The organism is Bdellovibrio bacteriovorus, from assembly GCF_001592735.1.
GTDB lineage: Bacteria > Bdellovibrionota > Bdellovibrionia > Bdellovibrionales > Bdellovibrionaceae > Bdellovibrio > Bdellovibrio bacteriovorus_D.
The window spans coordinates 149,185-206,855 of record NZ_LUKE01000004.1 but is presented as its reverse complement, the minus strand read 5'-3'; the positions used below and the strand labels follow the sequence as shown (position 1 = coordinate 206,855).

Below are 57,671 nucleotides of genomic sequence, written 5' to 3'. Positions count from 1 at the left end.
ATTTACGGCTGGTCGTACCATCGGCCTGTTGGAAGGCCTCAAAGATCAGTTTTTGTTTTTCTTGAGGAATACCAATACCGGTATCAGTCACTTTAAAGACCACGCTGTTTTTCTTCGTCGCAATGTCTAACAAAACCTGTCCTTTATCGGTGAACTTAAAGGCATTCGACAAAAGATTTTTTAGAATCTGATGCAAACGATTTTCATCGGTAAAGATGGCCTTCGGAATCGCATCCCCCACGGAGATATGGAATTCCAGACCTTTATGTTCCGCCACCGGACGGAACGTTTGCTCCAAGTACTCATGCACTTCTTTAACGGACACGGCTTTGGGATTGACCGGCATTTTACCCGCTTCGACTTTGGATAGATCCAAGATCTCATTGATAAGGGCTAATAAATCCTGACCGGCCGAATGCACGGTGCTGGCAAACTTCACTTGCTCTCCGCTTAAGTTTTTATCTCGGTTTTCAGCTAACGTCTTAGATAAAATCAGCAAGCTATTAAGCGGCGTTCGTAACTCGTGGGACATATTCGCCAAGAATTCCGATTTGTACTTCGAGATAAGCGACAACTGTTCGGCTTTTTCTTCCAGTGAGCGGGAGGCCAGCTCCACCTCTTGGTTTTTGACTTCCAGAAGTTTGGCTTTTTCTTCCAACTCTTTGGCTTGGGCTTCGAGTTCCGCATTGGAACGTTTCAATTCTTGCAGAAGTTCTTCGGTTCTCATCGAAGACGAAATCATATTCAAGATAACGCCGATGGAATCCATCAACTGATCCAAGAAGTTGATATAGTTCTGAGTAAATGGTGTTAACGAAGCCAGTTCAATAACGGCTTTCAACTCTCCTTCAAACAGAACCGGAAGCACGATCACATTGCGGGGTTTTTCTTCCACAATGCTTGAAGTGATCATGACGTAGTCGTCAGAAGGACTTGTCAGCAAGATGCGTTTTTTCTCAAAAGCGCACTGTCCGACCAGACCTTCTTTTAATTTGTACTTATTAGAAACAGAACGACGCTCGGTGAACGCATAACTTGCAATCAAGTTTAACGTGGGCTCGCCTTTTTCCGTTTCCAACATAAAGAATGTACCCTGACGAGCGTCGACTAACGGCGTAAGTTCCGACATAATCAACTGCGCCACCGAAGTGATACTTCTTTGACCTTGCATCATGCCCGAAAACTTCGCCAAGTTGGTTTTTAACCAGTCCTGCTCGTTGTTTTTTTGAGTCGTGTCTTTTAAGTTCGAAATCATTTGATTGATATTCTCTGATAACGCCGCGACTTCGCCTTCGGCCTCTACCGAGATCGAACGAGTTAAATCCCCTTTTGTTACCGCCGTTGACACTTCCGCAATCGCCCGCACTTGCGCGGTTAAGTTCCCCGCCAGCTGATTGACGTTATCGGTCAAATCTTTCCACGTTCCCGATGCTCCTGGAACTTTCGCCTGACCGCCCAGCTTCCCTTCGATACCCACTTCACGAGCCACCGTGGTGACTTGATCGGCGAACGTACGCAAAGTGTCGGTCATCGTATTGATGGTTTCAGCTAACGCCGCCACTTCCCCTTTGGCTTCAAGAACGAATTTTTGATTCAAGTCTCCGTTAGCTACCGCGGTTACGACTTTCACGATACCGCGAACTTGTTTGGTAAGATTTGAGGCCATGACGTTCACATTATCGGTCAAATCTTTCCATGTTCCCGCAACCCCCGGCACGTGCGCTTGGGCACCGAGTTTCCCTTCGATACCTACTTCACGTGCTACCGTTGTTACTTGATCGGCAAACGTGCGCAGAGTGTCGGTCATGGAGTTGATCGTTTCAGCTAACGCCGCCACTTCCCCTTTGGCTTCAAGAACGAATTTTTGATTTAAGTCCCCGTTGGCAACGGCAGTTACGACCTTCACGATACCGCGAACTTGTTTAGTTAAGTTTGAGGCCATGACGTTCACGTTGTCGGTTAAGTCTTTCCAAATACCCGAAACACCGCGCACTTCGGCTTGTCCACCCAGACGGCCTTCCGTACCTACTTCTTTCGCTACGCGAGTCACCTCGGCGGCGAAGGAGTTTAACTGATCCACCATGGAGTTGATCGTGTTTTTTACTTCTAAGATTTCACCTTTAGCATCCACGGTGATTTTTTGTGATAAGTCACCTTTTGCCACGGCCGTGGTTACTTTGGCGATGTTACGAACTTGCGCCGTTAAGTTACCGGCAAGACCATTCACATTGTCGGTCAGATCTTTCCAAGTTCCAGACACACCTTTAACGTCCGCTTGTCCGCCCAGTTTGCCTTCAGTACCTACTTCTTTAGCGACACGAGTTACTTCCGCCGCAAATGAGTTTAACTGATCCACCATGACGTTGATGGTGTTTTTAAGTTCTAAGATTTCGCCTTTGGCATCAACGGTGATTTTTTGTGATAAGTCGCCTTTGGCAACGGCGGTGGTTACTTTGGCGATATTACGAACTTGGTCTGTTAAGTTACGTGCCAGGCTGTTTACGTTGTCCGTTAAGTCTTTCCAAGTTCCAGACACACCTTTAACGTCCGCTTGTCCGCCCAGTTTTCCTTCAGTACCAACATCTTTTGCAACGCGAGTTACTTCCGCCGCAAACGAGTTTAACTGATCCACCATGACGTTAATGGTATTTTTTAATTCAAAGATTTCGCCACGAGCATCCACGGTGATTTTTTGTGACAAGTCACCCTTTGCGACCGCCGTGGTTACTTTGGCGATGTTACGAACTTGGGCCGTTAAGTTCCCCGCCAGGCTGTTGACGTTATCTGTTAAGTCTTTCCAAGTTCCAGACACACCCTTAACGTCCGCTTGTCCGCCCAGTTTTCCTTCAGTACCCACTTCTTTTGCCACGCGAGTCACCTCGGCGGCGAAGGATGAAAGCTGATCCACCATGACGTTGATGGTATTTTTTAATTCAAAGATTTCGCCTTTGGCATCCACCGTGATTTTTTGTGATAAGTCGCCTTTGGCAACGGCGGTGGTTACTTTCGCGATATTACGCACTTGAGCTGTTAAGTTCGCCGCAAGACCATTGACGTTGTCGGTAAGATCTTTCCAAGTCCCAGATACACCTTTAACGTCGGCTTGTCCGCCCAGTTTTCCTTCAGTACCCACTTCTTTCGCCACACGAGTCACCTCGGCCGCAAACGAGTTCAACTGATCCACCATGACGTTGATGGTTTCTTTCAGCTCCAAGATTTCTCCGCGAGCATCCACCGTGATTTTTTGTGACAAGTCGCCATTAGCAACCGCGGTCGTCACTTTGGCGATGTTACGCACTTGGGCGGTGAGGTTTCCAGCAAGACCATTCACATTGTCAGTCAGATCTTTCCACGTACCCGCCACACCTTTTACATCAGCCTGACCACCCAGTTTTCCTTCGGTACCCACTTCTTTTGCCACACGAGTGACCTCCGTCGCGAAAGAACGAAGTGTGTCCACCATCGTATTGATGGTGTCTTTAAGCTCCATGATTTCGCCGCGGGCATCAACGGTGATTTTTTGTGACAAGTCGCCATTGGCGATCGCAATAGTTACTTTGGCGATGTTACGCACTTGAGCAGTCAGGTTGTTGGCTAGGCCATTGACGTTATCTGTTAAATCTTTCCAAGTACCAGATACACCCTTCACGTCGGCTTGTCCGCCCAGACGACCTTCGGTACCTACTTCTTTCGCCACACGAGTCACCTCGGCCGCAAATGAATTCAGCTGATCCACCATGACGTTGATGGTGTTTTTAAGTTCTAAGATTTCGCCACGAGCATCCACGGTGATTTTTTGTGACAAGTCGCCATTGGCAACGGCCGTGGTTACTTTTGCGATGTTACGAACTTGGGCTGTTAAGTTATTCGCCAGACCATTGACGTTGTCTGTTAAATCTTTCCAAGTACCAGAAACCCCTTTTACGTCCGCTTGACCGCCCAGACGACCTTCGGTACCCACCTCTTTTGCCACACGAGTCACCTCGGCGGCGAAGGATGAAAGCTGATCCACCATGACGTTGATGGTGTTTTTTAATTCAAAGATCTCGCCTTTGGCATCCACCGTGATTTTTTGTGATAAGTCGCCTTTAGCAACGGCGGTGGTTACTTTGGCGATATTACGAACCTGGTCCGTTAAGTTTCCGGCAAGGTTATTTACGTTGTCGGTGAGATCTCTCCAAATACCTGAAGCTCCGCGAACGTCAGCTTGTCCGCCGAGTTTTCCTTCGGTACCCACCTCTTTTGCCACACGAGTCACCTCTGAGGCGAACGAGTTGAGCTGATCCACCATGGCATTCACCGTAGTTCCGATACGGAAGAACTCACCTTTAACCGTGCGCCCATCGATCTCTAAGGACATCTTTTGTGACAAGTCCCCTTTAGCCACCGAGGTGATAACGCGGGCGACTTCTTGAGTAGGTTGAACAAGATCTCCAATTAGTAAGTTGATTGAATCGACACTTGTCGCCCATGCTCCTTTAACAGAGCCCATAGAAACACGTTCGTTCATCTTACCTTCTTGACCAACGGTGCTTCGTACGCGCACGAATTCATTGGCCATGCTTTCGTTCATTTCGATGATGTCATTTAGGACTTCACCGATTTCGGCGATGATCCCCTCGTTTCCGATGGGCATACGCACATTGAATTCACCGCGCCGCACGGCTTTGATGGTGAAGAGAAGCTGTCTTAATTGTTCTTTGCTATCAAATGAGGGAACCATCAGGTCGTCATTGTCGATACTCAAAAGGGAGGGAGCTTTTTTGTGAATTGATTTCAGGTTCAGCGCTGGCTGTTTTTGTTCCGCGATTTTTTTAAATTTCTTTGGAACTTTTTTCTGCGTTGCTTTATCTGACGTAACGTCCATCTTCGCCACGAGGGCCTCCATTAAAAAAATGCATATGCGTATAAGCAAATATTAGAATGGCGGGGGCATTTACTGTGGTACAAAAAAATCGAAGATTACTTCCTCTTAATCATTCAACGAGCCGCACAATTACATGATCTTCATTTGCCATGAGACAGAATTATGCATGATTTCCATTTAAGGTATTTTCTGTCATTTAACATTACTAATTTGGAATAATTCGGCGTTTTTCTTTTACTCTGCGCAAAAAGAACTTCGCGAAAAACAAAACCGTCCACGAGAAACCAAAAGACCATTTAGCCATGGTTAAGAAGCTTAAAAAGCCCAGGTAAAAATGCTCACCCGGAGAACTTAACCAATGCATGATACAAAGATTTTCCGCGACATCAAATATTGCCGGCAGCGTTCCTAAAAACATCAAACGCGCGCCACCGACTTTACGCAAATTCCACATCAGCAAGGACGTATAAATAGATAGATAAATAAAATCTAAGGACTCAATCCGCAGATAGCGCTGGCGTTGTTCAGAACTTAAAGCGCTTAAAATCCTGAGAGCCTCATCCCCTGAATAGTAAAACTTCAGGTCTAACCCTTCAAATCCCGCTCCGGCTATCACCATAACAACACTTAACACTGTTAAAGCGATTAAAAGAAGGACCGTGGGCTTATCAAAAAAATAAAGGCGAGGCTTCATAGACTGCAGTCGAAGCTACCAGAATATCGACACCCCGGGCAGTAATTTCATAAAACGGAGCTTGGGCGCAAAAGGACACCATTTTTACTGGCATTGGGATTGCTATTCAGTCCCGCCAGAGGAGGCTTCGATGAAAGCTTGGATCGTATCTGTACTTATTGGTCTATCGTGTTTGGCTCCTAACGCCTACGCCAGACCCAATGTTACTTGCAGTGCCGCAGATGACGGCTGGGAAGAACACTGGCGGGGTCATAAAACTTGCGAAGAGTGTTTACAAAAACATGGTAAGTGCAACGAAACCTGCGAGCTTGAATATTATACTTGTGAAGCCACGGGTACTGACGCTTTAGGATCCTCTTTCACGGTGAAAGGCAGTGGCGATGACCGCTGGGAGGCCGAAAGAAATGCGCGCGCTCACTGCGACCGCAACTTCCGTAACTGTTCTGTAGGTTCTTGCAACTCTAAATCTGAAACCGTTTCAAAACGTCGTTGCGGTGGCTAAAATGAAAAAACTAAGCCTGATAGCCTCTACTTTATTATTATCCTCCACCGTTTTAGCAAAGCCCGTGATCGTTAAGGACTGGGCCTTAGATGATACTGATGCCAACTCGTGCATCGCCTCTACGGTTCGTACTTTAAATAATCAAAAATACCGTTTAGAGCTGACTTTAGATAAATCGGGTCTTTATCCAGTAGAGCTTTGGATTCGCGAAATGCCGGGAACGATTGAAACACGCGCCTTTAAGTTCACGACCGAAGTAAAGCCGCTTAAATCCTTCGCCTTTGCTCCCTTTAAGGATTCAGCCGGCAACACCACGTTCTGGCAAGTGCCTTCGGACACCGCCGCTTTGATTTCTTATCTTAAACGTGAAACCCGCTTTATGGCGTTTGCGCAAATCCCAAATGGAGCTGCCGCCCCCACCACCAAGGCCGTGGATTTTTCTTTGCGCGGATCCAGTGCCGTTATCGATGCTTTGATCGCTCAATGTAACAAAAAACAAGCTTTAGATCGCAGTGCCTTTGAGCAAAGCTTTGTGCCGACTCAAGTGGCATCTTTAGATGCTTTAAAACTTGACGAAGAAAAAACCGCGCAGCTGCGCTCCATCTATATGGGAGCTTTAGCCACCAACGCGCAAAAAACAAAGTTGCAACAGCAATTAGTCGCGCTGAACACGCAATACGCAAAACAGATCCAAGAGCTTGCAAAAGTCACTGGGACATTAGATCAGTTAACGCAAAAAGAGCTGGTCACCTTGCAAAACCAGAAGGCGACGATTCAAGCAAAAATTGCTTCCTTAGAAACTCAGATCGCGAGCCAACAAGCGGCTATCAGTGCTAAGGAAGCGGAAATTGTTCAAGCCAATGCAAATTACGATGCGGCTTGGAAAGTTTTAGCGCCCTTTGAAACGGAGCACAAACGCCTGGCCGACAACGTCCAGATCTCTCGCAATGACGTGGCCTCAAGCCAAAAGCGTCTTGCTGATATCGACGCACAGATCAGCAACACTTCCAGCTCGATTTCTCGGGCTGAAAATGAAGTGGGCTCTTTACGTTCACAAATCAATACGGCCGAGTCCGAACTGCGCAATATTCGCAGTGCCGCGGATAATGCGGAATCAGACTATCGCCGCTTTGATGATCGCCGTGAACGAGACGCCCGCATGCGTGAACATCCGTTATTACGTTACTGCTATCAAGAACGTGCGGATGTCTGTAACTGGCAAACTCGCAGCATAGAGTCCGATATTAATAATGAGGTCGACAATATCCGTCGTCGTCTTTCATCAAATACGGACCAAGCCCGCAGCCAAGTAAATCAAAAATTAGACCGAATTTCTTCATTGAATTCGTCCCTCCGCGATTACCAGGATTCTCGCATCCCGAATTTACGCAGCCAGCTTTCAGATCTGCGCAGCCAACGTCCTTCCGTGGAAAGTGCATTATCAAGAGCCAAAACGGAGGTCTCTAATCGTTCCGCGGCTTTGCAAAGCTATGACAGCAGTGTCGGCTATGCTGAAAAGAAAGCGGCCGTGGATGGGGCCTCGGCCGTGGTCGTCAAACTGCGCGGGGAAATGGCGCAATTAGAGGAAGCTAAAAAGACTTCTATCCGCACCCGTGAACAACAGACTTTGGCGCTTCTTGATACGGATAAAAAAATCGCCGCCGTATTAACCAAGATCCAAGAAACGCAAGATCGCTCCTCAGAGCTGAATCAAGCGTTGGTGCCGTACATGGAAGAGAAATCTCGTATTGAAAACGAGATCTCTTTCACGCAAGCTTCTATTGAGGCAAATAAAGCGGCCTTTTCGCAGATCATAACCACGCTTTAATTTTTCTAAACAAAAGAAAAAACTTAAACCCCTCTTAAGCATCTTAAGAGGGGTTTTTTATTTTAATCGACGCCACGCATCCCCTCATTGCTATTGACTCCAAAGATCCTTGAAACAATGATTTCCCCCATCTGTAAACCATCTTTGAAATCAGGAGTTTCATTATGAAATTGTTGGCATTAGCAGCTCTCTCTTTAGTCGTTTCAACTTCAGCCTTCGCACAAGGTCGTTACCGCACACCTGCGGCAGCCTCTTACACAAACGAAATCACCACCCTAGCCACTGGTGGACTTTTTTATTCAGGCAAACAGTGTAAAGACTGTTCCTCGGGATCAAACATGGAAGTGGGCGTAGGTTACTTGCACACTTTAGACAGCAAAATTCAAGTCGGCGGTGAAGGTCGTTTGCGCATTCTCTCTAAAGAAGTCTCTGGAACTGGCGACAGCGAAACTCTTTTTGATATCGCGGGTGTAGGTGCATGGAATTTCTCGTCTGATTTTTCAAATGCTATTTTTGCTAAGGCCGGCATCGGTCTTTACGCCGTACCTAAAGACAACCTTTCTGGTTATGAAAACAAAATCGGTTTCTTCATTGGCGCTGGTAAACGCTTTACTTGGTTGAGCAACGTGGCGTACTCCCCGGAGGTTCGTCTAGTTAAAAAAGGCGACATCGATATGGGTATTGAAGTGCAATTAATCAACTTCTCTATCACTTGGTAATTGTAATTTGTCAGGGTTGCTTCACCGTGACCCCGGGCATTCTGTCATAAGAAATATGTCCTCGTTGGATGAGCCCTACTATAATGGGTGTATTACGAAGGAGGACCTTATGAACCCAAATAAACCAACTAAGGACAAAAGCTTCTCTGATAAAGTCGGTGATACATTAGAAAAAGCCGGCCATAAAATTTCTGAAGCCGGAATGCCTAAGGTAGGTCAAAAAATCCACGATCTGGGTGATAAAATGGAAAAGACCCATAAAAACCCAGATCATCCGCACAAGGTATAAATACGCCTCTTTTAAGAGCGTGAGACTAAAAGGACTGTCGAAACTTTCGACAGTCCTTTTTTTTGAGTATCGAAAAATGTCTCTGCCCCTCCAGCCCCCCTCTCAGCTGCCATTTATTTAGTATCGAGTCCTGCAAACAAGGTCCCAGCCTTGCATGATCTATCCCTTAAGGAGTCCCACGATGTTAAAGGCTTTCTTAGGGTTTATGTTGATCGCTTCAGGTATCCAAACCGCACAAGCGGCTTGTGAGATCCCGGTGCGCGCAAAATCCTATGAGAAGTTTCAGCAAGGGACCTATTATGATGTTTTGTCCGTGCCGAAAAGCTCTTTAGCGGATTTAAGTACTTCTTCCCAGTTCAACTACGCCGCTCACTTTAAACGCAAAGTCCAAGAACGCACAAAAACAGATTTCAAATATCTATTAGAGCGCCAAAAACCATTTTTTAAAAAATTCCCGAAAGAAACGGAACGCTTTAACAAGGCCCTTGCTAAAAAAGTCGGTCGCCCACGACAAGTGTCTTGCTTAGAAAACTTTCTTTTAGACAATCACTTAAGAACTTTCTCTTCAGAAACTGAATTTTCAGCCTACGTCCTAACAAGATTTGATTCGGATCAAGCGACCGTCGTGATTTACACCCAATTAAAAAACGGAACCGTGGCCGACACCCCGGTGATGAATTTAGTAGAGGGTTATCGCAAACAAGGTTGGAACGTCGAATCTCACATCCACAACCACCCTTTCTTTTTTAAAAATCCCTATGGCGATATTGCGGGCACGATCTTGCCCAGCTCTGCGGACCTCGATACCTATAAACACCAAGGCGCTACGCTCAAGATTCGCTCTGCCATCGTGACCAATGGTTTTGAAACTTTCGTTCTTTATCGCAACGAATTTGACCGCCTTTAATTCCTCTCATTCCAAACACGTCGAACTCTTAGCCATGTAGGAAGTACCTGCAAAGGGCTCTTTGTTTGGACTTTTACATTAAGGACCTGCTCGGCTTTAACGCCCCCTTGGTGTCACTTTGTTCAGAACATTCTGGCATGACCGCTGCAATGACCCGGCTTGAAAAAATATTCCTCTTTTTAGACAGGAACACGTCAACATGGGAAAATTGGGTCAAAAACTGTTAGTTTTAGGTGTGTTGAGCTTTTCCTCGTTATGGGCTCACGGACAAACCCAGATTTCTACGACCAGTATCTATATCGGCAATAAGTCCATTCCGGCCACAGATCTCGTCACTTCTGAAAACGAACCACTTCCCGTTCAAACCCTGCAAGACCAACGCAATGCGGGCCAAGACATCAGCCAATACAACCCGGCCCCTTCGCAACTGTGGATGCCAGAAAAAGCCACGCCTCGCGCTTTACCAATCACGGAAGCGGATGAGGTGCAATTTGACTCTCTATCGTCTTCGCGTTTAGGAAATTTCCGCTTTAACGGGTACGTGCAAACGGCCGAGGGCCGACAAGCCATCCAATTCAATCTTTCCCGCACCGTGCACGACGTTCTTTTAAGAGACGCCTTGTTAAGAAAATTGGGCTATCGTTTAGACCCCATCAAATATCTTAAAAAAGTGCGTGTAAAATTTAATTCCTCTCTTGAGGCCGAAGACTTTATCTTACAACTGCGCACGAAAACCGCCGGCGCCAAAGAGCGCTTTGTTGTTGGCGGCAGCGAGGCTGAAAGTTTTTTAATTTTACAAGACGTGGTTGCCGTTCCAGCACAGTTTGAAAATTACAGCCTTGCTTATGGAACGATCCCAGCAGAAATCATCGCCGGTCGCCGTGTCTTAAACAGCTTGGTGATTCCGTATGCTTTAGTGCAAATGCCAGAAAGCGTGAATCTTTTTAACTGGGAAATTGGTTCGGTATTTAATAACAACATCCAATTAGACACCGAATCTAGCGACGGTACGGGGCAGTCCACTTTTTCTACAAGTTATGAAGACGCTTTGTGGATGGTTCGTCGTCTCGCAAGATTAACTCGTCAAGATCTTGTCGAAGTCGTTCAGTTTGCCCAATTCCCCAAAGAAGTGGGGATGCTGGCGACTGAAAAAATCGTGGCTCGCCGTAATTCATTGATGAAGTTATTTAAGTATAAAGTCCCTGATTTGGCGGTGAACCCAAGCATTAGCTCTGGCACCGTCCTTAAAAACGGTAAAATCACGAAAGTCTATGAAGACAATTGGCCCGGGTATTCGGCACGTTTTGCATTTGGGGATCCCTCAAGCCCGCTAAACTCTTCTCAGATGACGTTGCTGGCGCGCGCGCAATTGCAGTCAGGTGTGATTCAAAATCTGGTGAATGAATTTAATAAACGCCTTTTAAGCGGTACCGATATTGGTGCTAAACTTTCAACCAAAATCCAAGATCGCATTGTGAATGATATAAAATCACTTATCACCACGGGACAAACTCAAAGCTCAACCTATGCTTTAGACGCGGTCCCTTTTGGTAAATATCGCTTTATTTTAAATCGCGATATTGTGACCGGCAGCTATATGGGCTCAGACAACATCATTTCAGCGGTGGACTCTATCGGGGCTAATATCACTTTAGGTACCTACTTTAGCGTTTACGGTTTGCCGGATGGTTTTCAAGGAAACATCACCGCATCGGCATCCGTGACCCGCACTTATTCTCACATCACGCCGGTGAAAAGTTTAGAGCTGGCCTTAAAACAACCCTTTAAAAACATGATCGTTCCGACCGTGCGCAACCAAATGGCGGCGCACATTGAATCCTTAAATGATTTAACAATCAAAGATCTTGAAACTGAAGAGGGAAAAAAAGCCTTTCAAGAAGGTATTTCTAAACTTAAAGACAATTTAGCGGTGGGCGAATCTTTTATTATTACTGATTCCGTGGGTCCTTCTTTGGGCGCGGGTATCGGATATGGTACAAAGACTTCTGTTGGCATCGACTTGAGTGCTTATGCCTCTTTCACCGCGCAACAGTATATTCTTTCGCGCATTCATATCTTACGTTCCGATGAAAACACGATCCAGGTGTATCGTGGTGTCGGCAACGCGATTGATTTAAATCTGTCCTTTGATTTAAGTCTGCAAGCTTCGGTATTATCTTTGGGCCTAGAGCATTTCCGTGGATTTACTAAAACAAAATTCTTTTCTGTCCCTTTGCGTGCCACGCCAGAAGATCGGAATAGCTTGTCCCAAATTCAGGCATTGGCCCAAGCCTTCCGGTGGGGATCCATTGAGGCTTTAGAAAACGTGCAAAAGCCTTTTGTACTGAAAGGCGATACCGCCGCTAACAGCGCCACGGCAAACCTGCTTTTTTATCAATGGAAATGGCAATCGCGTAACGGCATTATCTCTATTGAAGCGCCAACGGGCCAAACTCGCGATTACCAAAAACGCGTGCGCGGCACTCGTTCGGGTAAAAACTATCAAGACTTTGCTTTAGACGTGGCTACGGCCGTGGTGAAAGCAAAACTCGATAAAGACATTTCACTCAGCCGCATCGGGGGTTCAAACCCAGGCGATACTATCGGTGGTTCGTCTTATTCACGCATCTTGGACTATGAAGCACAACTAGATCGCTATAAAAGCGATAGCGACGTCGCAGTTCCTCAAGATGAAGTTTTAAAAATCAACTATCGTTACAAGGGCTGGTCGGCGGATCAAAAAAAGATCCAAAAAATCATTGGCGAGATCAATGATAAAGCCGGTCAGAATTTATTTTCTAAGATGGCGTTACGTGACACTAAAGTGTTACGTCTTTACAACATCCAACTTTCGTTTGTGATCTATGAACGCGGTATTGAACAACTGCAAGTCAACGTCACGCGCATGCAAAAGATGCTGCAAGCCGCGGGAGTACCAGAATCTAATATTCAGACCTTGATTAATCAGATTTCAAAACTGCGTTGGAGCAATAAGCACAATAACTTTGATGATTATTCTTACAACGTCATGCAGGTCTTTGGCACGCTGGAGCAGCGTTTGCCGATTGCTAAAATTGGTGAGCTTATTGGCAAAAACAATATCTTTGCCTACACCACTTTAACGGGTTTCCGCGAAGGTGACGAGGCTGGCGATCAAACATTTGTTTCAAACACTTACGGTGAAATCGGCAGTGTGAATCAAATGGGTCCTTTAACCGGCCTTAAACGCAAGATCGGCATTACCGAGTCTGAGCTCTTCACCAACTGGTTTTTGGAGGCGTTATGAGATCCGTGCTTGCGCTTATTACAAGCCTTTTTTTATCGCAAGGCTGGGCCGTAGGAAATGATCCTTTAAAAAACCTCCAATGGGGCGTGCTTAACAGCGGTCAATCCGTCAATGAAGCATTGACGGATGTTGAATACGAAAAGGTTCAAGGTGTCTTAGGGGTTGACGTGGGCCGCGTGAAAACCGCGGCTTTAAACTGGAACGATAGCAAACGTGAAGTTTTAGTGGCGGTGATCGATTCCGGTGTTGACGTCAATCATCCCGACCTTAAAGACCGTATTTTTCTTAACAGTGCAGATTGTGACTCATTAGGCCGTCCCCCGTTTAGAAGTGAACTTGATAAAGACGGTAACGGCTATGCGGGCGATTGCATGGGTTGGAACGTCTCCGGAAACGGTGATGAAAATCGCGTCAACGATGATATTGGTCACGGAACCCACGTTTCAGGGATCATCGCAGCCATTGAAAACAACGGTGTCGGCATTTCGGGTGTCGCTCCGAAAGTGAAGATCTTACCTATTAAGCTTACCTTCCGAGGCGACCAAGGTGCGGGTTACACCACGCGCATGCTTAAAGCGCTGCAATACGCTTTAGATATGAAGGCCGACGTGATCAATCTTTCATTAGGTTGGCCCGCCGCTGCGGACACGGCGTCTTTACAAAAGAAAATCAAAGAAGCCTTAGAGCGCGGAGTGATCATCGTTGTTGCGGCCGGCAACAACACGACCGAAAAACCCATTTATCCCTGTTCTTATGAAGGCGTGGTGTGCGTGGGCTCTATTCGCCCTGACAGTCAGCTTTCGATGTTTTCAAATTTCGGCAGTCACGTGGATCTTTTAGCACCGGGATCTAATATTCTTTCTTTGATCCCCACCCAAATGAGCCCTAGCCAGTTTTCAGTGACAGGCTATGATTTTAAAAGTGGGACCAGCCAAGCGACTCCGTTTGTTTCGGCGGCTTTTGCCGTTTTAAAATCCGTTTTGCCGGAAGCAACGACGGATGAATTAAAAGCGCGCTTATTTATATCCTCGCGTCCCCGCCCCACGGTGGTTTCGGCTATCAACGGCCTTATCCAAATTGATAAGTCTTTAGAGGTGGCTCCGCAGTCGGCTGTTTTCCCCGTTCTTAAGGGCGAGCAAATGATTAGTGTCAGCGATAATGGTGCTTTTGAATTGCAATTCGCCGTTAAAAACTATTGGAAGGCTTCAGGGGCTATCGCTTTAGATTTAGAGGTTTCCAAAAATGTGACTTTAACTGCCACCCAGTTCACTTTGCCCAGCTTGGCCGAGGGGCAAACCGAAGTGATCAAAATCGCGGGGCAAATCAACGGCTCCGCGCAAAATCACGTGGTCACGGTGAAACTTAAAGTCACTGAAGGTGCTAAGGTCAGCAACTATAGCTTTTCTAAAACTTTGGTTAAAACTGTGACTCCAGTGACCTCCAACTTAGCCGGTCTTGATTTTGATCTTTCGGGAATCAAAATGGATCGCGAACTGACCAAACTTCGCCCCCAAACCGTAAAGAACAGCTTTAAAAAAACAGACGAGTCTGAGTATTTCTTTATTTCGTCCCAAGGCGAAAAGTATTTCCTCACTTTGATGCGCGCTTCAGACAATCGCTTGCTTCCGACCACTTTAGATTTAGATCGCGGTGAAACCGTTTTAAATCTTATCAAGATGGATCTCAACGGCGACGGCAAAGCCGATTACTTAATGCAAAGTTATAATACTCTTAAAGGCGATAATAGCTTTAAGCTTTGGTATTTAAATTCAAATTTAAAGCCTTTGTTCAACACGCCTTTTTTCACTTACGACGCAACTTTGGCCATGCCCAACTGGCGCGAAATGGCGTGGGTGGGCATGAACTATCAAGGCCAACGCATGCTTGTGCCTTTATATATCTTTAAAGGCCAAGTGGTTCCCGCAGATCGCAATAAAGATCCGTTTGAAGACTCTAACGATCAAGCGGTGACCAACCGTATTTACTTCTATCGCCCGAATGCCCAGACAAAATCCTTCGAACTTCGCAGTTTTGATACCTTTAAAACGATGAAGCAATTAGGTTCTTCGGCAGGAGTAAAATATCCCGAGCGCATGCTGATCAAACTGATGTTCCCTCCGTCACTGACTGAAATAGCTCAAGGTGAAGCAAGAGTTCTTGTTGAAGTTGTGGGTGGAAATTCGGGCGCGCGCTATTATCAGCTTCGTATCGGTGATAATGCCGCAACAAAAAAACTGGCGCGTATTTCAGGTCAGTTTAACTTGCAAGGCTTCCAAATGGTGCGCCAACCGGGTTTGGATTCATCTTCAGATAGCTTTTTCATGAGCCGCACCCAATCTTCAAGCATCATTGAGTTTGCTTGGATTCAAGGTTTAAACACGCCGAAGTTCTATTCCTACGTTCACCCGAAAAAGGGGGACAACATTATCGGCGCCCTCACGGCTTCAGGTGAAAACGGCGGCGTGCGACTATTGGTGGAAACAAAGACCCAAGTAAATTCATTGCTGATTGATTCTTCGGGCAAAAAGACACTGACGACAAGCCCCATCAACCGCTCCAGTGTTCTAAGTAGCAGCGTATTTACAGATCTGTTCGCCCCGATTCGTATCAAGGGTCAGATCGGTCTGTACATTGATTCATCACAGTTGTATCGCGGCCACGCTTACACTCTTTCATCAACGGCGGGTTCATTTGTCCCGGCGATTGGCAATAGCTTGCAGATCGGCGACAGTTGCACGGCTTTAAATCCGATGGTGCAAGGTGGTGAGTCTAGTTTTGTGGTTTATTGCGAAAACCTAGGGACACAAAGAAAGACCATCTACAAAATTCCTATGCTTTAAGGCTTTGGAATTTTTAGTGGCACAGTGACACTGGATAAGTAGGCATCGTGATTGCAAAGGCTGCCAGGGTCGAAATTGAAGATTACAAAGGTAAACCATACTAACGGTGAATGTAGAGTTCACAAAAATAACAGGAGCTATTATGAAAATGGGGATGAAAGTAGCCGTTGTCGCTTTAGTCGCAATGGCCGCACTTATTCAGGGTTGTAAAACGGGCGGTGGCGGACGTAAAACCGCAAAAGACATCGCGGAACTTTTAGGTTCTGATGGCAGCGGAACTTGGTCTATCGCTAAAACGGACAGCCGTATTAAAAATTTCGCCGTATACTTGGGACCAGATGGCAAATACTACGCCTTCAATACTTCCGTTTTTGATAAAAATATGACGAAGGATGAATTCCTAGCGGCGGCGACGGTCTATAGCAACTTGGCTAAATCAACGGACTCTTACCAAAAGTATGAAACCATCAGCCAGTACGACTACACCTCAAGCTACTGCCCCTATGCTTGGTCCGATCAAACTATCAACTGCTCCCCTTCAAGCGTTGACAGTTTTGGGAATGTGATCAGTTACCGTGTATCTGAAATCAATTACGGATGGGTTACATATAAAGAAAGCATCTTCATTGACGCAGCTTCGGGTTTAGTTTTCGAAATGGGTGACACCACTTCAAAAGACTTAGAATCTGTCTCGGCCGCGATTGAAGCCGCAAGCAATGATTCTGTTCGCGACATGCTAGTATCTGGTTACGGTTTGTCTGAAAGCCGCGCTTCCGAAATCGCATCTTTGGCTAAAAGCTGGCAGAACATCGAAAAATCTCGTGCGATGACCGCTAAAGACTTGGTTCAGTTCCAGTCTAAAGTTTTCGGTTCCGATTTAAGCTCTGTTAAAAAAGCGGCTGAAAAAGCAGCGAAGGGCGACAAAAAAGATTACGACGCTTTAGTTAAAAGAGCCGCTCAGTTGAACGACGTTTCTCCTGAACAAGCTAAAGCTATCTTTAACGATTTCTTAAATTAAGTTCTGTAAAACAAAGATGACATGGAGGGACCCAGCAGGGTCCCTTATTTTTTTCTATTCTTAGAACGAAACACCTGCGCCGTCTGCCCGCTTTGAGTTTTAAAAAAACGGCTGAAGTGATTGGCGTCTTCAAAACCTAGATCAAAACCGATATTGGCCACCGCCTCTTCAGTATACACCAACATTCTTTTGGCTTCTAAAATCAGGCGGTCAAATATCACTTCACGAGCCGATTTATTCAAATGTCGAGTCGTTCGCATGGTTAAGGCGCGGGGGCTTAGCTTTAAAATTTCGCTGTAAAACTCCACTCCGTGCTGTTCACGGAAATGGCGATCCACCAAGCCTTGATATTGCGAAATCAAAGCCTCAGACTCAACACTCGCCTTGGGGGCATCCTTCACCGAACGGGACAACAGCAAAATCAAAACACTGAGATAGGATTCTAAGATTTTTTCAAAAGCACTTTTACGCGATTCAAACTCGGACAGCATCTCGCTTAAAAGTCGTTCTAAAGATGGAGCCGACTTTACAGATTTCACCGTGATCGCGTCAGGCAGCTGCATCAGTCGATCTTCCAACGAAAATCCGCCAGCATCTTTCTGTAAAGATTCAGAACTAAACTCAACGATAATACCTTCAGCATGACCAGATAAGGCCCAATTATGAACTTGCCCCGGCTTCATCACAAAAAACTGCCCTGCCGCGACAGGGTGCTTTTGTAAATCGATTTCGTGAAAGCCTGATCCCCGCTGCATCCACAGCAATTGATAAAAATCATGGCGATGAGGAAATGGAACGGCGGGCTTGGTCCGGGCCGACAGCCTTTCGACTCGAATATCGCCTCGTTCAATGCGCACAAGTCCTAGGGACTCTAACGGGTGACGGATTTGGCTGACTTTCATCGCGTGAACTCCTGCCTTAAAATTAACCTTGAAGGAAGTCATTTTCAAGACCCAGCGTGACGTTTATGCTAATCCCTTAGACCTTTGTGCATTTTAATTTATCCGCAGAAAAGGTATTCTATCCATAGTTAACGAGGTATCTATGGACTCTGGTTTTATTTTTATCTTCGCCTCTGTGGTTGTGGTCATTTTAAGCGTTCTTGCTTATGCCGTTATCGCCGTCTTTTATCCAGAATGGGTGGGTATCACCGGCAAAGTCGCGCTAGATGCCGAAAAAAGCCACATCCAAGAACACGACGGCAACTATTAAAGTCGCTCCGCACGAGGAGCTCTCTTTCTGCGTCGACGCTCTCGATGCTCTCGCACTTCTTGCGCTTTGTCGGCAAAGTGCTCTTTAAGCTCATTAAACTCTTCGTGCAACTGTTCCATTTCTTCATCTGAAAGATCCTCTAGATCAATCAGCTTATTACGAGCTTTAGAGCTGGCGCGAATCAATTCATCTAGTTTTAGCTGCAAAGCCTTGGTATCGCGGTTTTGCGTATTTTGAATTAAGAAGACCATCAAAAATGTGACGATGGTGGTCGATGTATTAATGATCAACTGCCACGTATCGGAAAACCCGAACATGGGGCCTAAAAAAGCCCATATGACGATGCTTAATAATGCCAACCCAAAGGCGGCCGGGTGCCCCATCCAGTTAGAAACATGCTTAGAAAGATAATGAAATAACTTAACCATATCCTAACTTCGCAAATTCTCCCTTCATTGCGCCAGTTAAAATTGATTAATCTGTTCTTTGATTGACTTCAACCTCCTGCACTTTAGGATTGAAAGATGCCCTCGTTTTCACAGATGAAATTTTCTCGCAAGGTCTTCTTAACGATCTTCGGCATGGCCACTTTTACGGCCATCGTCATTTCGACGATTGTTTATGAAAGCCTCTCTAAAGGCCGCTCTCAAGATTTTGCTGAGTCCTATATTGATCACATGAATTTGTTTGCAAAAACCTTAGCCGGAGTGGAAGCCTCTCAATCACAAATTGCCAAAAACGCCGCCGAAGTCATTCGCCACCAAGGCGCTCTTAATGATAGGGAGCGTCAGGAGATGGCCCGTTATCTGGGGGTGGATGAGATCAACTTCTACAGTTCACGCAAGGACCTCTTGAAGCTTTTTCCTTCATTGCCGGATTATGCTGGAGGCCCGTCATCGGTTTATCAAACTGAAATGATCTTAGGCGGCGATGGCAAGGTCGGCCAGCACACGCTGGTTGCCAGTAAAGACGGTAAGCGCATTATCGAAGTGATGATGGATTTTGACGACATCACTCAACTTTTGCGCGCCATGGCCCAACATGACGAAGACAATCTTTCTTTGGAACTTGTGAACGCCAATCAAGAAAGCTTATTCAAGATTCGCCGCGAAGATTTCCAAGACACCGTGACCTTGGCAGAGGCTTTAACTTGGAAAGACGGCGTGCACTGGCAAAAAGATCGCTTGATTGTCTTAACCCCGATCATCGAAGACGGTAAGGTTAAAAACCGCCTGGTCACCACGATCTCAACTCGCACCTTACAAAACGAGCTCAGAAAAATTCAGCAAATTCTGATCATGGTTTCATTAGGCCTGATTTTAATTTCTTGGATTCTGTCGAAGATTTTAACCAAAATCCTTTTGGGGAAAATTGAAAGCATTCGCACGACCCTTGCTAAAATCACCACGACCCAAAACTATTCAGAGCGCGTGCCCGTAAGCCACACGGATGAAAATCACCCCAACGAACTAGAGCAACTCGGCCAAAACCTCAACCGCATGCTTGAAACCATGCAGTCACATCAATCACGCCTGCTTGAAGCCGAACGAGACAAAGCCAAAAGCCAAATTGCCGCCCAAGTCGCCCATGACATCCGCAGCCCCCTGATGAGCATGAATATGGCTCTTAGCCAGATTGAAAATGTGGCCTTAGAGCCTTTGGCCCTCATTAAAAGCGCGGTGGCGCGAATTTCCGGGATCGTGCAAAAACTTTCGGCGACTTCCGCAAAAACTGAAAATACAATACCCAACGTGGAAGCCCCGAAGTTGACTTTGGTGGAACCCTTGATTGCGAGTGTGGTGAATGAACACCGCGTGCGAAAAACTGAAAATCAAAATTTAACCGTTTACGGCTTTAACACCATGCCCAACACTTGGAGTGTCGTGCAAGTGAGCGAGCTGCAAACCGCCCTTTCAAATTTGATCAATAATGCTTTTGAGGCTGGTGCTAACGAAGTCGTCCTCAATTTCCGTGTCCAAGGTAAAGAATGGATTTTAGAAATCAAAGACAACGGCAAAGGCATCCCACAAACACTCCTAGAAAAAATCTTTGAGCGCAGCTTCACCCACGGCAAAGCCACTGGGACGGGCCTGGGACTTTTCCAAGCCAAAACCGCCATCGAATGGAGTGGTGGCAATTTAAAGGCCACCTCTGAAGAAGGCCGCGGAACAACCTTCACCCTGACTCATCCATTAGAGAAAAAACCGTCCTGGGCGCCAGTCTCTTTAGAGATTCAGTCCAACCAAGAAGTCTTTTTTGTCGACGACGATCACCATGTTTTAATGACCTGGCAAGAGCGAGCGCTTAAGGCCCACGTACCAAAAGTTCGTCTTTTTTCATCTGCAGAAACTTTTTTAGATCATTGTCAAAAACATCCTTTCCCCGCTGATGCGATCTTAGTGATTGACCAGAATCTTGGCTCGACCACGGGATTAAATATTTTGTCCGAGATGAATCTGGGACCTCGCGGAATTTTATGTACGACAGATTTTGATGAGAAATCCGTCCAAGATCAGGTCAAAAAATTAAAAGTATTCTTAATCCCCAAAATTTGGATTTCACAAATAGAGATTAAAGTGAGGAATTCCTAATGCGTATTCTGATCGTCGACGATGAAACACTTGTTCGCAAAACCATGCAATCTCAGATCCCTGCCCCGCACCAAGTATTTTTGGCAGAGGACAGGGATGAAGCTTTAAAAGTTTTAGATCAGCATATCATTGACCTGGTCTTTACCGATCTTTCTTTAGATGATTCCCCCGATCGCTTGGGTTTGCATTTGATCCAAGAAATCACGAAGAACTCTCCTTCCACCGTCGTTGTTGCAATGACCGGCCATGACGAAGCTCACTTAGTAGAGGCGTGCATGAAGGCCGGGGCCGTTGATTATTTACTAAAGCCCTTTGATGCCGGGACTTTAACTCAAGTTTTGCGTAAAGCCCCCGTACTTCACCGCCTTTTAAGAAAAAACCAAACCTTAAAAGTTCAAGCCGGCAAACGCCTGGTGCAACCCCTCGACCTTTCCACCAAGTCTCCGGCTTTTAAGGCGGTTTTAGATCTGGCCAAAAAGATCCGCGGCTCAGGGCCGTCGATTCTTATTCGCGGTGAAAGTGGTTCGGGAAAAGAAATCATGGCTCAATACTTGTGGTCTTTAGAAAACGACACTTCACGTCCTTTTATCGCTGTGAATTGCGGGGCCATTCCCTCACATCTCGCAGAGTCTGAGTTATTTGGCCACAAAAAGGGCGCGTTCACCGGCGCCACCGAAAATCGTGCCGGAAAATTTGAAAGTGCCGATGGCGGCGATATTTTCTTAGATGAGCTTGCGACCTTAAGCCTGGACCTGCAAGTCAAACTGTTACGCGTATTAAGCAGCGGCGATATATACCCTGTCGGCAGCGACACCGGTCGAAAAGTTAACTGCCGCACGATTGCCGCCACCAACGAAAATCTTGAGGAGCTAATTCGCGAAAAGAAATTTCGTGAAGACGTTTTCTTTCGCATTAAAAACTTCACCATCACCTTACCTCCACTAAGAGAGCGCAAAGAGGACATCTTAGACTTAGCGCAAGATTTTTTACGCGCTGGCAATTACGGTGATAAACATTTTAGCAAAGACGCTGAACAGCTTTTACTGTCTTATTCTTGGCCTGGAAATATCCGCGAATTAAAATCCGCGATCGAAGTGGCCAGTGTTTTAGTGGATGGACATGAAATCACCGCGAAAGATTTAACCCCTCACCTAGTTCAATCATCACCGGTGTATGAAGATGTGATCAAAAATGCTTCGATCACAGAGATTGACGAAAAAGCCTTAGAAGGCCGATACTCTCACGTAGTTTCAGAATTCGAATTAAAACTTATTGAATTTGCCATGCAGAAAAAAGGGTCTGAGTCGGCGGCAGCTCGCTATCTGGGGATTCCACGAAGCACATTAGGCGATTTAAGGCGCCGACTGCAGGGTATTAAGAAATAACTTTAAAGAAAGAACAAAAATGACAAAACATCAAATCGCCAAAGTTCTTATCCCCCTTTGCGGAGTACTTTGTTTTTTCCCGTTCACCTCTGGCGCCATCGCCCTTTTAGCCGGCGTTTTGATCGCGTTCTTTCTTGGAAATCCTTATAATACAAAAAAATACACCCATTCTCTATTGGCGTTTTCGGTTGTGGGCTTAGGTGCGGGTATGAATTTAGAAACGGTCATGCAGGTGGGGTTACAAGGCATTGGCTACACGGTGATCAGCATTCTTTGCGTGTTTCTCTTGGGCTTTGTCCTGATGAAACTTTTAAAGATCGAACAAGAAGTCGGTCTTTTAATTACGGTAGGAACCGCCATTTGTGGCGGCAGTGCGATCGCCGCGGTCACGCCCGTTATCCGCGCTAAATCTAATTCGGTCAGTGTGGCTTTAGGAACAGTGTTCATCCTTAATGCCTTAGCCCTTTTCATATTTCCAACGGTGGGTCACTCCTTAGAAATGACCGAGCGAGCTTTCGGTTTGTGGTCGGCACTGGCGATTCATGACACCAGTTCCGTTGTGGGGGCCACGGTCAGTTACGGTGCTCATGCCGCGGAAGTGGGAACAACTGTGAAACTGGCCCGCGCTTTATGGATTGTGCCGATTGCTTTTATCATTGGCTTGGTTGTGAATCGAGGCAATAAGGGCCAAGCACAGGGCGGCAAAAAGCCTTGGTTTATTTTGGGCTTTATTATTGCGGCCGCTTTAGTGACTTGGGTTCCAGCCCTTCAAGGACCAGGACATTACATAGAAATGGTTGCTAAAAGAGTTTTAGTTTTAACGCTGTTTTTTATTGGTCTTGGCTTGTCTAAGCAGACGCTCAAAGAAGTTGGTCTTCGGCCGCTGATCCTGGGTGTTCTGTTGTGGATTTGTATCGGCGTGGGCTCACTGACCGCGATCGAGTTGGGATGGGTTGAATAGAATCCGTTTTACTCGCGAGGACGGACTTCGATCATCTCCACGTGAAAAATCAAATTAGAATGCGGCGGAATGCGAGGCTTTGAGCGTTCCCCGTAACCTAAATGGGCGGGCACAAAAAGAGTTCTTTTACCACCCTCTTTCATTCCCATTAATCCTTGATCCCAACCCTTAATAACTTTGCCCGATCCTATCACAAACTGAAAAGGACGGCCGTGATCATAAGAAGAATCAAACTTCGTCCCATCTTCTAAAAATCCTTCATAGTTACAAAAAATCAAAGCGCCTTTGACGGCGGCTTTACCGGTACCTTCTAAAGTATCAGTGACTTTGAGTTCTTGAGTCTCCATAAATGCTCCTTGAAAGATTTAGGCGATATAGCTTTTTAAAAAATAAAAGGCACGAAAATTCGTGCCTTTCCTCTTGAGCTTGGATTTAGATCCGAAGACTACTGAACTCTGCCAAGAACTTGGAAATGAAGACCTACCGTTGTTGCTGAGCCACCACATTGCAAAGCGGCGTCTGAAGCTGGAACATAGATCGCGGCGCGACCGTGAAGGTATTTGTAGTTATTGAAGTTCAAAACGCCATCCAAGAAGGCTTTACCTTGAGCGCAGTCACTGCCGCCGTTGGGTGCATAAGCTTTAGATTGAACCAATTTAGCCGTTTTAGCGGCATTGTCGGCAAAGATGATTGAGCTGTAGCTGCAAGTGACACCATCTTGTTCGAAAGTCGCTTTAACCAAAAGGTTGTCCAAAGAATAGTCCGTAGAAGCTTTACCGAATGCGACATTGTAAGCTGCAAACTCTGCTGGAACAGAAGCCGTCGGTGTGTTGCCATCTTCACAAACAAAGGCGGTGAATTTTGCCAACCAACGTTCCCCTGGCAAAGTCAAATCGCCATCGTTAGCTTGAGCGGCGTTGAAAGAAAGAACCATCATTAATGATACCAACACGGATTTAGTCATTTTATCTCCTTCGAGTTTTGATTGCCCCCACTTCTAAAATTGGAAGACAAGAAAAGCAAGAAAGTGTGTTTTCTTTGTCCGTTGACTTTCAAGTAGGCTGCAATCATTTTCTCATTGCCCTTATTTTAGGCATTATTTCTGGCGGAGATCTAAGCATTCTCAGCTTGCTTGCAACAGAGGGCCTTAAGAAGGGACGGTCTCTCTTAAAAACTTAGACAAGGTGGAAAAGAACACACCTTTCTCAATGGGTTTGGTGATGTAGGCATCAAAACCCAAAGCTAGACAGCGATCCTTTTCTTCCTTCATCGCATGTGCCGTGAGAGCGATAATAGGCTGACGGAAGTGACTTCGGCGCAACTCTTCTGTCGCGGCAATCCCACCCATGAGAGGCATTTGCAAGTCCATTAAAACTAAATCCGGGTTCCAGCTAAGCGCTTTATCAATCCCGCTGCGGCCATCGCTAGCACTTTCAATTTCCACCGCTAAAGGCTTAAACAGTCGCGTAATTAACAACCTGTTATCGGGATTGTCATCAACGATCAAAATGCGCTTTCCTTGGAAAAGTTCTTTTTCCAGAACCCATCCATCAGAATTTTCTGAATAAGTGATTTGATCATCAGGTCGTAACGAGATTGAAACCGTAAATGTCGTTCCCAGGCCTAAATCACTTTGAGCTAATATCAAATCCCCGCCCAAAGCTTGGGCCAAGCGCTTAGATAAAATCAATCCCAAGCCTGTGCCCCCAAACTGGCGCGTGATGGAAGGATCCGCCTGCTGAAAAGGCACAAATAAAAGGCGTTCTTGATCCGGCGAAATCCCGACCCCGGTGTCAGTCACGTCAAAGAAAAGCTTTCCCTGGCCGCCATAAATTTTTACGTTCACGGATCCTTCGCGGGTGAATTTTACGGCGTTCCCGACGATGTTAAAAAGTATCTGCTTCACGCGTAACGAGTCCGTCAAGATACGTGGAGGCAAATGAGGCGCAATTTCTAAATTGAACTGAATCCCCTTGTTTTCGGCCCGAAGCTTAAAGGTGGTTTGAATTTCAGTGGCCAGCTGTTTTAAGGTCACAGAGGAAATGTCTAATTCTAAACGATTGGCTTCCACTTTAGAAAGATCCAGAATGTCGTTGATAAGATCCGTTAACAATTGACCATTGCGCTTGACCGCATCACGGGCCATGTTTTTTTCTTCTCCCGAAACTTCGTCATCCGCTAGCAATTCTGAGAAACCTAAAATGGCCCCCAGCGGTGTGCGGATTTCGTGACTCATATTTGCTAAGAAATTACTTTTGGCGACACTGGCCGCCTCGGCCACCTCTTTTGCCTCTTTCAGTTCTCGCTCACGCTGAAAAAGTTCCGCGGTTCTGGCATTCACTCGTGATTCAAGTTCAGAGTTTAGTTTTCTTAAAGTTTCTTCTAGCTTTTTTGATTCCGTCATGTCCCGAGTGACTTTTAAAAATCCGGTCAGATTTTTATTGCGATCATAGATTGCCGTGATCGTCACGTGAGCTAGAAATGATGTTCCGTCTTTACGAATACGCAAACCCTCGTGTTCAAAACGTCCGGTAAGACGGGCTTGCTCAAGTTCATAATCGGGGAATTTTGTCTGTTTTAAATCTTCCGGATAAAAAATCGAAAAATGTTTTCCCAGGATTTCGTGGGCCCGATAACCTTTAAAGCGTTCTGCCCCTGCATTCCAGCTCTTCACCAAGCCTTTCGGGTCCAAAGCAAATATCGCATAATCCTGCACCGCCTGCACAAGGATATCAAAACGCTCCCGTTCAACCCGCAGACTCTCATCTTGAGCCTTGACCTTCATTTTCCGAAAATGCCGTATGAGCTTTTTGACAACTGTGTTCATAATCTCGTTGTGACATGACAACAGTATTAGAGCAAGACTTAGCTCACCTTGTGTCGGGGCCTCTTACATACTTGCAATGATAATCAAAAGCAGGCTCAAAACCCTTTAAACTCATTCCACGTTTTTTAGTATGAACTGGCTTTTCATAAAGCCATGTTGCGCTTCAAAATAAGGAAACAAAAGTGTCGACAACGCACTTTCAATTTCCTGGCAGCGACGATCAAAAACTTCCAAGGCCTCGTCGAGGATCTCCATCTCAAAATCCAAACGCTCTAAACTTGAATCTTGATCTTGGAATTCAGTTTCGGTCACAAGTTCTTTGAATGCTCCCATCATGGCCCCCTTTTTAAGGATCTGCTTAAGAAATATCCCCCCTTTTAATCAGAGTCAAAGAATATGTAAATAATGTGTAAATCAAGACCCACTTCTAAGACTCGGGGCACAACTCCCCGGTTCCGCACTCCCCTCTAAGCTAACGCCTTCCCTTGGTGGAATGCAGATTGCTTACATAAAACAAAGAACCAAGATCGGAGACATCATGAAACTGCAAACAGCCATTTTGATATTTTCAGGAGTCCTGCTGTGTGGATGCACAAGTGTCGAATTCGTTCGCAAAGAAACATATCCACAAAAACAAGCCGTGCTTCGCTACCAACCGTCAAGCAAACCAAATAAAGAAGCCAAGTCCCGAGCCGAATTAGAAAAAAAAGCTCATGAGTTCTGTGCTGGCGATTATGAAATCACTAAAGAATACCAATCGCGACAAAATACGGGGGCCTCCACAGGCGTAGGCACGGGGTTAGGTATCGGCATGGGGGGTATTATGGTCGGCGCCTCCCAAGATAACAGCGCCATGTACAACATGGTTGAACTTTCGTGCAAGCAAAGCGGAACTCAAGTGAAGTAAGGCATGCAGTAAGTCAGACCTAAGACAATGCTAAGGCAAGCGCCAATAAGAAATAAAAAATAGCCGCGCAAGAAAACTTTCATTTCTGAAGCGGCCATTTCTTTAGCACCCTTTTGACGAAATTTCGCCACCGCCATTAAAAACGCGCCGATCCCACAAAGAATTAATGAAAACCATCCCGCCCAACTCATTTATGCCATCATCCTCGATCACTGCAGCGATAATAGAGCCGCGTACACGCCTTTCACCACTTCACCCATTTTGACATAATCTAAGCGTTCTGGCGTATCCTCGGGAGTGTGGTAAGCGTGGTTGCGATAAAAAGAAGTATCCGTCACCATCACCGCGGGCCAACCATGCTTCCAGTAATTCCGGTGATCAGAAAAATCAACACCGGGAACAACCGCTGGCGCATTCAATGAGTAGGCCTCGAGGTCACTATTCGCGTTCATCGCCTTTTTCATGTCACGCACCAAAGCGCGCTCTGCTGGCGACGCAATAACACCGATAAAATTTCCTTTGTTGGGATAAAACAGATACAAGAGGCGCACGGGGAATTCTTGTGAAAAAGAATCATTTGAAAAATACCCGATCATTTCTAAACTGATCGCATATTTGACGTTGTACCCTTTATCACGAAGGTTGTTGGCGTGAACCGCACTGCCCATCATTTCCGTTTCGAAATACGGCGGCTCTTCTAAGGCCCAAACCACGAACTCAATCGGCGTTTTTACCTCCGGCTTTTGTTCTTTAAAAAACCTCGCCAACTCTAAAAGTCCGGCCACACCAGACGCATTATCATCCGCCCCTGGATTATCGACATCGCAAGAATCTAAATGAGCCCCGATCACCACCACATCTTTTGAATCACTTGCGCCATAACGAAAGATGATGTTGTGAAAAACTTGTCCTTGCTCGCCTTTAACCTCTTGCAAGGTCCATTCATACCCGATTTCTTTAAGGCGATTCATCACGTACTTTTCTGCTTCTAAAACCGAAGCCGGATGCACCGAAGAACGGCTGGGTTTTATTCCTGCCAAAAAATAAGTATCTTGTTTTAAGTTTTCAATATTAACAGTGATAGGCCTTTGTAAGGCTTCACCTTCAGGAACGGGATTTCGCAAAAAAATAAAAAGCGCCACCCAAAATAAAAAAAGCGCAGCAATAAGTTTTAATATAAAATATTTTCTTATTTTCACTCAATTCCCCGCTGCTATAGAGCCATCAAGGTCAAGATCATGGCTAATGCCGCAGGCAAAGCTTGAACAATCGCAATTTTTTTACTGACACTGTAAGCGCCATAAATGCCGGCGACAATCACGCAAGCTAAGAAAAAAATCTTAAGCTGTATCGCAAACTCAGGGTGGGGGTGCACCAAGCTCCACACCAGCCCCGCTGCTAAAAATCCATTGTACAATCCTTGATTGGCCGCCAGAACCGCAGAATTTTGGGCTTTTTCAGGACTTTGCCTGAAAACTTTCATGCCCAAAGGCTTTGTCCAAAAAAACATTTCTAAGACTAAAAAATAAAAATGTAAGAGCGCGACCAAGCCCACCAAAATATTTGCGATCATGCTCATTATCCTTATTTTCTTTTAAAAAGAAACGCATCGACAGAATACTTACCCGGCCCCTTAGCCACGAACACCAAAGAGATCGCCAAATATAACAATGCCAACTCTTTTGTTTGGAATGGATCTGCGGCATGAATCACAAAACCAGCAATCAACATCGTAAAACCGATGAAGAAAGCCGCCGGACGAGTTAAAAATCCCACCGCTAAGAAAATGCCACCGATAACTTCCGCAATCGCTGCACACCAAGCCATCAAGCCGGGTGCGGGGAAACCCATCCCCTCTAAGCTTCCGACCATCATCTCTGGCGGGGGCAGCTTACCAAACCCATGGGCTAAAGCCATTGTCATACCCACAAAAACGCGAGCGCCCGTGTACAAAAGATCCGAAGAAAAATGATTTGTGCTTTCAGGAGATAAAATCTTACGTAACATGGTGTAAATTCCTTGGTGATTATTCTAAGGGTTCAACAGTTTGTGAATCAATTTGGTTATCGGAAGCTTTTAAGATGTCTTCAAGCTTTGCCGGACTTCCGGCAGCACCGTATGAATACTCCACCCGGTCACCGAAAGCTTTTAATACCAGACAGTCATAGCTGATCAGAAAGTCTGCAGTCTTCCCGTCTTTAACAACTTTTAAACCCATCGTGGGATTAAAGCATTCTTTTGTGCCTAAAGATTCTTCATAAGAATCCACAGCATCTTTAAACTCAAACGCCACGGAAGATACATCTTCGGGACTGAGCTTAGTTTGATTTAAGATTTTATAACCACGAAATCCCGCACTATCTTGGACCGCAGGATCCAACGCATAAAGAGTTCCCACTTGCGGGGCCACCAGGATCTGCAAAAATTTTTGTTTTTTAAGTTCTAAAGAATCGGCCACTGTTTCGGTGTCCGGAGTCCAAAAGACTTGAAATAAAATCGCCGCAATCGCGGCTATGGAAAGTATGACAACGGCGGCTATCTTCTTGGGTGTCAGTTCTGGTTTAACCTGTATCATCCGAAAATTTTAAGGAGGATTCCGGGGTTTGTCGACCTCGAAACCACGATTATAACGCCTTGAATCTGCAAGAATTCTTTTCAAAGCACAAATCCTGACCTGGGGATCCTTGCAAAATGCGATATAAAACGCCCCATAAGTCAAAATCTTTCGAAATAAGGAGTTTTTTATGAAAATGATGCTTTTTACCATGGCCTCAATATTAACTTTCTCCGCTCATGCTTCAGAGTTGAGCTCAAGAACCAGATACAGCTGTGGTTTTGACAGTCGTAACAAATATGAAATCGAAATCGCCATCGACGATGTGGGTGACGAGGACGGCACCATCACTTTGATCAACAAAAAAACGAACGAAATTGTTCGCACTTCAAAAGCCTATTACAAAAACGAAGAATTTCTTTTCGGAACCGATTTTAAAGAAAGCATCCGCATTGGTCCCGATAGCTCTTTTGGAACTTATGATGTAATTTGGGGCTTTGTCAGCATGAAAGAAGCCGCTGGAAGCATCCACTGCACAGAAATCATGTACTAGGAAATAAAAAAAGCTCCCTTGTCGGGAGCTTTTTTTTACCTAAGGACTGGCCTCTTCTTCTTCGTCCGGGCTCCATTCTAGGAGCGATAAATCAGCGGTCTTCTTCCAGTCGATAGCGACCTTTTTTAAGATCTTGATGGAAACCTCATCGCCACTGATCGTCCACAAAAGTGTGTCCCCTTTTTCGACCTTAAGGGCCTTCCGAACGCGCAGTGGAATGGTGGTTTGATTCTTTCTAGATGCCTTGGATGTCGCGCCTGTTTTTGCCATGCGGCTCCCTTGATATGTATCTTAAGGATAAAATCCTTATAACGACCCAGGCAATGTTTTGTCCCCCTCTCCTGAACGATCGAGACGGAGGTCCTGGCGCATCAGATTCATATCTTTTATGAATACATCCCATTCCTATTAAGTATTTTTCTGTTTTAAGAAAATTGAGTACACCGTCTTTGAAAAAGGAGATTTTATGAAATCACTTATGATTCTTTTAGTATCTTTGATCTTTGCCTCTCAATCCCACGCTACCGGCTGCATGGGCTACAGTTATTCTTACGAACTCGGTCCCAAGTTAAAGTCTGAAGAGGTCCTTGGGCATTTCAATTGCGAAAAGCCCGCTTCGGTTTTCAACTGCACATTTACCACCGAAGAAGCATCTCCACGAAAATTTGTAACTTATTTCCGCAACCAAAATACCCGCGTCCCTGAAGGAGTTTCATTCCCTGTGGTCATCGAAAGCTTTGAGGCCATGCGATATGATGATTGCAGCTATGGTGGCAAGTACGAACCGAACGGTGTTTACGAACGATTCCTTTTTGGCAGCCAAGAAATTTTCCGCTTTGTTGCTGAGTAAATAAACACAGTACAACCCAAGTCATAGAAGTGAGCCCAAAGAAATTGGTTTTTCCTCGGGCTCTGCAACTAGCGGTTTTACCTATCAGGACACAGATCGGCATAGCAATCCCGTTGACCAAAGGGCCCCTCCGCCGTAAAAATATCCTTGCTTACTCACCTTGCAAGGACCCCGAAATGAAAAAGTTTATTGATCAATTGATGAAAAAAATGACTTTCGAAGAGAAAGTCGGACAGCTAAGCCAAATCGCCGCTGGCGCTGCAATCACTGGAACTTCTAAAGAAGCTGATTTCATCACGGATCTAAAAAAGGGCCGCGTGGGCTCTTTTATGAATGTTTCCGGCACCGAAAAAACACGCGAACTGCAAAAAATTGCCATCGAAAACACCCGTCTAAAAATTCCTTTGATTTTTGGTTACGACGTTATCCACGGGCATAAAACGATTTTCCCCATTTCTTTAGCTATGAGCTGCAGCTGGGATCTGAAGGCCATTGAAAACAGCTCGCGCATTGGCAGCGTCGAAGCGGCGGCGGACGGCGTTCACTGGGTTTTTGCTCCGGCCGTTGATATTTCTCGCGACCCCCGCTGGGGACGAGTTTTTGAAGGTGTGGGGGAAGATCCGTGGTGGGGATCCAAAGTCGCTGTTGCCCAAGTTAAAGGCATCCAGGGAGCATCGCCGGATGCGGTCGATACGACTTTAGCTTGCGTGAAACATTTTGCTGCCTATGGCGCCCCCACTGCGGGCCGAGAATACGCAGCTGTCAATGTCAGCAAAAGAAGTCTGCTTGAGACCTATTTACCAACTTACAAGGCCGCCATTGAAGCTGGGGCTGCCACTGTGATGACCGCGTTTAATGATGTCGACGGGGTTCCGGCGACAGGTAACAAATGGCTTTTTACTGACTTACTTAGAAAGCAATGGAAGTTTAAAGGATTTGTTGTCAGTGACTTCACGGCGGTCCGCGAACTTATTAAACACGGGGTCGCGGCCAACGAATCTGAAGCGGCCAACTTAGCTTTCAATGCGGGCGTCGATATGGAAATGATCGGCGGTACTTATTTAAACTATTTTAAAAAATTGGTTAAAGAAAAAAAGATCAAGATGTCGACCATCGACACCTCCGTTCGTCGCGTGCTCGAAGCCAAATACCGCCTGGGACTTTTTGCAGATCCTTATCGTTACAATGACCTGGACAGAGCAAACTCGGTCCATCTTTCAAAGAGCCACCGCGAAGCAGCCCGTGATGTCGCTCGCAGATCCATGGTGCTTTTAAAAAACGACAATCAAGTGCTACCCCTTAAACGCGGCGGCACGATTGCCTTGATTGGCCCTTTGATTCACGACAAGCGCAACATCCTGGGGAACTGGTCTTTGCAAGGCGACTCTCGCGACACGGTCAGTGTGGCCGCAGGTTTTACGGCGTTGGCAGGTAAAAACACCAAGATTCTTATGGCGAAGGGCTGCAATCTTCTTAATGACGAAGAGCTTTTAATAAAAATGAATCGCGACGGCGATGAAATTGAACACGACACACGTTCGCCGGAAGCAATGCTCAAAGAGGCTGTCGACATCGCCAAAAAATCGGATGTCATCGTTTTGACGTTGGGCGAATCCGCCCACATGAGTGGCGAAGCCGCTTCTCGCACCAGCATCCGCATCCCTGAACATCAGCAGAACTTACTAAAAGCTCTGAAGGCCACTGGGAAACCTGTTGTCGTCATTTTATTTAACGGCCGCCCTCTGTGCCTAGAATTAGAAAACTCGATCGCTAATGCCCTGCTTGAAGCTTGGTGGCCCGGAACTGAAGCCGGTCACGCTTTGGCGGACGTGCTTTTTGGCGATTACAACCCTTCCGGCCACTTGGTATCAACCTTCCCTAGAAACGAAGGACAGATTCCTATTTTTTATGAAGAGCTTCCCTGTGGTCGTCCCAACAATCCGGAAGATAAATACACAAGCAAATACATCGATTCGCCGAATGATCCCCTGTTCCCATTTGGCTGGGGCTTAAGTTACACGAAATTCGATTACGGTGACATCAAACTTAGCAGCAAGACTTTGAAGTGGGGTAAAAAGCTTTCAGTCTCTATCCCCGTCAGCAATGTCGGCAAATACGACGGTGAAGAAGTTGTACAGCTTTACATCCGCGACCTGGTGGCTTCCGTGTCGCGTCCGGTGAAGCAGCTTCGCGGTGTCGAAAAAATCTTCCTGAAAAAAGGCGAAACTAAAACCGTGAAGTTTGAACTTACGATGAATGATCTGAGCTTTTACAACCAGGATTATAAGTGGGTGGCCGAGCCCGGCGAATTCCAAGTTTTTGTCGGCACTAATTCACAAGATGTGAAAGAGGCGTCGTTCAACCTCACTCGTTAACGGGTGAGGTTAAATATGTTCTAAAATATTCACCAACTGACCAAAGGGATCGCGGACAAAGAATCTGCGGACTCCCCATTCTTCTTCTGTCAGCGGATATTCAATTTTAAAGCGCGCCTTTTTCATTCGACGAAAAGCCTCATCAACATCGTCGACCTCAATGGAAATGGCCGGCACCTCGGTCCCCGATCCGCCCTCACTGGCAAAGCTCACTTGCACCGACATCTTCGCGGAACTTCCATAGGTTCGAATCCAGCCATGATCCATCAGCAGTTCTAAACCCAGAATATCTTGATAAAACTTTTTGGCCGCGGCGGGCTTCTTGGCTTGGATATTAGTAACGATTCTTTTAACCTTCATAAGACGCTAATTATATATGACTGAACTCATTTCGGGCATAAAAAAACCGCTGTCGAGCGGGTTTGATTTCTTAGAGAAAGTGGAGGTGACGAGCAGATTTGAACTGCTGTAGCAGCTTTTGCAGAGCTGAGCCTAACCCCTCGGCCACGTCACCGCTAAGAGGAGAAACCAATCTAGTTCTAGGGGCCTCCTAAGTCAATGTTTTAAGATTTTCTGCTTAATTCAGTGGCCTGTTCGGAGCAATACAACAAAAGTGATTTAATCATAAACATCTGATTTTACTTAATAAAATAGTCCCACTCGGAGCACTAGTCACCAAGCCTTTTAAGGGCATCAAAGGGAACAAAGGTCACCTTTAAAGCTCGCTCCACGTGCTGAGGCTGCATCTTGGCCATACCATCTAAATCCGCGTAACTTCGAGCGATCTTTAAGGTCGCCAGATCCCGACGCCTTGAAGCGAGCTCTTTAGGGAAAAGTTCGCGCATGTAAAACTCGGGCAAATCTTGAATCAATTCATCCCAAGTCCATTTGGTTGTGACCTTTAAAAAGCGACGGTCGGTCTTTGCCCACTCCGCCCGCAGCCGGCGCGCTTTTTCTAGATCCTTTAAAATGTCAGCACCTAAAACTCCTTCTCCGCGTTCATTCCGTTGCGTGAAAAAGATCAGCTGAAAGCGATCTACCAGCGGACCCGAAAGTCTTTCGGCGTAAGAGCGGCATTTTTTTAAAGATCTGCCGCACATCACGCGCGCTTTGGGCACCCAATCACCGCATGGACATAAATTCGTAGTCGCGACAAATAAAGTGTCGGCGATGTGTTCTTCTAAAAATCTTCCGCGCCGAATGCGGATGCGGCCGTCTTCCATCGGCTCGCGTAAAACTTCTTGGGATTTGGGATGAAACTCCAGGAGTTCATCTAAAACTAAAACCCCGCGATGCGCCCGCGTGATTTCACCTTTAAAAGGAGGAACACCCCCACCAATCAAACCGAGGGGCGGTGTTGTATGATGAGGGTGTACCAAGGGTCGCCATTTCATTTCTTGGGTTGATGTGTCTTTGTTATTCGCGACGATTTCGCGCATGTCTTCCGCCGTGGGGGCCGCTAACAAAGATAAAAGAGTTTTACTCATCGTCGTTTTTCCCGATCCCGAAGGACCGGCTAACAACAATGAATGTTCACCTAAAGCTGTGAGTTTTAAAATTTCTGCCTGACGTTCAGGGAACACCAAATCCAGTCCTGAAAACGGGCGTTCGATTTTATATTCACGCGGAGCCGGTTTAATATGATTCGGTGAGTGGATGTCTTTAAGCTGCAAGATCGTGCTGCGACCAAAGGGCGCTGAGGCCTGCTGAGGTTTCCCCGTCCACACCCAGGCCGCTTCGTTGTCGAACGACTCAAACAAGTCTTCAGGTTCATAGACTTCGCCCCCAAGGCTGAGTTCTCCGTAAACTAAGACCGAGTCTGCCAAAGGCTTTGGAATTTGTTCGCTTTCCCATAACACCCCTAAAGCCACGGCCAACTCCAACCCACGAGAGTTCTTTTTTAAATGGGCCGGTCTAAGGTTCACTAAAATTTGCTGCGCTTTTGGAAAGTCAAAACCTTGCGCGCGTATCGCACTTTTAATGCGATGAATGCTTTCGCGAATGGCTTGATCTGGAAGTCCCAGAAATTGGATTTGGGGAAGTCCCGGAATAAAACTAAGTTCTACTTCTACCGGGACTAAACGATCTTGATCACGAATGAGCGACTGTATTTTCATAGACAATCTGCCAAAGCAAGTTTGCGACTGTGCTTAAAACGAAAAAAAAGAGCCCCTGACTAGGAGCTCTTTCGAGAATCGGACAAAACCAAGTAAACCCGTCTTTACTTTTCGACTTCCTGCATTTGCGAAAGCGGATGATGCTCTTCAATCGTGCGAGTCATCGTGCCCGTTGTAACACTGGTATAAATCTGTGTCGTTTGAATGCTCGCATGACCCAAAAGCATTTGGATCGAACGAAGATCCGCACCACTTTCAAGCAATGCCGTGGCACAACCATGACGGAATCTGTGAGGATTGACCGGCTCTGGGAAACCGGCACGTGTTGACCACGAAGCCAACCAGCGCCACACATCCACGCGCGAAGGTCGATGACCACGATCATTGATCAAGATCGAGGGAGAGTTTTCTTTCACTAATAAAGGACGATGTTCCTTAAGATAGGTCGTCAGATTTTCGGCTAACTTTTCAGTCAAAGGCACCAAACGTTCTTTACTACCTTTACCTAAAACCTTAATCCAACGATCGGTCGGATTAAAATCCACGATATTTAAAGAAATCAATTCAGAAACCCGGCAGCCCAATCCATAAAGAAACAACAAAGTTAACTGATTGCGTGCGGTCTTCGTAGCATCTGCGCCCTCTGCGGCATCAAAAAGCTGCTGGAACTCTTGCGGAGTTAAAACTTTTGGTAAGCCGACCTTTACTTTGGGTGGACGCAGCTCACGAAGTTCTGGGCATTTCATGCCGCGAGTTTCACAAAACTTAAAGTAAGTTCTTAAAGAAGAGATCACCCGCGCTTGAGAACGCGTTGAAAGCTTGTTCTTTTTCATGAACTCGTAAAATCCTGGAATGGATTTACTGGTTTTTCCGTATTCCAGATACAGCTCAAGGTCACGGCGATACGCCATTACTGTATTCTGCGAACGGCCTCGTACATTTTGCAATTCATCAAAGAAGTCGATCCAAAGAGGTAGTTCCATACCCCTATTAGACCCAGACTTTCCTACGAGGGCAACAAATATTATGTACCCAAAAAAGAAAACCCCGCGCTTTCAAGCCCGGGGTCGCTAGATAAATTTACTTTAAAGCCTTAGTAGAAAATCCCGGAAGTTGAGAAAGTTCCAAAGAACTGAGGCGAACATTGGATACCATTCACACGACGGACCGAAACAACACCGTACAAGCCGCGGCCTTGATTCGTTAAGCCCATACCCAATTGGCTTGGCGCTTCGATACTAAGCTCGATGGCCCCCGAAGTCGCGATCAAAGATGGAACTCTTAAGTCCGAACCCATGAAGCCCATTTGGCCGGCGCCATTGCTTTGCAAATAATATGTTCCCGGAGAAATCATACACTGAGAAAGTGGCATTCCCGTTCCTGGCATCACGTCCATCATCGGCTGACGCACTTCCATCGTGCCTTGCAAAGCGATGGGTCCTTGGTACCAATTCCAATTATTTCCTGACGCATTCGGCATCACTTGCGTTGATTGCACAAAAAGCTGCATATCACGCAAGATCATCATGCCGTCCGCGGATTGAGTCGTAAAAGTTGTTAAAACTGCCGGAGAAGTAATTCCATTGCATGAGTAACATCCGCTCGGTGGAATGGGTGTTACCGGGGCGCCGCCGCCTCCGCCGCCATCGTTACCGCACGCAACTAAGGCAATAACCGTTGCCAGCGTTGCTGCGATTCGCGCGAAATGCAATGCTGGAAAACTTAGTGAGTTTACTTTAAGTCTTTCCATTTTCGTCTCCTAGTTAATAATCATAAATCAAAATCTAATACTGCTTCAGCTTGCGCGCCTTTCGGCGCTCCAGCTCTGCCCGCGTCCGCGGATCCGCAGGCCTATTCATTAAATACAGCAGCTTTAGACAAACCGCTGAATTTTCCTAAGTATCTGTAACCGTCACCCGGAACAGCCGATGTTTTGTCGATAATCGAAGTGGCACGGCAGTCATAGGGACCGTTGTAAAGGTACCAGCATTTTCTGTAAGGTGATTGGGGAGCATAACTTTGCGCAAAGTTTTTGTAATAAACTTTACCTGAAAGTGTTCCTGTTCCTTGGCCGTCACCTTGGTTTACGTAGCTATCAAATACTAGGACAATGGCACCATAAGCATCTTGAAAGAAGGCCGCGAAATAGTATTTGCCGCTTAATGTGAACCAGAAGTTATAACCAGCTTCCAATTTTCCTGAATCTTTAAGACCGCTCAATTTAATGTTCGTGCCTGGGTCTGCGGTAAATGTCGGAGCATAGTTTAAGCCCGTATCTGAATACGGCAATTTCACCGTACCTGCGTAATATCCGCCGCCCGCATTTTGTAAGCTGACCGTGATCTTATAATCAGTCGGCGCATTTAACGGATGCAAAGCCACGAAAGAATTGAATTCAGATTGAGATACCGGTTCAAATGTTGCCGTTTGACCTGAAACACCGCCCGTGCCACCGCCGCCAGGACCGTCTGGAGAGATGGGTGTGCCGCGACCGTCATCAAGGATCGGTGGCTGATAAGTTTGTTGCGCATTCATGGTGTTCTTGCCACAGCCTACACCTAGTACGGAAAATGCCGCCAGAAGGACGATCAGTTTTGCGTTGAATGTTTTCATATCAGCCTCTCTTTAAGGAGCCCGGTTTGTTTTAGGGTGCTCCTCACTAGGCTTGTATTGCTATGCCCGTGCCAAGATTCTTCCACCATCCTAAGTGATGAGGATCTTTAAGGATAATGACTCACTCTCAACATGAAACAGCAGGGGTGTTTTCGTCGAAGCTCTGAAAGTGAAGCGCAAAATGGGCACCACTGTCGCATGATGAGACATCAAAAAGTTAGACGAAATAGAATTTATTTAAGATTTTTCATCAAGTTACCGAAATGATTCGTATCAAATTTTAGCGAGGACTTTTGTAATGACTTTGACTGCAACGAATGTATTGATCCTGGGCGCTGTTTTTATGTTTGCGGCCCGCGTTTTTCTAGCATTCTAATATTAGAGCTTTGAAAAAAAATCCCATAGATCCCTAGCGCAGGACCGCTAGCGGATAATAATGCTTTAAAATTTGATTATAGTTCTTTCCGCCCTTACCTAAAGCACGACTTCCCCACTGACAAAGTCCCACTCCATGACCAAAACCTTGTCCTTCAAATAAAAATCGTTCACCAATACGTTTGATTTCAAATAAAGAACTGCGCAAATCCTGAAATCCCAAGAGTTGACGGAAATCATTGACCGACACTGTTTTGCCCTCAGTTTCATTAAACGCCAACCGCACCGCTTTGATACGTTTTTCAGAAGGCACCTTAATCAGATCCAACCCCGAGATATCCGCCACCTTTAAACGACGAGAAAGCTCATCCTTTGAAAGGCTTAACTTCCAATGCGCACTGGGGTTTGTGGGACAAGAACTATCAACGGCCACCCCGGAGCTGGCCGTGGTGCCTGGTCCCCACACGTTTTGGGCGGCCGTGGTCTTACCCCCACAGTCAGAATGAAAATAGGCTTTCAAAACTCGTCCCGTTTGGGCGTATAACTTAATGCCGGAAGTTTCTTTCACCGCTTGCACAGCTTTTTTGATCATCGGATCATTGTTGTCTTCATGCACCACATGACGGAAGACTTGGTCGAGGATGCTGCTTTCTAAGTGAAAGGCCTGAGTCTTACGCTCATTCATCACCGACAGCGCATAGGATCTGGCAGCAACAGCTTGGGCTTTTAATGTTTCCATAGGCCAAGACAAAGGCATTTCGCTCGCCAAAACCCCGACAACATATTCATCTAAAGGCATCACCCCTACGACATCGATTTTATTTTTGCCATTATGGCTTAATAGAACTTTTCCCGGTAAGGTCTGCGCGCCAATACGCAGATCAGATCCTTGTATTAGCAAATATTTTTCTGAAAGCAGACGTTCATTTTCTTGATTATCTAACCGCACGGCCCAGACTTTTTTGCCATCTTTGGTGATGCTCCGTACGTGGGCGTATTTGGTTTGCGGGATCGCGACGGGCAAAATAGTTTGAGCGATATTATGAAAACGCAATGACAGGCCAGAGACTTGGACTTTTTCAATCGTGGTCATCACGCGGACGCGAACTAGATCAGGATTTGCCGGAATTGAACTTTGAGCTTCGGAAGTTAAACTGATCCAAACAATGATGAAACACAAAGAGGCCCAAACCAGTTTCACTGATACTCCGTCCGTAGAGATATGGGGTGACTTAGCGGGACCTCTTGTCCCGCTTTTCTATTAGACCTTTTTTGGGCAAAGGATAAAAGTCTAGTTTTTGTTGTTCAAATCCAGGAACGGTTTAACCATGTCTAACGGTAACGGGAAGATGATGGTGTTGGTCTTATCTCCAGCGATTTCCGTTAAGGTCTGCATATAGGCTAGCTGCAACGCAGAAGGCGATCCTGCTAGAGTGTTCGAGGCCTCTTGAAGTTTCTGGGCACGCTGCACTTCGCCATCTGCACTGATGACTTTCGCACGACGTTCACGCTCGGCTTCCGCTTCACGCGCCATGGCTCTTTGCATTTCTTTAGGCAAATCGATTTGCTTTACTTCCACCATGGTCACTTTGATACCCCAGGCTTCTGTATGTTTATCTAAGATCGCCTGCAAAGCCGCATTGATCTTATCACGGTGCTCAAGCACGTCATCTAAGTGATACTGACCCATCACGGAACGCAATGTGGTTTGCGCCAGCTGTCCGGTAGCAAAGTAATAGTCTTCGATGCGTGTGATCGCTTCTAAAGGCGATACCACTTTAAAGTAAACCACGGCGTTCACTTGCATGCTGACGTTGTCTTTAGTGATAACATCTTGAGGTTGCACGTCCATTGCAATCGTGCGGGTGTCAATTTTGATCATGCGCTCAATAAAAGGAATTAACAAAATCAACCCAGGCCCACGCACGCCAATCGCTTTACCCAGACGTAAAACCACGCCGCGCTCCCAGTCGTTCAAAATTTTCACCATTGAGCTGAGAAGTATCCCGCCGATGACGATGACCGCTATCATAAATTCCATGTTGCTATCTCCTTATTTCACTTTTTTCACATTCAATGTCAGCCCTTGGCGAGCCGTCACGTGAACGCGATCTCCGGTTGTCAAAAAATCTTCTGAAACAAATTTCCAAATTTCGCCCATGATCTGAATCTGGCCACTGTGACCATCTTCATTTACGACGGTGACGACGCCGTCCTTGCTTTGCAGTTCCGTGTCAGTGTCTTGGCTGCGATGGCGCAGAGTTTTTAAAGCAAAATATCCCGCCCCAAAAAAGAAGACAGCTAAAGTTCCCACCACGGCAAAGATCAGGCTTAATGGCAAAGTGTAACCCGTGGTCTGCGCATCAAATAAAAACACACTGCCCACAAAAAGCGCGATCAATCCCCCAATACCTAATGCACCAAAGCTTGTGACAAAAATTTCTAAAATTAAAAATGCCAAGCCCAAAAGAATCAGCGCCAAGCCACCCCAGGCGACATCTAATTTATGAAATGCCACTAGCGACAGCACTAAGCCAATCCCACCAATCACCCCGGGAGCAATCAATCCCGGATGCGTGATTTCAACATACAACAAACCCAAACTTCCCATGAAAAGCAGGTAAGCAAATTCAGGATCCGCCACAAAGCTTAAGATCTTATAACGAAGATCTGGACTGAATTCTTGCAAATCCCCGACCTGAACACTCTGTTCTGTTTTTTCACCCAGCTTCACCGCGCGGCCTTGAGCTTTAAGTAAAAATTCTTGTTCATTGGCTGGCAAAATATCCAAAGCTTTCAGTTTAAAGGCCTCTTCACTGCTAAGGGCTTTGGCTTCCGTGACGATGTCACGGGAAAACTCCACACTGCGATTGCGGATTTTGGTCACACCTTCCATCCAACTAACTGTGTCGTTGATAAGTTTTTTTCTTAAGTCCTCGGACATTTCGCCACCCGTACCTAATATCGGTGTCGCCGCACCGATATTCGTCGCTGGCAATCCGCCGTTGACGTGGCATGCTTGCAAAATGATCGCACCTGCACTGCCCGCGTGGCCGCCGCTGGGCGTGATCAAACATAAATACGGAATCGGTGAAGCCAAAATTCTTTCAACAATAAGGCGTGTGCTTTGCAAACTGCCACCTGGCGTATTCATACGCACATAGATCGAGTCGCATTTTTCTTCTAAAGCCTTTTTCTCTGCTCTTTCTAAATAATCTGACGTCGAGGCGGTGATCGCTTCTTGGATAGTGACTGACAAGGTGCACGCCGCGTGGGCTGAGATCGTCGTAAGACAAAGAAGAAGTGTTAAAAGAACTATCTTCATAAACCCAACTCCTTCATCACTTTTTGCAAGTCATTCCACACGACTTTTTTAGCCCCGGCATCTTCTAGCAAATACGAAGGGCTATAGGTCTCAATCCAGTGCCCCGGACCTTTAAAAATAAATTCGCCTAGATCTTTTGGAAAAGAGCTGAACACGACAACGACTTTACCTTCACACAACTTGGCAAGTTCACTGGGAAGTAAAGAGCGATCATCCACCGTGCAATCAAGTTCAAGCACTTGAATGTTCTTAAGCTTCATCGCCGTTTTCATTTTACCGAAAAGGTCTTGAACCTCTGGCAAGAAAAGACTTTCTTTGGCTTGAGTTAAGATATTTAGAAACACCAGTTCATAATGCTGAAACTCTGTCGGCTGAAAAGGCCCCTGCGGTCCGTAAAACTGGGTCCCAAGAGGCTCTTGATCTGACTTCGGCAACATGACGCTTTGAAGACCCAAAACATCTTGCAAGTACTGGATATAGTCTTTCATGGCGGCATCTTATCTTAGACTAAGAGCGTGATACCATTAAAACCCACCCTAATGCGCCGCACATGCCTAGATCATGGTCAAGATTTTCTCAAGCTGAGACGCTCTTCGGCCGAAGAGTTAGCATGAGGAGGACGCTGTGGAAGTATTTAGGTTCAGTATTATTTCCCAAGAAGAAATGGAAAAACGCGAAGGGTTTCGCAAATCCGTGAACTGTTGTCCTCAGTGCCATGAGGACATGGAATTTTCTTATCAACAAGATCCACAGTTTGCTGTTCTACAAGAAGACGCCAACTGCCCGAACTGTCTTTATAAACCTGAAGTCAGCCGTCATCGCGTGAACTAATTCATCATGGGAACTGAGCGGAGGATTTTTTAATTTCCTCCCCCACGGGTTCTAGGACCGAACCGAAATGCTTATTTAGAAAGCTTTCAATGATCGCGTATTGAGCCATCGTATTTTCAGGCTTTCGGGTCCCATGCCCTTCATCCGGAAAAAGCACATAGTCGACCGGAATTTTTTTTGCTCTCATTGCATTCACGATCTGGTCCGCCTCAGCTTGCTTAACTCGCTGATCATTAGCACCTTGAATAATTAATAAAGGCTTTTTGATTTTTTCGACATGTGTTAGCGGAGAGTTTTCCGCCAAGATCTTACGCCCCTCTTCTGTGCGTGGATCACCCACGCGTCGATACAATGTCGTTTTAAAGCTTTCCCAGTAAACCGGTGTACTCTCTAAAAGGGTGAATAAGTTTGATGGACCGACGATGTCCACACCAGCAGCAAAATAATCGGGCGTGGTGGTTAAGGCTGCCAATGTCGCATACCCCCCATAAGATCCGCCCATAATGATTATCTTATCTCTATCACAAAGACCTTGCGCTAACGCCCACTCGCACGCATCAATGAGATCATCATGCATCGTCTTGGACCACTGCATGTCCGCTTTGTTGACGAAATCTTTTCCAAATCCCGTACTTCCTCGAAAATTCACCGACAATGCATTGTATCCGCGATTCGCTAACCACTGATGTTCAGGGTCAAAACGCAAATCATCTCGTGACCACGGACCTCCGTGGACCGTTAATACCAATGCTCGTAAGGAATTATCTTTGGCTTTAGTAAGATAGCTCACAAGATTTAATCCATCGCGTGACTTGATGACCACCGATTCAGTACGGTGGAGCTCGGAAGCATAAGCTTCCAGTTTTTCACGAATTAGAATTGGCTCGCTTAATTCATCCCTTTTGCATTCGTAAAAATAATATCTTGGTGCTTGGCCACTGTCTTCGGTGAAAAGCAACCAGGTGTCATCATCAAAACTTTTTGAAACGATTTTAAATCCACATCCCAGTTTGGCTTGCAGTTTTATATAGCTAGCTTCAAAGGCGGCACTCAAGAAAACCACCTCTTTTTTATCGTACTCGAGAAATGCGGCTAAAGGCATTTTCGATTTAGAATCCATAAGCAGGCTATTTACGTCCGCCAAATCGGAAGAGGCCAGGACTTCGGATGTTTTACTGGGAATATTATATTTTATAAGAGCAGCCGTATTTCTGCCTGCACTTTCTAAAGAATAAAGATTATCTCCAGAGGCATCGAACTGAAGAAAATAGGTCGCCATATTGTCTTCAAACGAAATTTTTTTGAAAAATTCAAATTTTCCTGAATCTGAATTCAACAAATAGACATCGTCACTCGCATCCGGAAGATTTTTAATGGCAAGTCGAATTTTAAGATGAAGATCCGTCAAGGTGTAAGAAAAATTTTGATCATTCTGAAAAACCATCTTCTTTTCTTTGGTTTTCAGATCTACTAAATAATTATCAAAGTAACGAGGATCTCGTTCGTTAGTTAAGATCAAAACCTTATCGGGGTGTAAATATGAGACATTGGATATACCTGTGGTGTAAGTTCCAGGTTTTGTGATCTCAGTCACTTCAAGGGTTTTTACATTAACTGAATACAGGCCGAAGTTTTCATCACCCAATTTATCTTGCATATATAAAATGATGTCGTTGGCATAGGGCCATTCAAATGTGAATATCCCGCGCCCCTTATCTTGAGTTACGGCGCGGGCTGAATCCGGGCGCCCCTTTTCCTGTACGAACACATTCATGACACCGTTATAGGGAGCCAAATAAGCGACGTATTTACCGTCCAAACTTAAACGCACCATGGATTTATCAACCGGACCAAAAAACTCGCGTCGTGGAACTAAGGACATGCAAACTCCCCTCTTGGAAGAATCATCCTCGCAAAGATCTGAGCCCCTTGGCAAGACCGATCATGCCAAGGCCGATGGCCGCAACAAAAAGGGCGATCGAAGACGAACTAAAGCGCGCCAGCGCGCCCCAGGTGACGGCCCCCATGGTCATGCCGGCGTAAAACACGCACATAAAAACACCGAGCATGGTCGATTTTAAATGGGACTTCCCCGTGACTTGGCGCGAGCTCATGTTCATCAGTGTCGCTAGCACAATCCATCCCGTCCCACCAAAGAACATCGCTGCACACATGAGATAGTAATTAGGAGCGGTTGAAAGTAAAAAAACACCCACTGCATACACGATGTAAGAACCTGCCAAGGACTGATTTGTTTTTTCTGGCGCCATCACTCGATCGGACATCAAAGCACTGACACAAGCACCCAATCCGAAAAATGCTAAAAGAGACCCGTATTGCAAAGAGCTTAACGACAGCTCCACCCGGCCGCGCATCGGGTAAAGAGCCCACAACGAGGATGCAAAAAAAGTGACAAAGAAAATTTCAAGCCACAGTTTTAAATTGTGCAAAGAGAATAACGGCACCCAATCTTCCGGCACAATGCGTGCGGTTTCTTTATTTTCAACTTGTTCCGGTATCGGCCAACGTAAGAAAAATAGAATCAAACCTAAAAAAGACAGGGCGTTAAAGAGAAAAGCGCTCTGCGCCCCAAAAGCACTTAAAAGTCCTCCCCCCATCGTGGGACCCAAAACACGGGTGATGTTAATACCCATGTAATACACAAGCACGGCCTGAGCTTGTTGGTGATGGGGAACAAGATCCGTCAAAACACTTTGAAAAGCGGGATTGGTCATGGCGTAGCCAACCCCCATGCATAGCGACAAAACCAAAAGACTTAATTCGGTAAGCTGATTCTGCCACACCAAATACCCTAATAGAGTGGCCGAACAAAACATTAAAATCTGCGCCGTCAAAAGAACACCCCGACGATGCCCTAAATCGGCGACATATCCCGCAGGGATACTTAAAAACACAATCGGCAAATTGGTGGCAAAACTAAGAAGCGCGATGACTAAAGGCGAAGTATTCAGATGAGTCATCATCCAACCCGCCGCCACGTCTTGAATCCACGTTCCTAAGTTCGATAAAAAAGCACAGATCCAAAAGGATCGATAAAGATTTAACTTTAAGGGGGACCAGACTGAGTCTTTCATACCTTCAATCTTCGCGTGATCTTACCTAATAAATCTTTGGCTTGCGGTAATTGCAAAGCAAGGCCTAAGGCAAAATAACAGATTCCATAAACAGAAAGTGCGACCACGGCTTTCACGATGATATGCCAGTGGATGGGCACTAGACCATGCCCCACGGCAAATCCCGCCGCCGCCCCCAAAAATGCAATCAGCCACACCTTGCCTTGAAACTTGACAGGCAAACCGGTGACGCCGATTTTTTTATTTAAAGATCGACGAAGAAAATAAAACTCAATCCAACCCGCAAGCCCCGAAGACGCCGTCAAGCCCGCCGTTCCCCAACGAGCATCTAATCCCAACATCGGCGGAACGTAGAACGCAAATAAGATTCCCAAAAGTGTTGTTAAGGTCACGCGTACGATCGCAAATTTTAACGGTGTGCGCGTATCTTTAAGCGAATAAAAAGTCGAAGAATAAAGACGCCCTAAGGTGGACGCCAGCAAACCCACGGCGGAACCCGCCAACACAATCCAAACATAGCGCGTGCTATCGGCTTGGAATTCACCGGTTTGAAAAACCGCACCCACAATAAAGTCACCCAAAACCAAAAATGCCACCACCGAGGGAATCACAAAAAAAGCAATTTGCTGCAACCCACGATTAAGGCGTGTCTGTAAATACCCTTTCACTTCTTCTTCTGAGCCTGTGGCTTGCGACATCGCGGGCAGCTCGGCCACCGAAACACTCATCCCAAAAAGACTGACCGGCAAAAGATATAAGGTCTGCGCATAAGCCAAAGCCGAAACCGCCCCCGTGGGCAGCAAGCTGGCTAAGACGTTATCGATATAAGCACTGATCTGCACCACACCGCGGGACACAACACCCGGAATAAAGTTTTTAATGACGATCTGCACGTCCTTGATTTTGGTATTCAGCGATGGACGCACTTTGCCTGCCAAACGCAACGCCGAGGGCAACTGAATTAAAAACTGCAAAAGACTTCCCGCCACCAGGCCCCAAGAAACCGTGATCGCTAAATTGAACTGATCTTGACGAGGTCCCCAAGCAATAAGAGTGGCAATGATCGCGACATTCCAAATAACCGGTGCCACATAAGAAAGAAAAAAGCGGCGATGCGAATTTAAAATTCCCAAACACCAAGCGGACATAACAAGAAAGCCCGTGCCTGGAAAAAGGATCTGCACTATTTGAATTGTCAGTTGCCTTTTTTCCCCTTCAAAACCGGGAGCAATCAAATCAATCATCAAAGGTGTGGCAAACACCCCCATGATGACTAAAAAACTTGTGGTCAAAAACAACAAACTGCCGACAACCGAAGCCACTCGCGCGGCATCTTCGTCATGCTTTTTTGCTAAAAGCTGAGCGTACACCGGGATGAAACTTGCCGACAAAACACCTTCACCAAAAAGATTTTGCAAAAAATTAGGGATTTTTAAAGCGGCCTTAAAAGCATCACCGGCGTCCGAGTTTCCAAAGAAATGAGCAAAGATGCGCTCACGGACAAGCCCCGCAATACGGCTTAAGAAAATTCCTAGACCCACGAGCAAGGCATGACTTTTCACTCTTTAACCCTCTAAGACTCTTTACGATTCTTCGGCAACCGTTTCGTCTTCGTCACTTTCGTTCATTTGCAGCAAGATGCGTTCTGCCAAGACTCGGTTAAAGCCTTTTAATTGCGCAATTTCTTCAGGTGCTGCCATCTTGATTTCATCAACAGACTTGAAGTGAGTCAAAAGAGTTTTCTTTCTTTTTTCACCTAAGCCTATCACATAATCAAGTTCACTCTCTAAACTGGTATTTTCACGCAGTTTACGGTGATAAGTGATGGCAAAACGATGGGCCTCATCCCGAATGCCGCTTAAGATATATAATGCTTCGGCATTGTGCTTAAAGATCACCGGATTCGCCCTTCCCGGCAGGAAGAATCTTTCTTCCGTGCTTTCCACAATCGCTTTTTGGAAATCACTTTCGGTGCGTGCTTTGGCTAACCCGACCACTGGGATATCTTGACGACCGATTTCTTTTAAAATTTTCATGGCCTGGGACAATTGTCCCTTACCACCATCGATCACCACTAACTGCGGATCTTCGTATTCGGTGTGCTTAAACCTTCGACTTAGAACCTCATACATCGAGGCAAAGTCATCAATTCCCGTCACGGTTTTAATTTTATAACGACGATAGTGTTCTTTGGCGGGCACGCCGTCTTCAAAAACCACTTGCGAAGCAACGGTTTCAGCGCCTTGGAACGTGGAGATATCATAACACTCAATCCGGCGGGGAATGTCCGCCAAACCGAAGCGCTCTTTGATTTCTTCTAGGCCGCGGCGTTTTTCTTCGGATTTAGAGACATATTTCACGAAATGCGATTTCGCGTTTTCGTTTGCCATATCGACCAAGTTACGACCGCGTTCGTCCGTGGCGAATCGGACGGTCACCTTGTTGCCGGAGCGTTCATGCAGAACTTCACCCATCAATTTTGACAAATCTTGTCCGATATCTAATGGCAATAACACTTCATCCGGGATGAAGTTGTCTACGTAATATTGATTTAAGAAATCCACCAACCACTCTCGAGAGTCTTCGTTGATATCATTCGGATCAAAGTGCGGCAAATAATGCGATCGGGTCCCGATCACCCTTCCCGCGCGCACGTGGACAGTTTCAATCAAGCAACCCCGCTCATCGCCAAAAAACCCAACGGCATCTTGGTCTTTTTCCGAGGTGTCGTTGATGACCGCCTGTTTTTGCATAATAGACTTCACGGCCTCGATCGAATCGCGCAAGCGCGCGGCGACTTCAAATTTTTCTTCTTCGGCAGCTAGGCGCATTTTTTCGGTCATCGCTTTAATGACTTTACGACTTTGTCCTTTAAGGAAAAGTTTTGCGCCTTCCACCTCAAGTTTATAGTCTTCTTGCGAGATATAACTGACACACGGGGCCGTGCAACGCCCGATCTGATAAGTCATGCACGGACGCTGGCGCGTATTAAACATCGTATCGTTGCAGTCGCGAATTTTGAAAGTTCTATTTAAAAACTTAATCGTCCCGTGAACCGCAAAGCCTGACGTATAAGGACCAAAATAAAGTGACCCGTCCTTTTTCACTTTGCGAGCTAAATACAAGCGTGGGTATTCATCCCCCCAAGAAAAACGAATGTAAGGATAAGCCTTATCATCCCGCAGGCGGATGTTATATTTAGGGCGATGCTTTTTAATCAGCGAAGCCTCTAAAAGAAAGGCCTCCACTTCGGTTTTGGTCAGGATGTATTCGACTTCCATGATGTTTTGCACCAGAAGTCGAGTTTTGGGCGAGTGTCCGTTAGAATCTGAAAAGTAACTGCGAACGCGGTTGCGCAAGTTTTTTGCTTTGCCGATATAGATAATCTTATCGGCTAAGTTTTTCATGATGTACACCCCACTTTGCGTGGGGAACTCACGAACCTTGTCGCGCACCTCTTCGAACTTACTTGAGGCCATCCTTGACGACCTCCGCTGAGTCCTTTTCACCCTCTCCGCTTCTTACGGAAAGCTCTAAAATTTGCAATCGTTTGATCTCATCCCGAATCTTCGCGGCTTCTTCAAACTCTAAGTTCGCCGAATATTCTTTCATCTGAGCTCGCAGCTTATCGATTTCTTTTTGAATCTTATCCGGGGCTTCAGCAAATTTATTGCGTAAAGCCGCCTTTTTATTTTCCCCTTGAAGCACCGTCGCCGACAACGTCCCGTCAAAAACTTCGCCCAAACCTTCGCGGATTTTTTTGCGAATGGTTTGTGGTGTGATACCGTTAGCCTCATTGTATTCCATTTGAATACGACGACGACGCTCGGTTTCGCCCATGGCTTTTTCCATGCTTTCTGTGATGGTGTCCGCGTATAAAATCACCCGGCCGTTAATGTTACGGGCCGCGCGACCAATGGTTTGGATCAGCGATCTTTCGGAACGCAAGAAACCCTCTTTATCGGCATCCGTGATACCGACCAAGCTGACTTCCGGAATATCTAAACCTTCCCGCAGCAAGTTGATCCCCACTAAGACGTCAAACACCCCTAAACGCAAATCACGTAAGATTTCGGTGCGTTCCATGGTCTGCACTTCACTGTGCAGGTATTTCACTTTGATGCCCAAGTTTTCATAATATTCGGTTAAGTCTTCCGCAGAACGTTTGGTTAACGTCGTAATCAATACACGTTCTTCTTTAGCAATACGATCGCGGATTTCTTTTAAAAGATCATCAACTTGATGTTTTACCGGACGCACTTCCACAACCGGATCAATCAAGCCTGTTGGGCGAATGATCTGCTCAACAATAATACCTTCAGATTTTTGCAGCTCGTAATTTCCCGGTGTCGCGGAAACGTAAACGATCTTATCCATCATCGATTCAAACTCTTGAAAATTTAAAGGACGATTGTCTAAGGCTGATGGCAAACGGAAGCCGTGCTCCACCAAAGTCATTTTACGTGCGCGGTCCCCCCGGTACATCCCGCCAATTTGTGGAATCGTGACATGGGACTCATCCACGAAAGTGATAAACTCTTTAGGGAAATATTCTAACAAGGTCGGAGGTGGCTCCCCCGGCCCACGCCCTGTCATGTGGCGCGAATAGTTTTCAATCCCTTGGCAAAAACCCATTTGCTCCATCATCTCAATATCGTAATACGTTCTTTGCTCTAACCTTTGAGCTTCTAAGAACTTCATGTCGCGATTGAGTTCCACCAATCGTTCCCGCAGTTCCTCTTGAATGGTGCGAATGGCGCGCTTTAAGTTGTCATCACTAGTAACGTGGTGACTTCCCGGATACACGGCAATCTGATCAAGCTCTTCTAAAACCTGCCCCGTTAACGGATCAATCCACGACAGGCGTTCGATATAATCACCAAAAAATTCAACGCGAATGGCACGACTGTCTTCATAGGCCGGAAAGATTTCCACATTGTCCCCGCGCACACGCACGGTTCCACGCGAAAAGTCGACGTTATTTCGTTGATACTGAATTCGAATCAATTCGCGCAAAAGATGATCGCGTTTAACCTCGGTGTTGGCGACGATTTGAATCATCATGCCTTCATAGGCTTCCGGCGAACCCAAACCATAAATACAAGACACGGAGCTCACGATAATCACATCGCGACGATCAAATAAAGACCGGGTCGCGGAATGGCGCATGCGATCGATTTGTTCATTGATCGCCGAATCTTTTTCAATATAGGTGTCGGTGGAAGGAATGTAAGCTTCCGGTTGGTAGTAATCATAATAACTGACAAAGTATTCAACGGCGTTGTGCGGGAAAAGTTCTTTAAACTCGGCATAGAGTTGAGCCGCTAAAGTTTTATTCGGAGCCAACACCAACGCGGGCTGATTCAAACGCGCAATAGTATGCGCCATGGAAAAAGTTTTTCCTGAACCGGTCACACCTAAAAGCGTTTGGTGTTTTAAACCGGCGTCAAAATTTTCCATGATTTGTTCAATGGCTTTTGGCTGATCGCCAGAAGGTTTGAACTCGGACACTAGCTGGAAGTTTTTCTTAAAAGAAGCCATCCCTTCGAGTGTAGCACCAAAACTAAAAAGGTGCCTGGCTCTTTTTTGGGTCTATGCCGCGTCATTCTTAAGTCGGGCTCGTGGTGGGACTCCCTTTTTGAGTCCTGACATGTTTAAATTCGGCCATGAAATTAGCAAAACGCCTTAGCTTAGTTATAATTTCGGTTATTTTGATCGGTTCGATCGGGATTTATTTATTTTTACGACAATCCCTCGCGCCCATGGACGGCGAGCTTAAACTTGAAGGACTTTCGCAAAAAGTCATGGTCACTCGCGATGCCCACGGAATTCCGCATATCAAAGCCGAATCTAAGCTAGACGCCTTGCGAGCTTTGGGTTTTGTGATGGCCAGCGAGCGACTTTTTCAGATGGAATTATCTCGACGCCTGACCCAAGGTCGCCTGTCAGAAATTTTCGGCAACGTCGCCCTGCCCTCGGATAAACTTTATCGCAGTTTGATGCTTCGCCGTTCGGCCGAGCGCATTGTTCAGCACCTTAAAGACACCCATCAATTCGATGAGCAGATCTGGAAAGAGATGGAAGCTTACTTTGACGGCATCAACCAGTACGTGCGCACTCAAAAGCCGCCTTATGAATTTGCGCTTTTAGGAATGAAGCCCGAAGAGTTTGTCCCGATGGATGCGTATATCTTAGCCGGACACATGTCTTATGTTTTCGGTATCGCCTTAAAGGCCGATCCGCTCATGACCGAACTTTCTAAAAAACTATCACCGGAAAAATTCCAAGCTTTGCGTGCTGACATGTTAAACCATGACGCGAAAACAACGGCCAAAGTCAACGCCCGCGTTGAAACGGCCCTGGCGCAGATTGATTTTTTAAATTTGCCTCACTTTGAAGGGTCCAATTCTTGGTTGATCGCTCCTTTCAGGTCGGCATCAGGGAAAAGTATTTTCGCCAATGACCCTCACATTGGATTTTCCAATCCTTCTATTTGGGTGGAAGCGCATATTCAAACCCCGGAATTTGAATTGTACGGCCATTACCTGCCCCTCATTCCTTTTGCAGTCCTAGGCCACACTCGTCACCATGCTTGGGGATTTACGATGTCCGTAGTGGATGACATGGATCTTTATCACGAGACCTTAGATCTTAAAAATAAGACCGTCGTGTTTAAAGGCAAGCCGCAAGCTTATGAAGAATGGCAAGAGATTATAAAAGTAAAAAACGAGCCGGATGTCGTCTTAGATATGATTGAAACACCTCACGGTCCGGTCATGAATCACTCCCTTGAAACCAAAGATCTGAGTCTGAAATGGGCCTTTCATTCTAAAACCAATGACTTGATTCAAACCGTGCGCAACATGGCCGAAGCAAAAACGATGGCCGAATTTGAAAAGCCTTTACAGCGTGTCACTGCCCCGGGCCTGAACGTCATGTACGCGGATGCCGAAAACATTGCTTGGTGGATGATTGGCGATATTGCACTTAAGAAAAACCCAAACTCAGATCTTATTTTAGATGGTGCTAGCGGCAATGATGAATATATCAAAGTCTTGCCATGGAAAGAACATCCCCATCAGGTCAATCCCGCAAGTGGTGTCATCATCACGGCAAACTCGCGTCCTGATTCTTTTCCCGCCGGCATCAGAGGCGATTGGCAACCTGAGGACCGCTTCCAAACCATCACTAAACTTTTAGCCGAAAAACAAATCTGGTCCGCCGAAGAGTTTAAAAAAATACAAAGCTTGAACTTTAATAGCAACGCCGCTTCGATCCGCGGAATTTTATTAGAAGAACTTAAACTGAACGCCGAAGAACAAGAAGAATACAAAGACGTGATCTCAGCCTTCAAAAGCTGGGACCTGCATTCAAATATCGACTCCCAAGGGGCGGCGATCTTTCATCTTTGGTGTGCGAGCGCCATGCGCGTGATCTTAAAAGACCTCACGCAAGCCGAAAGAGACATTTATCTTATGGGCGCGGCCCCTTGGACCGCGTTTAAAAGAATTCTTTTTAATGCCGACTCTGCGTGGTTTGAAGAAATAAATCGCAGCCAAACTGTGACCCAAGCCTTTCGCGATATGATGGCACAATTCCCGCGAATTCCAGTCTGGGGAGAACTGCACACCATTGAATTTTATCACCCCCTAGGTCGTATGAAGCCCTTAGATAAAATATTTAACGTCGGCCCCTACCCGGCCCCGGGGGCGTATAACGAAATTAATAACAACAAATATTGGTCTTTTGCGGGAGCTGACTTTAAGGTCACGGCGGGCGCCTCCACGCGCCGAATTATTGACATGGCTCATCCAGAAAAAAGCTTCGGGGTGAACCCCATAGGAATTTCCGGTCACATCCTTTCCCCCTTCCGAGCAGACCAAGTCCAGCTTTTCCTTAAAGGCGAATATCGTGACCAGTTGATGGACGATAAAGACATCCAAAACGCAAAAACCCACGAACTCGTTTTGACACCATTGTAGTTCGTCAAAAGTTATCTTTGTATGATCACAGTCTTTCCCCAAAGCCTCAGGATTTTTGCGCAAGACTGTGCCACGCTTAAATGAAGCACGCGGGAGGCTCGTTTATGCTAAAACATTTTTTTTGGATCTTAGCGGCTGCGACTCTTTTAACTTCTTTCGCACAAGCTTATCCACGCATCGGAGATAAAGTTCAATGGAAGGGTTCGTTACAGTTAAAAAGCGGCGATTCTTCGCCCGTCCATATCACGAAAGAAGTTGTTAGCTATGACGAAGCCACCAAAAAATGGCGTGTGAAGTACGTGGCAAGCGTGGGTGACAAAATCACCACCGAATTTATTGAAACCGCAGACCTTTATTCCCCAGAAAAACATAAAAAAATGATCTCTGGCTGCCTTGATCAAGGCGGAAAATTAGAAGACGTAGCAACTTCTATCGGTAAATATCAAACCTGCAAATTGACCACGCAAACGGCTAGCGGCATGACCGTGGACAAATGGTGGGGAGATATCCCTTTTGGCGTTGTTAGCCGAAATACACGTGACAGTGCCGAGGTCGAAACCCCGGACTTAAATGCAATTGCCCGGGATCTTTAAATTATTTAGTGACTTCCCAATGCGTCCCCGTGGCAGAGTCACTGACACTGATACCCATATTCACTAGCTTATCGCGATATTCATCGGATTTGGCAAAATCCTTGGCTTCGCGAACCTTGGTGCGTTCGGCAACCAAAGCATCCACGACCGAGCGTTCGATGTTTAGTTTTTTAAGAAGCATATCATCAAGCTTGATCAAAAACTCTTGAGCGGGCTCTTGGAACAAAGACAACATCGCGCCAAATTTATTCATAAACTGCATGAATGAATAAGATTTTGCCTGCAAGGTGGGGTTTGCCTTTAAACCACGACGGACTTGGTTGTTAAACTGACGAATCACCTCAAACATGGAAGCAAAAGCCTCGGGCGTGCCGAAGTCATCATTCATCGCCGTTTCAATTTTCGTCCAAGCCTCGCCGGTGATTTTATCAAACGCCGGGTCCCCAGCTTTAACATCGGCCGTTAAATAAGTCTGCGCTGCGGCCATTGAAGAATACACGCGCGCCAATCCTGACACCGCACGATCCACCGCCGCGTCACTAAAATCACTGACCGTGCGATAGTGGACCGACAAGATCATCCATTTATAGATTTCCGCATTATACATCTCTAAGAATTCGCGCATCGAGATGATATTACCTAAAGACTTAGACATTTTTTGTGAACCAAAGTTCAGCATATTCCAATGCACCCAGTATTTAACGAACTGTTTGCCCGAGCAGCCTTCACTTTGCGCAATTTCATTTTCATGATGCGGGAACAGTAAATCCATCCCACCACCATGGATATCAATCTGATCACCAAAGATTTTTTGGATCATCGCGGAACATTCAATATGCCATCCCGGACGCCCCGGCCCCCAAGGAGATGGCCAAGAAACTTCGCCCGGTTTTGCCGATTTCCAAAGTGCAAAATCAAAAGGATTGCGCTTGCGATCATCGACATCGATGCGATTGCCGGCTTGTTGGTCTTCGGTATGACGCCCACTCAGTTTCCCATAGCCCGCAAAAGAATCGATGGCATAATTCACGTCCCCTTGGACTTCATAGGCTTTTTTCTTGCCGATAAGGTCTGCCACCATCGCCACGATGTTATCCATACTTTCGGTGACCTTAGGGTTCATGTCGTGTGGACGAAGACCTAAGTTTTTAAAATCAGTTTTGTATTCGGCGATGTATTTTTCCGCTAAGTCGCCAGCAGCCATACCACGCTCATTGGCACGCGTGATGATTTTATCATCCACGTCGGTGAAGTTCAGGGCGTACTTGACAGTGAAGCCCGAATGTTCAAGCCAGTTGCGCAAAAGATTAAAGAACACCACACCACGAAAATTCCCGATGTGCAAAAAATCGTAAACCGTCGGACCGCAGACATACATCGTCACGTGTCCTGGCTTTAACGGCACAAACTCTTCAGTTTTACGAGTCAGGGTGTTGTAGATCTTTAGTGACATGTTTAAAATCCTTTACGTTTTCGCCAGCGCTTGCTCTGCACGCGCAATCAAAGACGATTTCTTAATCAAGGGAACTAAGATTTTTAACTCTGTTCCGTGCGGTTTGCCGATCACGGCCACACGAATCGGCATGAAAAGGTTTTTCCCCTTAGCACCCGTTTTATCTTTCACCATGTCTTGAACTTTTAAAAACTCTTCTTCGGTCAAATAATCGGTCGGATGAGCCGCGATCAAATCGCGCCAAGCCGTCAAAACTGCTTTTGTTGGCTCCCATTTCAAAGTTTCATCCGACTCTGGCAAGATTTGATAAGCGCTGTCGTCAATCGGGCGATATAAAGCCACCGCATCCGCAAGGGTCTCCATAGCGACTTTAAAAACTTCCACCGATTTCTGCTGCCAAGCAGGATCATTAGGCAGATTCAATTTTTCTTTTTTTAAGAACGGCTCTACCTGCTTCCAAAGCTCTGCACTTGGCAGAGCTCGCAGATGAACGGAATTCATCCATTTAAACTTCACCCGGTCAAAGATCGCACCGGACGGATTTAAACGGCTGATATCAAAAGCTTTGATCATGTCGTCCACGGAAAGAATTTCTTTTTCTTCCGGATGCGACCAACCCAATAACGCCACGTAATTTAATACCGCGGAATTCAGGTAACCTTCTTCTTTTAAGATACCGCAAGCCACGGCACCTTTTCTTTTGGATAACTTTTGACGGTCTTCATCTAAGATCAAGGAAATGTGACCGAATTGTGGCGCCTGCCAACCCAAACCTTGATAGATCATTAACTGACGCAAAGTATTTGGCAGATGTTCTTCGGCACGGAAGACATGGCTCATTTTCATTAGGTAATCATCCACCACGCAGCAGAAGTTGTAAACGGGCATCCCCCCAGAGCGAAGAAGTACGAAATCGCCGACCATGTCTGACGGAAATTTGACTTCCCCGCGAACGAGGTCGTGCAAGATATAATCCTTTTGCAAACCTTTGGTTTTAAAACGAACGACCGCGTTGTTGCCGGCTTTAATGTGCTCTAAAGCTTTTTCTAAAGACCAATCTTGGTAAGGTGAGTTCACATGGAAGTTGCCTTGAGCTTTGTTGGCTTCGCGTTGCTTTTCAATGTCTTCATCCGTCAAAAAGCAGTAATAAGCCTTGCCGTCTTTTAGCAGTTGATCGGCGTATTTTTTGTAAATATCTAAGCGCTCACTTTGACGATAAGGACCATAAGGGCCCACGTCTTTTAACGTGACGGGATCAACACCTTCATCCCAGTTTAAGCCCAACCAAACAAGGTCATCCACGACCCCACGCAAGGATTCTTCGGTCGAACGAGCCTCATCGGTATCTTCAATGCGCAAGATAAACTTGCCGCCATTTTTTTTTGCGAAAAGGTAATTGTAAAGGGCGGTTCTTGCTCCACCAACGTGAAGGTAGCCTGTTGGAGAGGGCGCAAAGCGAACGCGAACTTCGGATGAAGAATTTGAGGTCATAATGGGCTCCGGAAAATAAAAAAGCCTGATCGAAATCAGGCTTTTAACTTAGTATGAATTTTATCAGACGTCTATGGCGATTAGCCGGTGATTCCGAAGATGGCTTTGACCTCTTCTTCTTTGAAAAGCTCTTCTTGGCTGGTTGCCAAAGTAAGCTCTTTTAAAAGAAGGCTGCGAGCCGAATCAAGCATCTTGCGTTCGCCAAACGAAAGCTCTTTATCGGCTTTCAAAAGGAATAAATCGCGTAAAACTTCAGCAATCTCAAAAACCGAACCCGTTTTAATCTTTTCCATGTATTCACGGTAACGACGGTTCCAAGTTTGGTTATCAATTTTGATGTCTTTTTCTTTTAAGATCGAGACCACTCGAGAAGCTTCTGTTTTAGAAATGATTGGACGAAGGCCCGCTGACTTAACATTTGTTGTGGGAATCATGATTTTAAGGCCGGTGTCCACTAGCTGCATGTTATAAAATGTGGTTTTTGTTCCCAACATTTCTTTCGTTTCAATGGAAACGACTTTAACGACACCATAGCCAGGATAAACTGCGTTATCGCCTACAGAGAACGTTAGCATCAAGGACCTCCCCAGAAATTGGACAGAGAAACAACCTCGATACTTCTATCAAATCT

Annotated in this window: 50 protein-coding genes and 1 tRNA gene (1 of these 51 running past the window's edge); 19 read left to right on the top strand and 32 right to left on the bottom strand. The window is 46.0% G+C overall.

The features are described from left to right. Both AZI86_RS16015 and AZI86_RS16010 read right to left on the bottom strand, forming a co-directional pair. Positions 1 to 4,723, bottom strand: partial view of a HAMP domain-containing protein gene (locus AZI86_RS16015; protein ID WP_061836319.1) — the 5' portion only. 605 nt of this gene lie to the left of the window's left edge; only the first 4,723 of its 5,328 coding nucleotides appear in the window; the start codon lies at positions 4,721 to 4,723; the stop codon falls past the left edge of the window. Positions 4,724 to 5,072: 349 nt separating this feature from the next. Next, entirely contained in the window at positions 5,073 to 5,561 is a 489-nt protein-coding gene (locus tag AZI86_RS16010; RefSeq protein ID WP_061836283.1) for a hypothetical protein, read from the bottom strand. Positions 5,562 to 5,691: 130 nt separating this feature from the next. Between AZI86_RS16010 and AZI86_RS16005 the strand changes: the two genes are divergently transcribed. The 8 genes from AZI86_RS16005 to AZI86_RS15970 all read left to right on the top strand — a co-directional run bounded on the left by AZI86_RS16005 (position 5,692) and on the right by AZI86_RS15970 (position 16,950). Continuing rightward, on the top strand, positions 5,692 to 6,063 hold the full coding sequence (locus AZI86_RS16005) for a hypothetical protein (protein ID WP_061836282.1): 372 nt from the start codon (positions 5,692 to 5,694) through the stop codon (positions 6,061 to 6,063). 1 nt (position 6,064) lies between these two features. Beyond that, positions 6,065 to 7,891, top strand: a complete 1,827-nt coding sequence (locus AZI86_RS16000) for a hypothetical protein (protein ID WP_061836281.1) — start codon at positions 6,065 to 6,067, stop codon at positions 7,889 to 7,891. 164 nt (positions 7,892 to 8,055) lie between these two features. After that, positions 8,056 to 8,610 carry a hypothetical protein gene (locus AZI86_RS15995; RefSeq protein ID WP_061836280.1) on the top strand — a complete coding sequence of 185 codons (555 nt, stop codon included), beginning with the start codon at positions 8,056 to 8,058 and terminating at the stop codon, positions 8,608 to 8,610. 109 nt (positions 8,611 to 8,719) lie between these two features. Continuing rightward, on the top strand, positions 8,720 to 8,899 hold the full coding sequence (locus AZI86_RS15990) for a hypothetical protein (protein ID WP_061836279.1): 180 nt from the start codon (positions 8,720 to 8,722) through the stop codon (positions 8,897 to 8,899). 181 nt (positions 8,900 to 9,080) lie between these two features. Further along, positions 9,081 to 9,806 carry a hypothetical protein gene (locus AZI86_RS15985; protein ID WP_061836278.1) on the top strand — a complete coding sequence of 242 codons (726 nt, stop codon included), beginning with the start codon at positions 9,081 to 9,083 and terminating at the stop codon, positions 9,804 to 9,806. Between the two features lie 199 nt (positions 9,807 to 10,005). Then, on the top strand, positions 10,006 to 13,092 hold the full coding sequence (locus AZI86_RS15980; RefSeq protein WP_061836277.1) for a hypothetical protein: 3,087 nt from the start codon (positions 10,006 to 10,008) through the stop codon (positions 13,090 to 13,092). Next, on the top strand, positions 13,089 to 15,932 hold the full coding sequence (locus tag AZI86_RS15975; protein ID WP_061836276.1) for a S8 family peptidase: 2,844 nt from the start codon (positions 13,089 to 13,091) through the stop codon (positions 15,930 to 15,932). Before AZI86_RS15980 ends, AZI86_RS15975 begins: the two co-directional genes overlap by 4 nt. 142 nt (positions 15,933 to 16,074) lie before the next feature. Next, positions 16,075 to 16,950 (top strand): hypothetical protein, encoded by an 876-nt coding sequence (locus tag AZI86_RS15970; RefSeq protein WP_061836275.1) that lies wholly within the window; start codon positions 16,075 to 16,077, stop codon positions 16,948 to 16,950. A 44-nt stretch (positions 16,951 to 16,994) separates the two neighbouring features. Here the strand turns inward: AZI86_RS15970 and AZI86_RS15965 are convergent, their stop codons facing one another. Continuing rightward, positions 16,995 to 17,852, bottom strand: coding sequence for a helix-turn-helix domain-containing protein (locus AZI86_RS15965; protein ID WP_061836274.1), 858 nt, complete (start codon positions 17,850 to 17,852; stop codon positions 16,995 to 16,997). 142 nt (positions 17,853 to 17,994) lie between these two features. Between AZI86_RS15965 and AZI86_RS19265 the strand changes: the two genes are divergently transcribed. Beyond that, complete coding sequence (locus tag AZI86_RS19265; RefSeq protein WP_157684732.1) at positions 17,995 to 18,162, top strand: hypothetical protein; 168 nt, start codon at positions 17,995 to 17,997, stop codon at positions 18,160 to 18,162. On the opposite strand, the gene AZI86_RS15960 is transcribed toward AZI86_RS19265, so the two are convergent. After that, entirely contained in the window at positions 18,159 to 18,545 is a 387-nt protein-coding gene (locus AZI86_RS15960; RefSeq protein WP_437340141.1) for a low affinity iron permease family protein, read from the bottom strand. The two genes, AZI86_RS19265 and AZI86_RS15960, sit on opposite strands and share 4 nt — an antisense overlap. Positions 18,546 to 18,686: 141 nt before the next feature. On the opposite strand from AZI86_RS15960, the gene AZI86_RS15955 reads away from it, so the two are divergent. Genes AZI86_RS15955 through AZI86_RS15945 form a run of 3 tightly spaced genes read left to right on the top strand, consistent with a single transcriptional unit; the run spans position 18,687 to position 23,099 of the window. Further along, a complete protein-coding gene (locus tag AZI86_RS15955; protein WP_061836272.1) occupies positions 18,687 to 20,753 on the top strand; it encodes a hybrid sensor histidine kinase/response regulator in 2,067 nt (688 codons plus the stop codon). Further along, complete coding sequence (locus AZI86_RS15950) at positions 20,753 to 22,138, top strand: sigma-54-dependent transcriptional regulator (RefSeq protein WP_061836271.1); 1,386 nt, start codon at positions 20,753 to 20,755, stop codon at positions 22,136 to 22,138. Before AZI86_RS15955 ends, AZI86_RS15950 begins: the two co-directional genes overlap by 1 nt. 19 nt (positions 22,139 to 22,157) lie before the next feature. After that, positions 22,158 to 23,099 (top strand): YeiH family protein, encoded by a 942-nt coding sequence (locus AZI86_RS15945; RefSeq protein WP_061836270.1) that lies wholly within the window; start codon positions 22,158 to 22,160, stop codon positions 23,097 to 23,099. An 8-nt stretch (positions 23,100 to 23,107) separates the two neighbouring features. Here AZI86_RS15945 and AZI86_RS15940 read toward each other — a convergent pair whose 3' ends face one another. The 4 genes from AZI86_RS15940 to AZI86_RS15925 form a co-directional block, all read right to left on the bottom strand. Continuing rightward, positions 23,108 to 23,446, bottom strand: a complete 339-nt coding sequence (locus AZI86_RS15940) for an FKBP-type peptidyl-prolyl cis-trans isomerase (protein ID WP_061836269.1) — start codon at positions 23,444 to 23,446, stop codon at positions 23,108 to 23,110. A 98-nt stretch (positions 23,447 to 23,544) separates the two neighbouring features. Further along, on the bottom strand, positions 23,545 to 24,063 hold the full coding sequence (locus AZI86_RS15935) for a hypothetical protein (RefSeq protein WP_061836268.1): 519 nt from the start codon (positions 24,061 to 24,063) through the stop codon (positions 23,545 to 23,547). 183 nt (positions 24,064 to 24,246) lie between these two features. Next, positions 24,247 to 25,884: a PAS domain-containing hybrid sensor histidine kinase/response regulator gene (locus AZI86_RS15930; protein WP_061836267.1), complete on the bottom strand. Its 1,638-nt coding sequence runs from the start codon at positions 25,882 to 25,884 to the stop codon at positions 24,247 to 24,249. Positions 25,885 to 26,037: 153 nt separating this feature from the next. Then, complete coding sequence (locus AZI86_RS15925; protein WP_172798018.1) at positions 26,038 to 26,262, bottom strand: hypothetical protein; 225 nt, start codon at positions 26,260 to 26,262, stop codon at positions 26,038 to 26,040. Between the two features lie 202 nt (positions 26,263 to 26,464). Between AZI86_RS15925 and AZI86_RS15920 the strand changes: the two genes are divergently transcribed. Beyond that, positions 26,465 to 26,833, top strand: a complete 369-nt coding sequence (locus AZI86_RS15920; RefSeq protein ID WP_061836265.1) for a hypothetical protein — start codon at positions 26,465 to 26,467, stop codon at positions 26,831 to 26,833. On the opposite strand, the gene AZI86_RS15915 is transcribed toward AZI86_RS15920, so the two are convergent. From AZI86_RS15915 to AZI86_RS15895, 5 genes are read right to left on the bottom strand one after another with little or no spacing between them, the layout of a single operon-like run. After that, entirely contained in the window at positions 26,821 to 27,024 is a 204-nt protein-coding gene (locus AZI86_RS15915) for a hypothetical protein (RefSeq protein WP_061836264.1), read from the bottom strand. The genes AZI86_RS15920 and AZI86_RS15915 overlap by 13 nt on opposite strands. Positions 27,025 to 27,042: 18 nt before the next feature. Continuing rightward, positions 27,043 to 28,032, bottom strand: coding sequence for a M28 family peptidase (locus tag AZI86_RS15910; RefSeq protein ID WP_061836263.1), 990 nt, complete (start codon positions 28,030 to 28,032; stop codon positions 27,043 to 27,045). Positions 28,033 to 28,046: 14 nt separating this feature from the next. After that, the gene (locus tag AZI86_RS15905; RefSeq protein ID WP_061836262.1) at positions 28,047 to 28,412 is read right to left on the bottom strand and encodes a DUF1304 domain-containing protein; all 366 of its coding nucleotides are present in this window, start codon (positions 28,410 to 28,412) and stop codon (positions 28,047 to 28,049) included. A gap of 5 nt (positions 28,413 to 28,417) precedes the next feature. Beyond that, positions 28,418 to 28,840 (bottom strand): DoxX family protein, encoded by a 423-nt coding sequence (locus tag AZI86_RS15900; protein ID WP_061836261.1) that lies wholly within the window; start codon positions 28,838 to 28,840, stop codon positions 28,418 to 28,420. 19 nt (positions 28,841 to 28,859) lie between these two features. Continuing rightward, entirely contained in the window at positions 28,860 to 29,408 is a 549-nt protein-coding gene (locus tag AZI86_RS15895) for a hypothetical protein (RefSeq protein ID WP_061836260.1), read from the bottom strand. 169 nt (positions 29,409 to 29,577) lie between these two features. Here AZI86_RS15895 and AZI86_RS15890 point away from each other — a divergent pair, with 169 nt between their 5' ends. Then, on the top strand, positions 29,578 to 29,940 hold the full coding sequence (locus AZI86_RS15890; RefSeq protein WP_061836259.1) for a hypothetical protein: 363 nt from the start codon (positions 29,578 to 29,580) through the stop codon (positions 29,938 to 29,940). A gap of 39 nt (positions 29,941 to 29,979) precedes the next feature. On the opposite strand, the gene AZI86_RS15885 is transcribed toward AZI86_RS15890, so the two are convergent. Continuing rightward, a complete protein-coding gene (locus AZI86_RS15885) occupies positions 29,980 to 30,210 on the bottom strand; it encodes an AbrB/MazE/SpoVT family DNA-binding domain-containing protein (protein WP_061836258.1) in 231 nt (76 codons plus the stop codon). Between the two features lie 196 nt (positions 30,211 to 30,406). Between AZI86_RS15885 and AZI86_RS15880 the strand changes: the two genes are divergently transcribed. Together AZI86_RS15880 and bglX are read left to right on the top strand one after the other, a co-directional pair. Further along, positions 30,407 to 30,790: a hypothetical protein gene (locus AZI86_RS15880; RefSeq protein WP_061836257.1), complete on the top strand. Its 384-nt coding sequence runs from the start codon at positions 30,407 to 30,409 to the stop codon at positions 30,788 to 30,790. Between the two features lie 29 nt (positions 30,791 to 30,819). Further along, positions 30,820 to 33,165 (top strand): beta-glucosidase BglX, encoded by a 2,346-nt coding sequence (bglX, locus tag AZI86_RS15875; protein WP_216635923.1) that lies wholly within the window; start codon positions 30,820 to 30,822, stop codon positions 33,163 to 33,165. Between the two features lie 9 nt (positions 33,166 to 33,174). Here bglX and AZI86_RS15870 read toward each other — a convergent pair whose 3' ends face one another. The 10 genes from AZI86_RS15870 to AZI86_RS15825 form a co-directional block, all read right to left on the bottom strand. Beyond that, positions 33,175 to 33,525 carry a VOC family protein gene (locus AZI86_RS15870; RefSeq protein WP_061836256.1) on the bottom strand — a complete coding sequence of 117 codons (351 nt, stop codon included), beginning with the start codon at positions 33,523 to 33,525 and terminating at the stop codon, positions 33,175 to 33,177. Between the two features lie 80 nt (positions 33,526 to 33,605). Continuing rightward, positions 33,606 to 33,679: transfer RNA gene (locus AZI86_RS15865), tRNA-Cys, on the bottom strand. 154 nt (positions 33,680 to 33,833) lie between these two features. Then, positions 33,834 to 35,282 carry an ATP-binding protein gene (locus AZI86_RS15860; protein WP_061836255.1) on the bottom strand — a complete coding sequence of 483 codons (1,449 nt, stop codon included), beginning with the start codon at positions 35,280 to 35,282 and terminating at the stop codon, positions 33,834 to 33,836. A 104-nt stretch (positions 35,283 to 35,386) separates the two neighbouring features. After that, positions 35,387 to 36,265, bottom strand: coding sequence for a site-specific tyrosine recombinase (locus AZI86_RS15855; RefSeq protein WP_061836254.1), 879 nt, complete (start codon positions 36,263 to 36,265; stop codon positions 35,387 to 35,389). 110 nt (positions 36,266 to 36,375) lie between these two features. Beyond that, on the bottom strand, positions 36,376 to 37,032 hold the full coding sequence (locus tag AZI86_RS15850; protein ID WP_061836253.1) for a hypothetical protein: 657 nt from the start codon (positions 37,030 to 37,032) through the stop codon (positions 36,376 to 36,378). Positions 37,033 to 37,133: 101 nt separating this feature from the next. Continuing rightward, positions 37,134 to 37,895 carry a hypothetical protein gene (locus tag AZI86_RS15845; RefSeq protein ID WP_061836252.1) on the bottom strand — a complete coding sequence of 254 codons (762 nt, stop codon included), beginning with the start codon at positions 37,893 to 37,895 and terminating at the stop codon, positions 37,134 to 37,136. 409 nt (positions 37,896 to 38,304) lie between these two features. After that, complete coding sequence (locus AZI86_RS15840; RefSeq protein ID WP_061836251.1) at positions 38,305 to 39,471, bottom strand: SpoIID/LytB domain-containing protein; 1,167 nt, start codon at positions 39,469 to 39,471, stop codon at positions 38,305 to 38,307. Positions 39,472 to 39,561: 90 nt separating this feature from the next. Then, complete coding sequence (locus AZI86_RS15835) at positions 39,562 to 40,311, bottom strand: slipin family protein (RefSeq protein ID WP_061836250.1); 750 nt, start codon at positions 40,309 to 40,311, stop codon at positions 39,562 to 39,564. Between the two features lie 12 nt (positions 40,312 to 40,323). Continuing rightward, complete coding sequence (locus AZI86_RS15830) at positions 40,324 to 41,595, bottom strand: NfeD family protein (RefSeq protein WP_061836249.1); 1,272 nt, start codon at positions 41,593 to 41,595, stop codon at positions 40,324 to 40,326. Then, a complete protein-coding gene (locus AZI86_RS15825) occupies positions 41,592 to 42,083 on the bottom strand; it encodes a hypothetical protein (protein WP_061836248.1) in 492 nt (163 codons plus the stop codon). The genes AZI86_RS15830 and AZI86_RS15825 overlap by 4 nt, the downstream gene beginning before the upstream one ends. A 136-nt stretch (positions 42,084 to 42,219) precedes the next feature. Here AZI86_RS15825 and AZI86_RS15820 point away from each other — a divergent pair, with 136 nt between their 5' ends. Then, positions 42,220 to 42,426 (top strand): hypothetical protein, encoded by a 207-nt coding sequence (locus AZI86_RS15820; RefSeq protein ID WP_061836247.1) that lies wholly within the window; start codon positions 42,220 to 42,222, stop codon positions 42,424 to 42,426. A gap of 4 nt (positions 42,427 to 42,430) precedes the next feature. Here AZI86_RS15820 and AZI86_RS15815 read toward each other — a convergent pair whose 3' ends face one another. From AZI86_RS15815 to uvrB, 5 genes are read right to left on the bottom strand one after another with little or no spacing between them, the layout of a single operon-like run. Next, complete coding sequence (locus AZI86_RS15815; RefSeq protein WP_061836246.1) at positions 42,431 to 44,308, bottom strand: alpha/beta hydrolase family protein; 1,878 nt, start codon at positions 44,306 to 44,308, stop codon at positions 42,431 to 42,433. 22 nt (positions 44,309 to 44,330) lie between these two features. Continuing rightward, a complete protein-coding gene (locus AZI86_RS15810) occupies positions 44,331 to 45,521 on the bottom strand; it encodes an MFS transporter (protein ID WP_061836245.1) in 1,191 nt (396 codons plus the stop codon). Next, on the bottom strand, positions 45,518 to 47,083 hold the full coding sequence (gene murJ / locus AZI86_RS15805) for a murein biosynthesis integral membrane protein MurJ (RefSeq protein ID WP_172798017.1): 1,566 nt from the start codon (positions 47,081 to 47,083) through the stop codon (positions 45,518 to 45,520). The genes AZI86_RS15810 and murJ overlap by 4 nt, the downstream gene beginning before the upstream one ends. Positions 47,084 to 47,104: 21 nt before the next feature. Continuing rightward, positions 47,105 to 49,000: an excinuclease ABC subunit UvrC gene (uvrC, locus tag AZI86_RS15800; RefSeq protein ID WP_061836244.1), complete on the bottom strand. Its 1,896-nt coding sequence runs from the start codon at positions 48,998 to 49,000 to the stop codon at positions 47,105 to 47,107. Then, entirely contained in the window at positions 48,987 to 51,062 is a 2,076-nt protein-coding gene (gene uvrB, locus AZI86_RS15795; RefSeq protein ID WP_061836243.1) for an excinuclease ABC subunit UvrB, read from the bottom strand. Before uvrB ends, uvrC begins: the two co-directional genes overlap by 14 nt. 125 nt (positions 51,063 to 51,187) lie before the next feature. On the opposite strand from uvrB, the gene AZI86_RS15790 reads away from it, so the two are divergent. Next, positions 51,188 to 53,503: a penicillin acylase family protein gene (locus AZI86_RS15790; protein WP_081111966.1), complete on the top strand. Its 2,316-nt coding sequence runs from the start codon at positions 51,188 to 51,190 to the stop codon at positions 53,501 to 53,503. A 104-nt stretch (positions 53,504 to 53,607) separates the two neighbouring features. Then, positions 53,608 to 54,096, top strand: a complete 489-nt coding sequence (locus AZI86_RS15785) for a hypothetical protein (RefSeq protein ID WP_061836242.1) — start codon at positions 53,608 to 53,610, stop codon at positions 54,094 to 54,096. A gap of 1 nt (position 54,097) precedes the next feature. Here the strand turns inward: AZI86_RS15785 and cysS are convergent, their stop codons facing one another. From cysS to AZI86_RS15770, 3 genes are all read right to left on the bottom strand, one after another. Next, complete coding sequence (gene cysS / locus AZI86_RS15780) at positions 54,098 to 55,549, bottom strand: cysteine--tRNA ligase (RefSeq protein ID WP_061836241.1); 1,452 nt, start codon at positions 55,547 to 55,549, stop codon at positions 54,098 to 54,100. Between the two features lie 12 nt (positions 55,550 to 55,561). Next, the gene (gltX, locus tag AZI86_RS15775) at positions 55,562 to 57,040 is read right to left on the bottom strand and encodes a glutamate--tRNA ligase (protein WP_061836240.1); all 1,479 of its coding nucleotides are present in this window, start codon (positions 57,038 to 57,040) and stop codon (positions 55,562 to 55,564) included. An 80-nt stretch (positions 57,041 to 57,120) separates the two neighbouring features. Then, complete coding sequence (locus AZI86_RS15770) at positions 57,121 to 57,615, bottom strand: CarD family transcriptional regulator (RefSeq protein ID WP_061836239.1); 495 nt, start codon at positions 57,613 to 57,615, stop codon at positions 57,121 to 57,123. Between the last annotated feature and the right edge of the window lie 56 nt (positions 57,616 to 57,671).

Excerpts from the sequence above, each read along its gene's own strand:
- AZI86_RS16010 (WP_061836283.1), bottom strand. The coding sequence starts at position 5,561 with ATGAAGCCTCGCCTTTATTTTTTTGATAAGCCCACGGTCCTTCTTTTA.
- AZI86_RS16005 (WP_061836282.1), top strand. The coding sequence starts at position 5,692 with ATGAAAGCTTGGATCGTATCTGTACTTATTGGTCTATCGTGTTTGGCT.
- AZI86_RS16000 (WP_061836281.1), top strand. The coding sequence starts at position 6,065 with ATGAAAAAACTAAGCCTGATAGCCTCTACTTTATTATTATCCTCCACC.
- AZI86_RS15995 (WP_061836280.1), top strand. The coding sequence starts at position 8,056 with ATGAAATTGTTGGCATTAGCAGCTCTCTCTTTAGTCGTTTCAACTTCA.
- AZI86_RS15990 (WP_061836279.1), top strand. The coding sequence starts at position 8,720 with ATGAACCCAAATAAACCAACTAAGGACAAAAGCTTCTCTGATAAAGTC.
- AZI86_RS15985 (WP_061836278.1), top strand. The coding sequence starts at position 9,081 with ATGTTAAAGGCTTTCTTAGGGTTTATGTTGATCGCTTCAGGTATCCAA.
- AZI86_RS15980 (WP_061836277.1), top strand. The coding sequence starts at position 10,006 with ATGGGAAAATTGGGTCAAAAACTGTTAGTTTTAGGTGTGTTGAGCTTT.
- AZI86_RS15975 (WP_061836276.1), top strand. The coding sequence starts at position 13,089 with ATGAGATCCGTGCTTGCGCTTATTACAAGCCTTTTTTTATCGCAAGGC.
- AZI86_RS15970 (WP_061836275.1), top strand. The coding sequence starts at position 16,075 with ATGAAAATGGGGATGAAAGTAGCCGTTGTCGCTTTAGTCGCAATGGCC.
- AZI86_RS15965 (WP_061836274.1), bottom strand. The coding sequence starts at position 17,852 with ATGAAAGTCAGCCAAATCCGTCACCCGTTAGAGTCCCTAGGACTTGTG.
- AZI86_RS19265 (WP_157684732.1), top strand. The coding sequence starts at position 17,995 with ATGGACTCTGGTTTTATTTTTATCTTCGCCTCTGTGGTTGTGGTCATT.
- AZI86_RS15960 (WP_437340141.1), bottom strand. The coding sequence starts at position 18,545 with ATGGGGCACCCGGCCGCCTTTGGGTTGGCATTATTAAGCATCGTCATA.
- AZI86_RS15955 (WP_061836272.1), top strand. The coding sequence starts at position 18,687 with ATGCCCTCGTTTTCACAGATGAAATTTTCTCGCAAGGTCTTCTTAACG.
- AZI86_RS15950 (WP_061836271.1), top strand. The coding sequence starts at position 20,753 with ATGCGTATTCTGATCGTCGACGATGAAACACTTGTTCGCAAAACCATG.
- AZI86_RS15945 (WP_061836270.1), top strand. The coding sequence starts at position 22,158 with ATGACAAAACATCAAATCGCCAAAGTTCTTATCCCCCTTTGCGGAGTA.
- AZI86_RS15940 (WP_061836269.1), bottom strand. The coding sequence starts at position 23,446 with ATGGAGACTCAAGAACTCAAAGTCACTGATACTTTAGAAGGTACCGGT.
- AZI86_RS15935 (WP_061836268.1), bottom strand. The coding sequence starts at position 24,063 with ATGACTAAATCCGTGTTGGTATCATTAATGATGGTTCTTTCTTTCAAC.
- AZI86_RS15930 (WP_061836267.1), bottom strand. The coding sequence starts at position 25,884 with ATGAAGGTCAAGGCTCAAGATGAGAGTCTGCGGGTTGAACGGGAGCGT.
- AZI86_RS15925 (WP_172798018.1), bottom strand. The coding sequence starts at position 26,262 with ATGATGGGAGCATTCAAAGAACTTGTGACCGAAACTGAATTCCAAGAT.
- AZI86_RS15920 (WP_061836265.1), top strand. The coding sequence starts at position 26,465 with ATGAAACTGCAAACAGCCATTTTGATATTTTCAGGAGTCCTGCTGTGT.
- AZI86_RS15915 (WP_061836264.1), bottom strand. The coding sequence starts at position 27,024 with ATGAGTTGGGCGGGATGGTTTTCATTAATTCTTTGTGGGATCGGCGCG.
- AZI86_RS15905 (WP_061836262.1), bottom strand. The coding sequence starts at position 28,412 with ATGAGCATGATCGCAAATATTTTGGTGGGCTTGGTCGCGCTCTTACAT.
- AZI86_RS15900 (WP_061836261.1), bottom strand. The coding sequence starts at position 28,840 with ATGTTACGTAAGATTTTATCTCCTGAAAGCACAAATCATTTTTCTTCG.
- AZI86_RS15895 (WP_061836260.1), bottom strand. The coding sequence starts at position 29,408 with ATGATACAGGTTAAACCAGAACTGACACCCAAGAAGATAGCCGCCGTT.
- AZI86_RS15890 (WP_061836259.1), top strand. The coding sequence starts at position 29,578 with ATGAAAATGATGCTTTTTACCATGGCCTCAATATTAACTTTCTCCGCT.
- AZI86_RS15885 (WP_061836258.1), bottom strand. The coding sequence starts at position 30,210 with ATGGCAAAAACAGGCGCGACATCCAAGGCATCTAGAAAGAATCAAACC.
- AZI86_RS15880 (WP_061836257.1), top strand. The coding sequence starts at position 30,407 with ATGAAATCACTTATGATTCTTTTAGTATCTTTGATCTTTGCCTCTCAA.
- AZI86_RS15870 (WP_061836256.1), bottom strand. The coding sequence starts at position 33,525 with ATGAAGGTTAAAAGAATCGTTACTAATATCCAAGCCAAGAAGCCCGCC.
- AZI86_RS15860 (WP_061836255.1), bottom strand. The coding sequence starts at position 35,282 with ATGAAAATACAGTCGCTCATTCGTGATCAAGATCGTTTAGTCCCGGTA.
- AZI86_RS15855 (WP_061836254.1), bottom strand. The coding sequence starts at position 36,265 with ATGGAACTACCTCTTTGGATCGACTTCTTTGATGAATTGCAAAATGTA.
- AZI86_RS15850 (WP_061836253.1), bottom strand. The coding sequence starts at position 37,032 with ATGGAAAGACTTAAAGTAAACTCACTAAGTTTTCCAGCATTGCATTTC.
- AZI86_RS15845 (WP_061836252.1), bottom strand. The coding sequence starts at position 37,895 with ATGAAAACATTCAACGCAAAACTGATCGTCCTTCTGGCGGCATTTTCC.
- AZI86_RS15835 (WP_061836250.1), bottom strand. The coding sequence starts at position 40,311 with ATGGAATTTATGATAGCGGTCATCGTCATCGGCGGGATACTTCTCAGC.
- AZI86_RS15830 (WP_061836249.1), bottom strand. The coding sequence starts at position 41,595 with ATGAAGATAGTTCTTTTAACACTTCTTCTTTGTCTTACGACGATCTCA.
- AZI86_RS15825 (WP_061836248.1), bottom strand. The coding sequence starts at position 42,083 with ATGAAAGACTATATCCAGTACTTGCAAGATGTTTTGGGTCTTCAAAGC.
- AZI86_RS15815 (WP_061836246.1), bottom strand. The coding sequence starts at position 44,308 with ATGTCCTTAGTTCCACGACGCGAGTTTTTTGGTCCGGTTGATAAATCC.
- AZI86_RS15810 (WP_061836245.1), bottom strand. The coding sequence starts at position 45,521 with ATGAAAGACTCAGTCTGGTCCCCCTTAAAGTTAAATCTTTATCGATCC.
- uvrC (WP_061836244.1), bottom strand. The coding sequence starts at position 49,000 with ATGGCCTCAAGTAAGTTCGAAGAGGTGCGCGACAAGGTTCGTGAGTTC.
- uvrB (WP_061836243.1), bottom strand. The coding sequence starts at position 51,062 with ATGGCTTCTTTTAAGAAAAACTTCCAGCTAGTGTCCGAGTTCAAACCT.
- AZI86_RS15790 (WP_081111966.1), top strand. The coding sequence starts at position 51,188 with ATGAAATTAGCAAAACGCCTTAGCTTAGTTATAATTTCGGTTATTTTG.
- AZI86_RS15785 (WP_061836242.1), top strand. The coding sequence starts at position 53,608 with ATGCTAAAACATTTTTTTTGGATCTTAGCGGCTGCGACTCTTTTAACT.
- cysS (WP_061836241.1), bottom strand. The coding sequence starts at position 55,549 with ATGTCACTAAAGATCTACAACACCCTGACTCGTAAAACTGAAGAGTTT.
- gltX (WP_061836240.1), bottom strand. The coding sequence starts at position 57,040 with ATGACCTCAAATTCTTCATCCGAAGTTCGCGTTCGCTTTGCGCCCTCT.
- AZI86_RS15770 (WP_061836239.1), bottom strand. The coding sequence starts at position 57,615 with ATGCTAACGTTCTCTGTAGGCGATAACGCAGTTTATCCTGGCTATGGT.